This window comes from Streptomyces sp. NRRL F-5727 (assembly GCF_000719555.1).
Classification (GTDB): Bacteria; Actinomycetota; Actinomycetes; order Streptomycetales; family Streptomycetaceae; genus Streptomyces.
On record NZ_JOGX01000053.1, the window covers coordinates 1 to 55,271 of the forward strand.

Consider the following 55,271-nt stretch of genomic DNA (forward strand, 5'->3'; position numbering starts at 1 on the left):
ACGCCCGCCCCGCGGGAACTCAGATCCGGTCGAGGACCCGCGTCAGCAGTTCACCCATCCGCGCCGCCGAGTCGCGCCCCGCCTGGAGCACCTCCTCGTCGTTCAGCGGCTCCCCCCGGAGCCCCGCCGCGGGGGTGTCCGCTGCGCGGAGCCTTCCCCCACCCCGCCCCTTCCCGAAACCGGCGCTCCGCCCAGGACCCCGTGTCCTCGGACGCCGGCGGGGCCGAAGTTCAGCCCGTCCGGCGTTCGAGGACACGGCCGGAGGCCGTACGGGGGCCCGGGGGTCTGCCCCCGGTCAAGCGGGAAGGGGCGGGGTGGGGGAGAGGCCCCGCGCGGCGGCCCGCCCACGCGTCGCCGCGGACGCCCGCCCCGCGGGAACTCAGATCCGGTCGAGGACCCGCGTCAGCAGTTCACCCATCCGCGCCGCCGAGTCGCGCCCCGCCTGGAGCACCTCCTCGTGCCTCGCGCGCCGCGATGGCCTCCAGGACGGTGGACATGCCGACGAGGTCGCCGCCGAGCACCCGCACCATGTTGATCTCGGCGGGGGTCTCGTAGTGCGGGCCGGGGAACTGGACGTACACGCCCTCCTCCAGCGTCTCGTCGACCTCCTTGCACAGCGCGCGCAGGCGCGGCGAGTACAGGTCGGTGAGGTCGACGAAGTTCGCGCCGACGATCGGCGAGGCGGCCGTCAGGTTGATGTGGTCGCTGATGAGGACCGGCTGGCCGGGGCGCATGCCCTCGCGCAGACCGCCGCAGCCGTTCGTCAGGACGACGGTCTTCACGCCGGCGGCGACGGCCGTGCGGACGCCGTGCGCGACGGAGGCGACGCCACGGCCCTCGTAGTAGTGGGTGCGGCCGAGGAAGACCAGGGCGCGCTTCTCACCGATCTTGTACGAGCGGATCTTGCCGCCGTGGCCCTCGACGGCCGGCGGCGGGAAGCCCGGGAGCTCGGTGACGGGGAACTCGGCCTCGGGGGCGCCCAGGGCGTCGACGGCCGGGGCCCAGCCGGAGCCCATGACCAGGGCGACGTCGTGGTTCTCGACTCCGGTCAGCTCGCGCAGGCGCGCGGCGGCGGCGTCGGCGGCCTCGTACGGGGTGGCAGTAGCGTTCACTGGCTCTTCTCGCCTCGGGGAGGGGGTCCGAGGGAGGTGACCCCGGACGGAATTCGTTCGCGAAGAAGCCTAGCCCGAGAATTCCTACGCGCGTAGATGACGGCGCGGACGGACATGCGATCGTTGTCTTGTCGTTTCCGACGAATGCAGGCGAACGCGCGCCCCGGCGCGACCTCAGCAGGGTCGCTTGCGGATCTCCATCACGTAGTCGTGCGGCGCGCCGGCCGACTCCGCCGCGTCGGCGACCTCGCCGAGGTAGCGCGCGGACGGCAGCCCGCCCTCGTACGCGTTGAGCACGTACACCCAGGCCGGCTCGTCCCCGTCGAGGGTGTGCACCCGGACCCGCATCCGCCGGTAGATGTCGAGCCCGACGCCCTCCCAGCGGTCCATCGAGTCCTCGTCCATCGGGGCGATGTCGTAGAGCGCGACGAAGACCTGCTGGCGCGGGGCCTCCACGAGGGTGGCGAGCGCCCCCTCCCAGCCCATCTGCTCGCCGCCGAAGGTGAGCCGCCAGCCGTTCAGCCAGCCGGTGCCGCGCAGCGGGGAGTGCGGGGCGCGGCGGCTCATCAGCCGCGCGTCGAGGTTGCCGGCGTAGGCGGCGTAGAGCGACATGGGACCGAGGGTACGGGAGTGACCCTGGTATCCGGTGAACTCCGAGGTGGGGGCCGCAGGGGGGATCGGGGCCCGCGCTCCGGCGCTTCCGCGGGCCCCGGCGCGAGGGGGCGCGCCGCGTGCGGGACAATGGGATACGCACTTGAAGCGTGCGGGACAATGGCGTACGCACTGCACCCCAGCGGGGGCCGCACACCCCCGGCAGAACGAGAGCGCGAGGCGTAGATCCCAGTGACCCGGATCGTGATCATCGGCGGCGGACCCGGCGGATACGAGGCTGCCCTGGTGGGCGCCCAGCTCGGCGCGGAGGTGACCGTCGTCGACTGCGACGGCCTCGGCGGCGCGTCCGTCCTGACCGACTGCGTCCCCTCCAAGACCCTGATCGCCACCGCCGAGGTGATGACCACCTTCGACTCCTCCTACGAGGAGCTGGGCATCATCGTCGCGGACGACACCCCGCACCTCGAACAGGCGGCCCGCGTCGTCGGCGTGGACCTCGGCAAGGTCAACCGACGGGTGAAGCGGCTCGCGCTGGCCCAGTCGCACGACATCACCGCCTCCGTCACCCGGGCCGGCGCCCGGGTGCTGCGCGGCCGCGGCCGGCTCTCCGGCCGGCAGGCCGTGGACGGCTCCCGTCAGGTGATCGTCACCGCCGCCGACGGCAGCGAGGAGACGCTGACCGCGGACGCCGTGCTGATCGCGACCGGCGGCCACCCGCGCGAGCTGGCCGACGCCAAGCCGGACGGCGAGCGGATCCTGAACTGGACCCAGGTCTACGACCTCAAGGAGCTCCCGGAGGAGCTCATCGTGGTCGGTTCCGGTGTGACCGGCGCCGAGTTCGCCGGCGCCTACCAGGCCCTCGGCTCCCGGGTCACGCTGGTGTCCAGCCGTGACCGCGTGCTGCCCGGCGAGGACCCGGACGCCGCCGCGGTGCTGGAGGACGTCTTCCGGCGCCGTGGCATGAACGTGATGGCCCGCTCGCGCGCCGAGTCCGCCAAGCGGGTCGGCGACCGGGTCGAGGTCACCCTCGCGGACGGCCGGGTCATCTCCGGCACCCACTGCCTGATGGCGGTCGGCGCGATCCCGAACTCCGCCGGCATGGGCCTGGAGGAGGCCGGGGTCAGGCTCAAGGACTCCGGGCACATCTGGACCGACCGGGTCTCCCGCACCTCGGCCCCCGGCGTGTACGCGGCCGGCGACGTCACCGGCGTCTTCGCCCTCGCCTCGGTCGCCGCCATGCAGGGCCGGATCGCGATGTACCACTTCCTCGGCGACGCGGTGGCCCCGCTCAACCTGAAGACGGTCTCGTCGAACGTCTTCACCGACCCCGAGATCGCCACCGTCGGCTACACGCAGGCCGACGTCGACGCCGGCAAGATCGACGCCAAGGTCGTCAAGCTGCCCCTGCTGCGCAACCCGCGGGCCAAGATGCAGGGCATCCGGGACGGCTTCGTCAAGATCTTCTGCCGCCCCGGCACCGGCATCGTGGTCGGCGGCTGCGTCGTCGCCCCGCGGGCGAGCGAGCTGATCCACCCCATCTCGATCGCGGTCGACAACAATCTGACGGTCGAACAGATCGCAAATGCTTTCACCGTGTACCCCTCCCTGTCGGGCTCGATCGCCGAAGTGGCACGGCAGTTGCACACCCGAAAGACCTCGGGCGAGGGCTGAGACCGGCGGCGATCACCGGTCCCGCCTGCGGGAACGGTTCGCCGACCCGGACAACCCCCGGCACAACGGGGCATAGAACGATCAATGGCGGGGCTCTCCATACCACTCGGGAGCCCCGCCTGTGTGTATCTTCCGCAATCCGGTCCATAGTGCTGAAAAGCAACGACGACGCACGTTACTGTCAGTTTCGTGTTCGCTGCAGAACGTCGCCAGTTGATCCTCGAAATGGTGCGAGCCAATGGGGCCGTGTCGCTCCGCGAGCTCGCCCGCGTCGTCCAGACCTCCGAAGTGACCGTGCGCCGTGACGTACGGGCCCTGGAGGCAGAAGGACTCCTCGACCGCCGGCACGGCGGTGCGGTGTTGCCGGGCGGATTCACGCGAGAATCCGGCTTCCCGCAGAAATCCCATCTCGCGACCGCGGAGAAGACGGCCATCGCCGACGTCGCCGCGAGCCTGGTCGAAGAGGGCGAGGCCATCGTCGTCGGCGCCGGGACCACCACCCAGGAGCTGGCCCGCCGGCTCGCCCGGGTGCCCGGACTGACCGTGGTCACCAACTCGCTGCTGGTCGCCCAGGCCCTGGCGCACGCCAACCGGGTCGAGGTCGTCATGACCGGCGGCACCCTGCGCGGCTCCAACTACGCCCTGGTGGGCAGCGGTGCCGAGCAGTCGCTCCAGGGGCTGCGCGTCTCCCGCGCCTTTCTCTCCGGCAGCGGGCTCACCGCCGAGCGCGGGCTCTCCACCTCCAACATGCTCTCCGCGAGCGTGGACCGGGCCCTCGTCCAGGCCGCCGCCGAGGTCGTGGTCCTCGCCGACCACACCAAGCTCGGCACCGACACCATGTTCCAGACGGTGCCGACCGACGTGATCACCCGCCTGGTCACCGACGAGCCCCCGCCGCACGACGAGCGGGCCGCCTCCGAGCTCCAGGCCCTCGCCGACCAGGGCGTGCAGATCGCCGTGGCCGGCACCGGGCAGAGCGGCGCCCCCGCCGGCGAGCAGCTGCCGCCGGGCGTCCGGGGCCGCCGCGAGATGCCGCTCCCCGTCCAGCGCGGCGGCAGGATCCCGACCGGCCAGTTCCGCGGCCCCGGCCCCGGTCTGGGCGCCGAGCCCCTGGAGCGCACGGCCCGCGTCGCGGACCTGCGCCGCCGCTGAACCCGCGGCACCGCCCGTACCACCCGGGTCGCCCCCGTACGCAGTGAGCCGCCGCCCCTTCCCGTGCCCCGCACACGGCGAAGGGCCCCCAGGCGGCTGCCTGCGGGCCCCTCGTGCGCGGGAACGTCAGCCCTTGATCTCGCAGATGCCGGCGCCGGACGTCACCGACGCGCCGACCTCGGCGCTCAGGCCGGTGACGGTGCCCGCCTTGTGCGCGTTGAGCGGCTGCTCCATCTTCATGGCCTCCAGGACGACGATCAGGTCGCCCTCCTTGACCTCCTGGCCCTCCTCGACCGCGACCTTCACGATCGTGCCCTGCATGGGCGAGGCGAGGGTGTCGCCCGAGGCGGTCGGGCCGGACTTCTTGGCGGCGCGGCGCTTCGGCTTGGCGCCGGCGGCCAGACCCGTACGGGCCAGCGACATGCCGAGCGACGACGGGAGGGAGACCTCCAGACGCTTGCCGCCGACCTCGACCACGATCGTCTCGCGGCCGGCCTCGTCCTCGTCCGCGTCGGCACCGGCCGGGGCGAACGGCTTGATCTCGTTGACGAACTCCGTCTCGATCCACCGGGTGTGGACCCGGAACGGGTCGGCGGTGAACGCCGGGTCGACCACGACGGCCTGGTGGAACGGGATGGCCGTGGCCATGCCCTCGACCTTGAACTCGGCCAGCGCGCGGGCGGCGCGCTGGAGCGCCTGCTCACGGGTGGCGCCGGTGACGATCAGCTTGGCGAGGAGCGAGTCCCAGGCCGGGCCGATGACCGAGCCGGACTCGACGCCCGCGTCCAGGCGGACGCCCGGGCCGGTCGGCGGCTGGAAGAGGGTGACCGTGCCGGGGGCCGGGAGGAAGTTGCGGCCCGGGTCCTCGCCGTTGATGCGGAACTCGAAGGAGTGGCCGCGCACGGCCGGGTCGCCGTAGCCGAGCTCCTCGCCGTCGGCGATCCGGAACATCTCGCGGACCAGGTCGATGCCGGTGACCTCCTCGGTCACCGGGTGCTCCACCTGGAGACGGGTGTTGACCTCCAGGAAGGAGATCGTCCCGTCCAGGCCGACGAGGAACTCGACCGTGCCGGCGCCGACGTAGCCGGCCTCCTTCAGGATCGCCTTCGACGCCGCGTACAGCTGGGCGTTCTGCTCCTCCGTCAGGAACGGCGCGGGCGCCTCCTCGACGAGCTTCTGGTGGCGGCGCTGCAGCGAGCAGTCACGGGTCGAGACGACGACCACGTTGCCGTGCTGGTCGGCGAGGCACTGGGTCTCGACGTGGCGCGGCTTGTCCAGGTAGCGCTCGACGAAGCACTCGCCGCGGCCGAAGGCGGCGACCGCCTCGCGCACCGCGGAGTCGTACAGCTCGGGGACCTCTTCGAGGGTGCGGGCGACCTTGAGGCCGCGGCCACCGCCGCCGAAGGCCGCCTTGATGGCGATCGGCAGGCCGTGCTCCTCGGCGAAGGCGACGACCTCGTCCGCGCCCGAGACCGGGTCCGGGGTGCCCGCGACGAGCGGGGCGCCCGCGCGCTGGGCGATGTGGCGGGCGGCCACCTTGTCGCCGAGGTCGCGGATGGCCTGCGGCGGCGGGCCGATCCAGGTCAGCCCGGCGTCGATCACGGCCTGGGCGAACTCCGCGTTCTCGGAGAGGAATCCGTAGCCGGGGTGGACGGCGTCCGCGCCGGCGTCCTTCGCGGCCTGGAGCACCTTGGCCATGTCCAGGTAGCTGGTGGCCGGGGTGTCACCGCCCAGGGCGAACGCCTCGTCGGCCGCGCGGACGTGCAGAGCGTCCCGGTCCGGGTCGGCGTAGACGGCTACGCTGGCGATCCCGGCATCCCGGCAGGCACGGGCGACACGAACAGCGATTTCGCCACGGTTGGCGATGAGCACCTTGCGCACGATGGCTCCCTCCTTGAAACAAGCTGAGTTTAGGGACTGCCGACACGGCCCCTCGACCCGTCCCCAGGGGTGAGCTTGCCCACACGGAGAGTGAACCGGCGGTCGCTCGGGTCGTGAAATCCCTTGTCGCACCACGGTACGCAGGGTTCCTTGACGGCACAGTAGCTCCGCGGTGTGGCGCAGGTCTCTGTTAGCGGAGCCAGTCGCCATTCGGGTTTCTTTGTGGAGTCCCTACGAATGGCTCAATGATTCTTTGCCGGACCGGCGCGCTTCGGCCATCGTGTGCGAACTCTTGTCCGTGGGTTTACCGGCCAGTAGCCTTCGCGCAGTCGACCGTACTGTCGGTAACAGGCGAATCCAGGGGGTGGCCGAGTGGCCCGCAGACCGATCGCGCTCGTCACGGCCGCCGTGCTCCTCGTGGAGGCGCCCGCCATCGTCGGCGTCAACGCGATCATGGCCCGGTTCGTGGAGGTCCAGTCGATGTCCCTCGACGGCCTGGATCCCGACCACATGGTCACCGGCACCTGGGCCCTCGGCATCGGCTCCGGCCTCGCCCTCGCGCTCTGCGCCCTCGTCGCGCTCCTGGCGGGCCTGCACGACCGCGGTCCCGGCCGCTTCGGCCGCGGGCTGCTGATCGGCTGCGCGGTCGTCCACGGTCTGCTGGGCGCCGTCGCGGCCGCCCTGATCGGCTGGGGCGCCTTCGCCGTCCTGATGACCGTCGTCGGGCTGATCGTGCTCACCCTGGTCATGTACGGGAAGGAGCCCGCCGGGGAGAAGCCCGCCCGGAAGTCCTCCGTCGAGCAGTCCGGGGCCGGGAAGCCCGCGGCCGGTGAGGCCGGGGCCGCGACGGCCTGACGGCGGCTCAGGCGCTCCAGAGCTCGGTGATGCCCACGTCGAGCTTGGCGAGGAGCCGGCGCAGCAGCGGCAGCGACAGGCCGATGACGTTGCCCGGGTCGCCGTCGATGCCCTCGATGAACGGCGCCGACCGGCCGTCCAGGGTGAACGCGCCCGCCACGTGCAGCGGTTCGCCGCTCGCCACGTACGCCGCGATCTCCTCGTCCGTCGGCTCGCCGAACCGCACCACCGTGGAGGCCGTGGCCGACTCGTACCGCTTGGCCGTCGTGTCGTAGACGCAGTGGCCGGTCTGGAGGATGCCGACCCGGCCCCGCATCTCCTTCCAGCGGGCGGTGGCCTCGTCCGCGTCGGCGGGCTTGCCCAGGGCGCGGCCGTCCAGCTCCAGGACCGAGTCGCAGCCGATCACCAGGGCGCCGCTCGCCTCCGGGCGGGCGGCGACGTGTGCGGCCTTGGCCTCGGCGAGCGTCAGCGCGAGCTCGGCCGGGGTGGGGGCGTGGACCTTGTCCTCGTCCACGCCGCTGACGATCACCTCGGGTGCGAGGCCGGCCTGGCGGAGCAGGCCGAGCCGGGCGGGGGAGGCGGAGGCGAGGACGAGCCGGCGGGGCGTGCCGCCCGGGTGATCAGCAGTCATGAGGGCAGCGTACTCAGCGCGCGCCCATGACGAGCATCAGGACGACGATGGCCAGCGCCAGGAGAACGCCCGATCTGCGGAGCATCTCCTGGGTCTCGCGCAGGAACTTCGGAGGCTTGTTCTCCGGGTCGGACCACAGCATGCCCCCGATCCTGCCGCCGGGACGGCCGGGGCGCCTGAGTACGGGTACTCAAGCGCCCCCGGAAGTCGCCCTCAGGGGAGTCCGCGGGGGAGCCCGCGGGGGAGTCTTCAGGGAATTCCCCGGGGAACTCCTCAGGGGATGTACGCGCCCGCCGCGGCGGCGGCCAGGGCGGCCGTGACGGCCCGTTCGGCGTCGGCGGCGGTCAGCTCCTCCCGGGTGACGGCGAAGCGGTAGTAGAGCGGCGCGGAGACGGCCCGGAGCAGTTCCAGCGGGTCGGTGCCGGCGGGGAGTTCGCCGCGGGCGGCGGCCCGCTCGGCGACCGGGGCCCATTCGGCCAGGCGGGTGCGGTAGAAGCCGTGCAGGGCCCGGGCGCAGCCCTCGTCGCAGGCGGCGGCGGCGATGACGGCGCGGAAGACGGCGCCCATCCGCGGGTCGGTGAGGGTCTCCCGGACGAGGACGGCGTTGGCGCGCAGGTCGCCGGCGAGGGTGCCGGTGTCGGCGGCGGGCAGGGACTGCTCGGCCATGTCGGTCAGGAGGTCGGCGACGAGGCCGGCGGGGGTGCCCCAGCGGCGGTAGACGGTGGTCTTGCCGACGCCGGCGGCGGCGGCGATCTGATCCATGTTCAGGGCGGGGAACCCGCCGGTGGCGAGGGTCTCCTGGGTGGCGTCGAGGACGGCCCGGCGCACTTTGGCGGTACGGCCTCCGGGGCGCTGGGTGCCGGGCACGGCCGACGGGCTCTCGCTCAAATGGGTCTCCTGTTCCGTTAAGGCGGGTCGGTCTGCTACGGTCTCGTTCATCTTAACGGAACCAAGCTCCCATTAAGGGGTCCCGTCATGGTCGCGCTCGACGCTCCTCCCGCCGCCGCCCCGGCCGCCCGCATGGACGGGCGGACGCGGCTCGTCCTCGTCGTCCTCCTCGTCGCCCAGTTCATGCTGGCCGTCGACTTCTCGATCCTGAACGTCGCCCTCCCCGTCATCGGCGAAGGACTCGGCTTCTCCCTCGGCGGACTCCAGTGGATCGCCACCGGCTTCGCCCTCGCCGCCGCCGGCTTCACCCTCCTCTTCGGCCGCCTCGCCGACCTCCTCGGCCGCCGCCGCGTCTTCCTCGGCGGCATGGCCGTCCTCGGCGCCGCCTCCCTCGCCGGCGGCCTGGCCACCACCCCCGAACTCCTCATGGCCGCCCGCGTCGCCCAGGGCCTCGCCACCGCCGCCGTCACCCCCGCCGGCCTCTCCCTGCTCACCTCCGCCTTCCCCGAGGGCCCGCTCCGCGACCGGGCCCTCGGCCTCAACGGCGCCCTCATGTCCGCCGGCTTCACCACCGGAGCCGTCCTCGGCGGCGTCCTCACCGACCTGCTCTCCTGGCGCTGGGCCTTCCTCGTCAACGTGCCGGTCGCGCTCGCCGTCCTGCTCGTCGCCCCCGCCGTCCTGAAGGAGAGCCGCCCCGCCGTCCGCCCCCGGCTCGACGTCCCCGGCGCGGTCACCGTCACCGGCGGCCTGCTCGCCCTCGTCCTCGGCCTCACCGCCGCCGGCGAGCACGGCTGGGCCGCCCCCGCCACCCTCCTCCCCCTCGCCGCGGCCGCCGCCCTGCTCACCGCCTTCCCCTTCGTCGAGAGGCGCTCCCCGGAGCCGCTCGTCCCGCTCCGGATCCTCCGCCGCCGCACCGTCGTCTGGGGCAACCTCGCCGGGCTCGCCGCCTTCGCCACCGAGACCTCGCTGGTCTTCCTGATGACCCTGCACCTCCAGGACGTGCTCGGCTTCTCCCCGCTCGCCGCCGGCCTCTCCTTCGGCGTCCTCGGCGCCGGCACCGTCCTCGGCGGCCTGCTCGCCCCCCGCTTCCTGGGCCGGTACTCGCCCCGCGCCGCCCTCGTCGCCGGCGGCGCCCTCCAGGCCGCCGCCACCCTCGCCCTCCTCGGCATCGGCGACGAGCGGAGCACGTACGGACTGCTCCTCGCGGCCACCTTCGCCGGCGGCGTCGGCAACATGCTCGCCATCGTCGGCTTCATGGTCACCGCCACCTCCGGCCTCCCCGACAGCGAGCAGGGCATGGCCACCGGCATCGCCACCATGACCCAGCAGATCGGCATCACCCTCGGCACCCCGGTCATGAGCGCCGTCGTCGTCACCGCCGCCACCCTGCCCGGAGGCATCGCCCGGGCGGTCGCCGTCAACGCCGCCCTCGTCCTCCTCGCCGCCCTCGCCTCCGCCGTCTTCCTCAGGAAGCGTTGAGCGGGTACGACGAAGGCCGGACCCCCCGCACACGGGGTCCGGCCTTCGCTCGTGTCACGCCGCCGTTCAGACCGGCCAGTAGGACCGCGCCCAGGCCCGCGGGCCCGGCCGCTGCCGCACCGTACGTGCGATCCGCGCTGGATCCGACCAGCCCTCCGGTACCGCCGGGCCGCCGTCCCGCGCGGACGCCGCCGCCGTGGCCGCGGCCCGGGCCTGGACCACCGCCAGTGCGGCGGCCAGCTCCTCGGGCGTCGGGTTGCCTCGTACGACCTTGATCATCGTGCTGTCCCTCCCGAGGGCTAGAGCGGGATGTTGCCGTGCTTCTTCGGGGGCAGGGATTCCCGCTTCGTGCGGAGCTGACGCAGCCCCTTCACGATCTGCGGGCGGGTCTCCGACGGCAGGACCACCCCGTCGACGTAACCGCGCTCGGCCGCGATGTACGGGTTGAGCAGCGTGTCCTCGTACTCCTGGATCAGCCGCGCCCGCACCGCCTCGACGTCCTCGCCGTTCGCCTCCGCCTCCGCGATCGTCCGCCGGTGCAGGATGTTCACCGCGCCCTGCGCGCCCATGACGGCGATCTGCGCCGTCGGCCACGCCAGGTTCAGGTCGGCGCCCAGGTGCTTGGAGCCCATGACGTCGTAGGCACCGCCGAACGCCTTGCGGGTGATGACCGTGATCAGCGGGACGGTCGCCTCGGCGTACGCGTAGATCAGCTTCGCGCCGCGCCGGATGATGCCGCCGTACTCCTGGTCCACGCCCGGCAGGAAGCCCGGCACGTCCACGAAGGTCAGCACCGGGATGTTGAAGGCGTCGCAGGTGCGCACGAACCGCGCGGCCTTCTCCGAGGCGTTGATGTCCAGACAGCCCGCGAACTGCATCGGCTGGTTGGCGACGATGCCGACCGGGAAGCCCTCCACCCGGCCGAAGCCGGTCAGGATGTTCGGCGCGAACAGCGCCTGCGTCTCCAGGAACTCGCCGTCGTCGACGACGTGCTCGATGACCTTGTGCATGTCGTACGGCTGGTTCGCCGAGTCCGGGATCAGCGTGTCGAGCTCCAGGTCCTCGGCCGACACCTCCGTCTCCGCCGTCTCCGGGAAGGCCGGCGCCTCCGAGAGGTTGTTCGACGGCAGGTACGAGAGCAGCTGCTTCACGTACTCGATGGCGTCCTTCTCGTCACCCGCCATGTGGTGCGCCACGCCCGACGTCGTGTTGTGCGTCCGGGCGCCGCCCAGCTCCTCGAAGCCCACGTCCTCGCCGGTCACCGTCTTGATGACGTCCGGCCCCGTGATGAACATGTGCGAGGTCTGGTCCACCATCACCGTGAAGTCGGTGATCGCGGGGGAGTACACCGCACCGCCCGCGCACGGGCCGACGACCAGCGAGATCTGCGGGATCACGCCCGACGCGTGGGTGTTGCGGCGGAAGATCTCGCCGTACATGCCGAGCGCGCTCACGCCCTCCTGGATGCGGGCGCCGCCCGAGTCGTTGATGCCGACGACCGGGCAGCCGGTCTTCAGCGCGAAGTCCATCACCTTGATGATCTTCTGCCCGTACGTCTCGCCCAGCGCCCCGCCGAAGACCGTGAAGTCCTGCGAGAACACGGCGACCGGACGGCCGTCGACCGTGCCGTAACCCGTCACCACACCGTCGCCGTACGGCCGGTTCCTCTCCAGGCCGAAGTTGGTCGACCGGTGCCGGGCCAGCTCGTCCAGCTCCACGAAGGAGCCCTCGTCGAGCAGCAGGGCGATCCGCTCACGCGCGGTCAGCTTGCCCTTCGCGTGCTGCTTCTCCACCGCGCGCTCCGAGCCGGCGTGCGTGGCCTCGCCGATGCGGCGCCTCAGATCCGCGATCTTGCCCGCGGTCGTGTGAATGTCGATCTCGTACTGCTCTGCCGGCTCGGACATCGGGATGCGGCTCCCTGCCTGGTCACGGGGGGTTCGTTGACTGCGAATGGGCTACTGACGGCCTACTGGTCCGTAGCGTATCGGCGCGGCTACGGCAGCGCAGTGCGGTCTATCCCACACCTAGTCTGGCTTGCATGACGTCCTCCCACGCATCAGGCGGACCCTGGTCCGACCTCGACCGGCCCCCGCTCAACGCCCGCGCCCTGCGCCAGGCACTGCTCGTCCCGGACGGCCTCTGGACCTCCCTCGACGTGGTCCCCACCACCGGCTCCACCAACTCGGACCTCGCCGCCCGCGCCGACGCGCTGCCCGAGGGCGCCGTCCTCGTCGCCGAGGAGCAGACCTCCGGCCGCGGCCGCCTCGACCGCACCTGGAGCGCCCCCGCCCGCTCCGGCCTCTTCCTCTCCGTCCTGCTCAAGCCGGACGTGCCCGCGCACCGGCTCGGCTGGCTGCCGCTGCTCACCGGCGTCGCCGCCGCCACCGGTCTGGTGAAGGCCGCCGGAGCCGACGTCTCCCTCAAGTGGCCCAACGACCTCCTCGTCACCGTCGACGGCGAGGAGCGCAAGACCGGCGGCATCCTCGCCGAGCGGGCCGGCGCGGACGGCGTCGTCGTCGGCCTCGGCCTCAACGTCTCGCTGCGGGCCGACGAACTGCCCGTCCCCACGGCCGGCTCCCTCCTTCTCGCCGACGCCGTCTCCACCGACCGCGACACCCTGCTCCGGGCCGTCCTGCGCTCCCTCGCCGACTGGTACGGCGCCTGGACACGGGCCGACGGCGACCCCGAGGCGTCCGGGATCCAGGCGGCGTACAAGGCGCACTGCTCCACCCTCGGCCGCCGGATCCGCGCCGACCTGCCGGGCGAGCGGATGCTGGAGGGCGAGGCGGTCGCCGTCGACGGCGACGGGCGTCTGGTGGTCGCCACGGAGGGCGGCGGGACCGAGGCGGTCGGCGCCGGCGACATCGTCCACCTGCGTGCGGAGGGCTGATCCCCCGCCCGTTCCGGCGTGAGCCAGCCCACACCTGTCGTATCGTGGAGCGCGATCCAGGCGAACAGATCGGCAGGACAGTGGGCAGCGGCAGGGAACGGGCAGGAGGCGGCCGGTGACCGTCGACGACGCGAACACGGGAGACGGCCGGTCCGAGCCCCCCGAGCCGTCCGGGACGGCCGCCGAGTCCTCGGCGTACCCGACCCCGCACCACGCCGTCGACCACACGGCCGAGCCGCCCGACGACCCCCTCGCCATCCGCCTCGAACAGCTCATCCTCGGCGCCGACCGCCGCTACACGCCCTTCCAGGCCGCCCGCACCGCCGGCGTCTCCATGGAGCTGGCCTCCCGCTTCTGGCGCGCCATGGGCTTCGCCGACATCGGCCAGGCCAAGGCGCTCACCGAGGCCGACGTGCTCGCGCTGCGGCGGCTCGCCGGTCTCGTCGAGGCGGGACTGCTCAGCGAGCCGATGGCGGTGCAGGTGGCCCGCTCCACCGGGCAGACCACCGCCCGGCTGGCCGAATGGCAGATCGACTCCTTCCTGGAAGGGCTCACCGAGCCGCCCGAGCCCGGCATGACCCGCGCCGAGGTGACGTACCCGCTGGTCGAGCTGCTCCTGCCGGAGCTGGAGGAGTTCCTGATCTACGTGTGGCGGCGGCAGCTCGCCGCCGCCACCGGCCGGGTCGCGCAGGCCGCCGACGACGAGGAGATGGTCGACCGGCGGCTCGCCGTCGGCTTCGCCGACCTCGTCGGCTTCACCCGCCTCACCCGCCGCCTGGAGGAGGAGGAGCTCGGCGAGCTGGTCGAGGCGTTCGAGACCACCTGCGCCGACCTCGTCGCCGCGCACGGCGGCCGGCTCATCAAGACCCTCGGCGACGAGGTGCTGTACGCGGCGGACGACGCCGGCATCGCCGCCGAGATCGCGCTCCGGCTGATCGAGACCCTCAGCCAGGACGAGACCATGCCCGCGCTGCGGGTCGGCATCGCCTTCGGCACCGTGACGACCCGGATGGGCGATGTCTTCGGCACCACCGTGAACCTGGCCAGCCGGCTCACCTCGATAGCGCCGAAGGACGCCGTCCTGGTCGACAGCGCCTTCGCCGAGGAGCTGACCCGCACCGGCGAGGTGCCCGTCTCCGAGGCCGAGGCGGCGGAGCAGGCCGCCCGCGCCGAGAAGGAGGGCCGGGCCTCGGAGACGTACCGCTTCGCGCTCCAGCCGATGTGGCAGCGGTCCGTGCGCGGCCTCGGCGTCGTGGAGCCCTGGCTCCTGAACCGCCGCCCGACCTAAGATCCCTCCCGGTGTACGTGTGAACCGTCGTTAACCGGGAGGGCGCAGGAGATGTCCGAGCAGCGTTTTGGTGAGTTCGTGCTGGTCCGCAAGGAGGGGCACGTCGCCGAGTTCGTCCTCGACCGGCCCAAGGCGATGAACGCGGTCTCCTCCGAGATGGCCCGCTCCATCGGCGAGGCGTGCGCGGCGCTCGCCGCCGACCGGGACGTCCGGGTCACCGTGCTGACCTCCTCGAACGACCGGGCCTTCTGCGTCGGCGCCGACCTGAAGGAGCGCAACTCCTTCACCGACGCCGAGCTGGTCCGCCAGCGGCCCACCGCCCGCGGCGCCTACACCGGCGTCCTGGAGCTGCCCATGCCGACCGTCGCGGCCGTGCACGGCTTCGCCCTCGGCGGCGGCTACGAGCTGGCGCTCTCCTGCGACCTCATCGTCGCCGACGCCACCACCGTCGTCGGCCTCCCCGAGGTCTCCGTCGGCGTCATCCCGGGCGGCGGCGGTACGCAGCTGCTGCCCCGCCGGGTGGGCGCCGCGCGCGCCGCCGAGCTGGTCTTCACGGCGCGCCGGGTGGCGGCCGCCGAGGCCGCGGAGCTGGGCCTGGTGGACGTCGTGGCGGAGGACGCCCGGACGGCCGCCCTGGAGCTGGCGGGCCGGATCGCCGCGAACTCGCCGGTCGGACTGCGCGCCGCGAAGAAGGCGATGCGGCTGGGGCAGGGCCTGGACCTGCGGGCCGGACTGGAGGTCGAGGACGCGGCCTGGCGCTCGGTGGCCTTCTCCGGCGACCGGGCGGAGGGCGTGGCGGCGTTCAACGAGAAGCGGAAGCCGGAGTGGCCCGGCGAGTAACGCGATTGATCCAATTTCGTACCACTTGTCACTTTCTGTGACGTCTCAGTGGGGAAAACGGATCAAACCTCCCTAAGCTGGAGGAATGGGTGAGGATGTGCGGCTGCGGGCCGTGGTGGCGCTGGCGCAGGGGATGGCGGCGGCGCACACCCCGCGCGAGTTCTGGCGGGCCGCGGCGCTCGGAGCGTCCGCCGGTCTGGACGGGAGCTTCGGCGCCCTCTCGATCTGGGAGCGGGACGCCGGGCGGCTGCGGGTGCTGGTGAACGCCGGGGACCGGGCCGTCGGCGAGGAGGAGTTCCCGGACGCGGAGACGTATCCGGTCCACCAGTTCCCCGAGATCACCGAGTTCCTGCACGAGCGGTGGGCGGTCGGCGCGGGCCCGCACGCCTGGGTCGAGACCGCCGACGCGTCCGTGCTGACCGGCCGGGTGGCCGGCCTCCGCCGCCGGGGGAGGTGCTGCTGCGTGGTCGCCCCGATCGTGCTGCACGGGCGGGCCTGGGGTGAGCTGTACGTGGCCCGGCCGGCGGGGGCGAAACCTTTCGCCGCGGCGGACGCCGACTTCGCGAACGTCCTCGCGGCGGTCGTCGCGGCGGGCATCGCCCAGGCCGAGCGCCTGGAGGAGGTCCGCAGACTCGCCTTCACCGACCCCCTCACCGGCCTCGCCAACCGGCGCGCGGTCGACGCCCGCCTCGACGAGGCCATCGAGCGCTACCGGTCCGACGGCTCGGTCGTCAGCCTCGTCGTCTGCGACCTCAACGGCCTCAAGCGCGTCAACGACACCCACGGCCACGCCGTCGGCGACCGCCTCCTGGAACGCTTCGGCTCCGTCCTCTCCCGCTGCGGGGCCCGCCTCCCCGGTGCCCTCGCCGCCCGCCTCGGCGGCGACGAGTTCTGCCTCCTTGCGGTCGGCCCGACCGCCGACGAGGTGGTCGCGGTGGCGGAGGAGCTGTGCGTCCGCGCCGCCGAGCTGGAACTCGGCGAGGGCGTCGCCATCGGCGTCGCCTCGACCGGCGACCCCATCGGCCCGCTCAAGTCCGCCCGCCGCCTCTTCCGCCTGGCCGACGCCGCCCAGTACCAGGCCAAGGCGGCCCGCTCCGCGAAACCGGTGGTGGCCGGCCGCGACGGCACCGTCATCCGCCTCGCCGACGCCCCGCCCGGCGGCCGCGACCGCCGCCGCTTCCGCGACGCCCCGACGGTGGAACTGCCTCCGGAGCCGTAAGGGGCCGCCCCGGTGAGGGACGGTGACGGATTGCCTAGTGACAGGTCGGTCTTCAATCCGTAGGGTGCTGAATATGGATATGCAGACAGTCGTTCTCGGCACGTCCGGCACGACCCCGCAGGACGTCATCGCCGTCGCCCGTCACGGCGCCCGTGTCGAGCTGTCGGAGGAGGCCGTCCAGGCGCTCGCCGCCGCCCGCGCCGTCGTCGACGCGCTCGCCGCCAAGCCCGAGCCCGTCTACGGCGTCTCCACCGGGTTCGGCGCCCTCGCCACCCGGCACATCGACCACGAGCTGCGCACCCAGCTCCAGCGGAACATCGTCCGCTCGCACGCCGCCGGCATGGGCCCGCGCGTCGAGCGCGAGGTCGTCCGCGCCCTGATGTTCCTGCGGCTCAAGACCGTCGCCTCCGGCCACACCGGCGTCCGCCCCGAGGTCGCGCAGACCATGGCCGACGTCCTCAACGCCGGCATCACCCCGGTCGTCCACGAGTACGGCTCCCTCGGCTGCTCCGGCGACCTCGCCCCGCTCTCCCACTGCGCCCTCGCGCTCATGGGCGAGGGGGACGCGGAGGGCCCCGACGGCGTGGTCAAGCCCGCCGGCGAGCTGCTCGCCGCCGCCGGCATCGAGCCCGTCGTCCTCAGGGAGAAGGAGGGCCTGGCCCTCCTCAACGGCACCGACGGCATGCTCGGCATGCTGATCATGGCCCTCGCCGACCTCGACACCCTCTACAAGTCGGCCGACGTGACCGCCGCGCTCTCCCTCGAAGCCCTCCTCGGCACCGAGAAGGTCCTCGAACCCGAGCTGCACGCCATCCGCCCCCACCCCGGCCAGGCCGCCTCCGCCGCCAACATGCTGGCCGTCCTCAAGGGCTCCGGCCTCACCGGCCACTTCCAGGCCGGCGAGGCCCCCCGCGTCCAGGACGCCTACTCGATCCGCTGCGCCCCGCAGGTCGCCGGCGCCGGCCGGGACACCATGGCCCACGCCCTGCTCGTCGCCGAGCGCGAACTCGCCGCCGCCGTCGACAACCCGGTCGTGCTGGGTAACGGCGAGGTCCGCTCCAACGGCAACTTCCACGGCGCCCCGGTCGCGTACGTCCTCGACTTCCTCGCCATCGCCGCCGCCGACCTCGGCTCCATCGCCGAGCGCCGCACCGACCGGCTCCTGGACAAGAACCGCAGCCACGGCCTGCCGCCCTTCCTCGCCGACGACGCCGGCGTCGACTCGGGCCTCATGATCGCCCAGTACACCCAGGCCGCCCTGGTCAGCGAGATGAAGCGGCTCGCCGTCCCGGCCTCCGCGGACTCCATCCCGTCCTCGGCGATGCAGGAGGACCACGTCTCCATGGGCTGGTCCGCCGCCCGCAAGCTGCGCACCGCCGTCGGCAACCTCGCCCGGATCATCGCCGTCGAGCTGTACGCCGCCACCCGCGGCATCGAGCTGCGCGAGGGCCTGACCCCGGCGCCCGCCTCGCAGGCCGTCATCGACGCCCTGCGCGCGGCCGGCGTCGAGGGTCCGGGCCCGGACCGCTTCCTCGCGCCCGACCTGGCCGCCGCCGACGCCTTCGTACGGGAAGGGCGCCTGGTCGCCGCCGTCGAGCCGGTCACCGGCCCGCTGGCCTGAGGCACGACGTACGGCTGAGGGCCGCCCCCACCGGGGCGGCCCTCAGCCGTTCACACGCTCTTCTACGACGCGCGCCCGTGCCGCCGCATCGCCAGCGCCACGAACCCGGCGCCCACCCCCAGGAACCCCGACCCGCCCAGCACATAGGCGGTCGTGTCCGGCCCGCCGGTCTCGGCCAGCCGGCCGGTCGCGGGCACGGTGCTCCCGCTCCGTACCCCCGCCCCGGCCGCGCCGTCGGAGGCGTTCGCCGACGGGACGAACCAGAGGGCGCACAGCAGGGTCCCCGCGACGGTGGCGGTCAGCAGCGGGCGTCGGGCGGCGGGCACGTCGATCTCGATCTCCCTCACGGAAAGCCCCGCGGGACTCCGCGGTGCGCCGATGCTAGTGAACCCAGCGGGTCGCGGGAAAGCCGAGGCCGGGCAGACCCTACGCTCCCAGCCATGAGCACCTCCGAGACCACCGGTACCGAGACCACCACCCGCCACGTCCGCCTGCGCGTCGACATCGTCCTGGAGATCGACGGGCCCGCCGAGCTGACCGCCGCCGCCGAGGGGCGGATCGACTCCGACGAGTTCATGCCGGCCGACGAGCGCGACCACGCCCGCGCCGCCGTCCGGGAGGACGCCTCCGAGGCCCTCGCCTACCTGGTGGAGCCCTTCGACCTCGTCCGCGACCTGCCCGGCGTCGAGCTCGTCCAGGCCGCCTGGAGCAGCGAGGAGATCGAGTACGACCCCGACTCCATGGAGTGGGAGCTCGACGAGGAAGATGAGGCGGAGGAAGACGACGACGACCGGCTGTAAGGGGGAGGCGGTGGAGACCGCCTGTCCACGGGCCCCGGGACGGCGTCCCGGGGCCCTTTCGCGCCGGTGCGCGGGGGACCGGGAACCGGAAGGCTCCCCCGTGCGTGTCGATCAGTGGTGTTCCCCACAAACCCCCCGGTACCGGAACCGGCGGGGTGCCATGGGTGTTCTGATGGATTGACAGGGAATCGGCGACGATGGAGAAGCGTGTGATGACGGTCGGCAAGCGCAACAGGAGCCTGGCCGCGGCGGCGGCGGTGCTGAGCGGCGTACTCGTGCTCTCGGCCTGCAACGACGACGACCCGGCCGGCGCGGCCGCCGGCTCGCCCACCGCCACGTCACAGGCCCAGGTCGACGAGGCCGCCGAGCAGAAGACCTCCAAGGCGCAGATCACCATCTCGCCGGAGAACGGCGCGCAGAACGCCTCCATCAACAACGACGCCAAGGTCGCCGTCACCGAGGGCAAGCTCACCGAGGTCACCATGACCTCCGCCGAGGGCACCGAGGTCAAGGGCGAGATAGCGGCCGACGGCCTCTCCTGGAAGCCGTCCGGCCAGCTGGAGCGCGCCACCGTCTACAAGATCGCCGCCACCGCCGTCGACGCGAGCGGCCTGGAGGCGCACGAGAACTCCTCCTTCACCACCGTGTCGAAGGAGAACAGCTTCATCGGCAACTTCACCCCCGAGGACGGCTCGACCGTCGGCGTGGGCATGCCGGTCTCGATCAACTTCAACAAGGCGATCACCGACAAGAAGGCCGTCCAGAGCGGCATCACGGTCTCCTCCAGCTCCGGCCAGGAGGTCGTGGGCCACTGGTTCAACTCGACCCGCCTCGACTTCCGCCCGGACGACTACTGGAAGGCCGGCTCGAAGGTCACCCTCAAGCTCGACCTCGACGGCGTCGAGGGCGCCGACGGCGTCTACGGCGTCCAGCAGAAGACCGTCACCTTCACCGTCGGCCGCAGCCAGGTCTCCACGGTCGACGTCGAGAAGAAGACGATGACCGTCGTGCGCGACGGCAAGGTGCTCCGGACCATCCCGATCTCCGCCGGCTCCCCGGAGAACACCACCTACAACGGCCAGATGGTGATCTCCGAGAAGTTCAAGGAGACCCGGATGAACGGCGCCACCGTCGGCTTCACCGACTCCGACGGCAAGGGCGAGTACGACATCAAGGACGTGCCGCACGCCATGCGCCTGTCCACCTCCGGCACATTCATCCACGGCAACTACTGGGGCGCCCGCTCCATCTTCGGCTCCGTGAACACCAGCCACGGCTGCGTCGGCCTCGCCGACGTCAAGGGCGCCGGCGACCCCAACCAGATGGCCGCCTGGTTCTACGACCAGTCGATCACCGGCGACGTCGTCATCGTCAAGAACTCCAAGGACAAGACGATCGCCCCCGACAACGGCCTCAACGGCTGGAACATGAACTGGTCGGCCTGGAAGGCCGGCTCGGCGGTCTGACCGCCGCCCCCGACGCACGAGAAGGCCCCCTCCGCTCCGGAGGGGGCCTTCGCCGTTCTCACCCCGTGCTCAGGACACCTTGTCGCACAGCGGCTCCACCGAGCCGCGCACCAGGTCCAGGGTCTTGTAGCCGGTGGCCGAGACCTCCAGCGTGTACGTCCCGTCCACGGTGTACAGCCCGCGCGCCACGTTCCCGCCGCCCTCGCCGAAGCCGGCCAGGATCGGACCGGTGACGTACCAGCTCTGCGAGTGGTCCGGGCGGACCACCACGACCGCCCGGCCGCTCGCGTCCGCGTCGTAGGAGGCGCCGGTGCCCGAGTTGACGACCCGGACCACGAGCGTGCCCCGGTACTCGACGACCCGGGTGCCGTCCTCGTACGTCGCGAGGGTGCGCCGCACCACCTCGTCGACGACCGGCCCGCCGTGCACGGCGACATCGCAGCGCACCCCCGCCGGATACGACCAGGACGGCGAGGGCGCGGGCTCCCACGGGCCCGGGGCGACGGCCGCGGAGGCGGGGGCGGCGGAGGCGGGGACGGCGGTGACGAGCGGGGCGGCGAGCACGCCGCAGACGGCCAGGGCCAGGACGGATCTGCGCATGGTGAACTCCTCGGTGGGCGACGGCGGATGCGGACGGCCCCAGCCAACCCCCGCCCGCTGACCACGACCTGACCACCGCCCCCGTAGGGTGCCCGCACCATGGACTTCGCCCTCCTCGGGCCCTTCGAGGCCCGCCACGAAGGACGGCCCGTGCCGCTCGGCGTCCGCCGCCAGGAGCGGTGCCTGCTCGCCCTCCTCCTGCTGGAGGCCGGCCGGCCCGTCCCCACCGCCCGCCTCGCCGACCTGCTGTGGAACGGCGCCCCGCCGCCCACCGCCCGCGCCACCCTGCACACCTACGTCGGCCGGCTGCGGGCCGCGCTCCGGCCGTACGGCGTCACCGTCTCCACCCGGCACGACGGCTACGCGGTCGAGACCGACGGACACACCGTGGACGTACGGGAGTTCCTCGACCTCCTCGGCCGCGCCGCGCACGCCGGCGACCCCGGCGAACAGCTCCGCTGTCACGACCGCGCCCTCGCGCTCTGGCGCGGCCCCCTCCTCGACGGCACCCTCGACCCCGAGCGGCGCGCCCGGCTCGGCGGCCGGCTCGCCGAACTCCGCCTCGGGGCCCTGGAACAGCGCGCCGAGACCCACCTCACCATGGGCCTGCACACCCGCGTCCTCGCCGACCTCGCCCCGCTCGCCGCCGCCCACCCCGACCGGGAACGCCTGGTGGCCGCCCTGATGACCGCCCTCTACCGGGACGGCCGCCAGGCCGAGGCGCTGGAGGCGTACCGGACCACCCGCGACCACCTGGCCGGCGAACTCGGCATCGACCCCGGCCCGGCGCTCACCACCCTCCACGAGCGGATCCTCGCCGCCGACCCCCGCCTCGACCGCCCGCCGGCCCCGCTCTACGCGGTCCGCGTGCGCGACCACTGGCTCCCCTGGACCACCGGCGGCCACCCCGCCCTGGAGTTCTGCAACACCTACGCCGGCTGGCACCGCAGCCCCGAGATCCCCGGCTCCGACTGGCTCCGCAGCTACGCCACCCTCGCCGTCTGGGCCGGCCACCTCGACCTCGCCGACGACACCGTCGTCGACGCGCTCCTCGACCTGGCCCGGACCCGCCCCGACGAGGCCGCCGCCGCCCTGACCGAGGCCAGGGCCTTCCGCGCCGCCCTCTACGCCTGCCTCACCGACCCCGCCGACGGGCGCGCCTTCCGGGCCGTCGCCGCCACGGCCGGCGAGGCGGCGGCCACCGCCGTCCTCACCGCCGGGACCGACGGCCTCGCCCACTGGCGGCTGCCCCCCTCGGCCGGCCTGCGCCTGCCGCTGCTGGCCACCGCCCGGGCCGCCGCCGACCTCCTCACCACCCCCGCCCGCCTCACCCTCCGCGCCTGCCCCGGCGCCGACTGCGGCTGGCTCTTCCAGGACGCGACGGGCCGCCGCCGCTGGTGCTCCCTCTCCACCTGCGGCGACGACCGGACGTGACGGGAGGACCTACCAGCTTTCGATGCCGCTGATCGTCGTGCCGATGATGTCGCACACGCGCGCGACGCCGGTGACGTCGAAACTCACGTCGGGGATGGAGACGAACACCTGGTACGCCCCCTTGCTGCCGGGGTGGCGCTGGACCGTGTGGCCGTGCCGCTTGGCCAGCATCTTGTCGAGGCGGTTGTTTATGGACTCCCGGGCGGACTTCCCGGTCTTGAAGGAGCCCACCGGGATGTTTCCGTTCACCGAGCACTCAAGCTCCACCACCGCGCTCCTGGGAGGGCTGAGCGACTTGAGCCGGGCGACGATCTCCACCTGGCCCGACTGACTGGCCATCCGCACCTGTCCATCGCCGGCCTCGTACTTGCCCATGCCGACGTAGAGCTGGCCGATGCGGCGGCAGAGGTCCTCCTCGGGAACCTCGTCGGAACCGCTGGCGACCTGGATGATGGCCTCCGCCGAGCGCAGCGGGGAGACGAAGTCGATCACTGTCTGCGGGCGCTCGGACGGCGCCTTCGACGTGGAGAGCTTGTACAGCTCCAGGAGCTTTTCGGAGGCGCGGTCGTCGACCCAGTTCGACAGCTCGTGGGCGAGGATCTCGTGGTTCTTCGCGAAGTTCTCCGGGTTGGGGTCCCGGCCGGTGACCAGGAAGAACATCAGCTGGGCGAGGCTGAAGACGTCCACGGTCTCACTGCGGGCGGTCTTCGCGTTCGGCTCGTACAGCTGCTCGGGAGCGGCGTAGCTGAGCACGCCCCCGACGCCGAAGTTGGCCGTCATCGTGCGGTTCGTCTCGTGGTACGCCAGGTCGAAGTCGGTCAGATACGGCTCCATCTGTCCGTCCGCGCCATAGGAGATGATGATGTTCTCCGGCTTGATGTCGCGGTGGCGGACCTTCTGCGCGTGTGCGTGCTGGACCGTCTCGCAGACGTCGATCATGAGCCGCACGATGGCCTCGGCGTTGCCGTTCCGCTCGAGGTAGAACTTGCGCATGTTGTCGCCCTGGATGGAGTCCATGCTGAACCCGTAGGGCGCCGCGGTGATCTTGTGCACGCGGACGATCCGCGGGTGGTGCAGATCGCGCATGTTGCGGTAGCCGTTGCCGAATCGCTGCACCTTGACGGCGTCGTCGAGCTCGTTGCCGTGGAAGAGCTTCACGGCGAAGCGTTCACCGGTCTCGTCCTCGGCCTCCCACACGTGCCCGTAACCGCCGTGCCCGATATGCCGGATGATCTTGCCGAACCGGGTCTCCTCGCCCACGCTGACCTCGGACAGGTGCTTGCGGAACTCCCTGAGGCGACGGGTCAGGTCGTCCCAGTCCGGGTGCCGGCGGACGTCGGGCAGATCCTGCTCGGTCTGGTCGAACCACTCCACCACCTTCTCCAGCTCGATGGCGCACCTCTTGGCTCCCCCGGAGAGTCGCACGGTGCGCTCGGTGAGTTCCCCGAGCTGCAGGTAGTAGTACTGGTCGATCAGGTTCTGCGCCTTCGAGAGGACCTGGGTCAACTGGCTCTTGTCGATCTGCCGGCCCTGGCGCGGCTCGAACCCGCGGCCGATCACCACGGTGCCCGCCACGTCCCCCTTGAAGACGGGGGTCTGGAGCTCCTCCGGCATGGCGTGGGCGACGTACTCGTAGATGCTCATCAGCGTGACGTCGCCGTCCCAGTTCACGGCGGCGCCGAGCAAGGCGTCCGTCAGCATGTCCGTGAACACGCCCCGGCCGTTCATCTCCTTCGCGCCCTCCTCCGGACGGCACGCGGCGAGCACACAACGGCTTTCGTTGACTGCCCGCACCTCTCGCTCCACGTCGGAGGGGCTGAGCGGGCGGCTGTTGGACCACGTGAAGGCGGAGCCCGAGTGGCAGCAGTCCAGGATGGACACCACGTGGTCGAAGTTGAGGCTCGCGGACTCCATGAGCTGCGCGAGCTGGGCGAGCGCGATGCCCGGGTCGAAGATCTCCGCGTCGTGCGTCACCAGGTGTCCCGCCTGGCCGAGGACCTGGCCGTGTCCGGCGAAGTAGAAGAGGAGGACGCTCCCCTTCCCGTGGTGTTCCTCGCTGTACGCGATCTTGCTCAGTTCCCTGAGGATGTTGGCGCGCGTCGCGCGCCCGTTCAGGAGGACGAGGCTGTCGAAGTCGTACTGGTCTAAGGACAGACAGGACGCGACGTCCTTGGCGTCGTTGACACACCCGAAGAGCGGCGCGTCGGCATACGTGTCGATTCCGATGATGACGGCTTTGTTCATCTGGTTCCCACCCACCCGCTGGACCTTCGCGGAAGGCGGCCCGCCCCCCGCGGTGGAACGACCCTAAGACGTGCGAGACCGCGGCACCAGGAGCGTGCGAAGCCGAAGAGAGCCGTTCCCGCGCGCCGTCACGCCGACCCCTCCCGGGGCCGGGGACGTCACGGTGGTGCGCCGGGGTGGCACGGCCTACTCCGCCTTCGCCACCCCGATCGGGCAGGAGACGCCGGTCCCGCCGATGCCGCAGTAGCCGGCCGGGTTCTTGTCCAGGTACTGCTGGTGGTACGCCTCCGCCGGGTAGAACGGGCGGTCGTCCACCGGGAGGACGGCGGTGGTGATCTCGCCGTACCCGGAGGCGGTCAGCACCTTCTGGTAGGCGGCGCGGGACGCCTCCGCCGTCGCCGCCTGGGCGGGGGAGTGGGTGTAGACGGCCGAGCGGTACTGGGTGCCCACGTCATTGCCCTGGCGGAAGCCCTGGGTCGGGTCGTGGGACTCCCAGAAGACCTTCAGCAGCGTCTCGTACGACACCTTCGCCGGGTCGAAGACCACCCGGACGACCTCGGTGTGCCCGGTGAGGCCCGAGCAGACCTCCTCGTACGTCGGATGCGGCGTGTAGCCGCCCTGGTAGCCGACGAGCGTCGTCCAGACGCCGTCGGTCCGCCAGAACTTCCGCTCGGCGCCCCAGAAGCAGCCGAGCCCGAAGTCGGCGACCTCCAGGCCCTCCGGGTAGGGACCGAGCAGCGGGTTGCCGAGCACCGTGTGGCGCTCGGGCACCGAGAACCCCGGCTCCGGGCGGCCGCGCAGGGCCTGCTCCGGGGCGGGCAGGACGGGGGTGCGGGACAGGAACATGCGGCATCTCTCCTCGACGCGGACCGGGCAGTCCGCACAACGCCGGCGCGCGCACCCCTGTTCCCGCGGGCCCGCTGATCCCCGGGGCCCGCCCGGTCAGCGCCGCAGCGTCGCCGGGTTCCCGCCGTTCGACTCGTAGCCGGCCACCGCCAGGTTCCGGTGCAGGGTGTACTCGGCCGCCGGGTCGCCGCTCAGGGTCCACGGCAGCGCGCCCACGTGGCCGTCGACGTGGACCAGCTGGTGCATCGCCTCGGCCCAGCGCTCGCCGCGGACCAGGAACCAGACCAGCAGGTGGCGGACGTGGGCCAGCATCGGGTCGTCGGGGCGGGCCGAGTGGACCGCGTACAGCGCGCCCTCCATCGCCCGGCTCACCACCGCCGTGCGGTAGAAGTCCTGCACCAGCACCACGTCCGGCACGTGCTCGAAGACGGCGAACAGCGGCAGCGCGGCGAGCAGCGAGCCCTTCGGGGCGCGCGCGGCGGCCGTCGTCGCGAAGTGGTCGGCCTCCTCCCGCGAGCCGTGCCACTTCTCGCACCAGTAGTGCAGCGCCGCCAGATGGGCGCCCATGTGCTGCGGCGCCCGGTCGATGACCTTCGCCCACACCTGGTCGAACTGCTCGGGGCTGTAACCGAGTCCGCGGGCGACCGCGAGCTGCGTGATGTACGGGACGGGGTCGCCGGGCGCGAGCAGCGCCGCCTCCTCGGCGACCTTCCGGGCCTCCTCCAGGATGATCCGGAAGTCGTCCGAGCCGGCCGCCGAGGAGCGCCACGCCTGCTGCACCAGGAACTCCGCGTGCACGGCCGCCGCACCCGCGTCCTTCGGCGCGTCCGAGCGCCAGGCCCGCAGCCAGGCGCCGCCGACGCCGGGCTTCTCGGCGAGCTCCAGGGAGGCCGCGCCGGCGAACGCCTGGACGCGCTGCCAGCGGACCTCGCCGTCCTTCCCGGTCCCGGCGAGCAGCTGCGACGCGGCCCGCCAGTCCTGGGTGGCCTGCACGACGTCGAGGACGTCGAGGAGATCCCGGTCGGGCCCGGGCAGCCGCACGTCCAGCTCCTCCTGCCGGACGAATCCGTACGCCTCCGGGTCGGCCGCGTCGGGCGTGCCGGGCGCGACCTGCCGGATGCCGCCGGCGCGGCGGCGCAGCACGTAGGGGCCGAGGACGCCGAAGAGCAGGCCCAGCGCGATCAGGAACCAGAGAATCTCCATGTGTCCATTGTCCAGGACGCAGGCGTGGACGAATCGCGGCGGGGGACGGCACCCGGCACTACGCTCCTGACCATGAGCGACCAGCACAGCCACCAGAACTTCGAGACCCGCGCCATCCACGCGGGCAACACCGCCGACCCGCTGACCGGCGCGGTCGTCCCGCCCATCTACCAGGTGTCCACCTACAAGCAGGACGGTGTGGGCGGGCTCCGCGGCGGCTACGAGTACAGCCGCAGCGCCAATCCGACCCGTACCGCCCTGGAGGAGAACCTGGCGGCCCTGGAGGGCGGCCGGCGGGGTCTGGCCTTCGCCTCCGGCCTGGCCGCCGAGGACTGCCTGCTGCGCACGCTCCTCGTGCCCGGCGACCACGTGGTCATCCCCAACGACGCGTACGGCGGCACCTTCCGGCTCTTCGCCAAGGTCGTGCAGCGCTGGGGCGTGGACTTCTCCGTCGCCGACACCTCGGACACCGCGTCCGTGCGCGGCGCGATCAACGACCGCACCAAGCTGATCTGGGTCGAGACCCCGTCGAACCCGCTGCTCGGCATCACCGACATCGAGGCCGTCGCGGGCATCGCCCGCCAGGCCGGGGTGAAGCTGGTCGTCGACAACACCTTCGCCTCGCCCTACCTCCAGCAGCCGCTGGCGCTCGGCGCGGACGTCGTCGTCCACTCCCTCACCAAGTACATGGGCGGCCACTCGGACGTCGTCGGCGGCGCCCTGATCGCGGCCGACGCGGAGCTCGGCGAGGAGCTGGCGTACCACCAGAACGCGATGGGCGCGGTGGCCGGTCCGTTCGACTCGTGGATCGTGCTGCGCGGCATCAAGACCCTCGCCGTCCGGATGGACCGGCACGGCGAGAACGCCACCAGGGTCGCCGACTTCCTCACCCGGCACCCGAAGGTCACCCAGGTCCTCTACCCGGGCCTCGCCGAGCACCCGGGCCACGAGATCGCGGCCAAGCAGATGCGCTCCTTCGGCGGCATGATCTCCTTCCGCGTCGAGGGCGGCGAGGAGGCGGCGGTCGGCGTCTGCAACCGCGCGAAGCTCTTCACCCTGGGCGAGTCCCTCGGCGGCGTCGAGTCGCTGATCGAGCACCCGGGCCGGATGACGCACGCGAGCGTCGCCGGTTCCGCCCTGGAGGTCCCGGCCGACCTGGTCCGCCTCTCGGTCGGCATCGAGAACGCCGACGACCTGATCGCGGACCTGCGCGAGGCGCTGGGCTGACCCGTACCGGAGGGGCCCGGGTACGGCGACCCCGTACCCGGGCCCCCGGTGCCGCTCAGGTCCCGGGCAGCGCGTCCTTCAGGCTCGCCCTGACCTCGTCGCGCAGTTCCGGGGTGTCCTGGTGCTCGTGGACGGAGACCGCGTGCTCGGTCGCGGCGCGGACCACTTCCTCCTCCTCGCCCGAGATGTAGAGCGAGCAGCCCGACACGCTCGGCGTGTCCCGGCAGTCGGCGGCTTTCCTGGTCATGTCGGCCTCCTGCGATGCTGTTCCCACCGACCCCCTCCTCCAGGCTAGGACCGTCCTCACGGCCCGGCGAACGGCGGCGTCGTCGCGGCCGGCGGCGCCTCCCACGGACGCGCCTCCGCCGCCCAGAGGGCGAAGCCGAGCGCCGCGATCCCGGCCAGCACCCCGCCGGCCCGCCGCAGCGCCCGTCGTCGCCGCCGCAGCCGGCCGCCGCGCTCCGCCGCCCGCGCCCCGAGCCCGGCCGGCACCGGCGGATGCGGGGTGTCGAGCAGCCGCCGGACGGCCGCCTCCTTCTCGCCGTGCCTCACGCGGCCTCCCTCGACGCGCCCGCCGCCCGCAGCCGGGCCACCGCGCGGGCGCACACCGCCCGGACCCGGGCCTCCGGGAGCCCGAGCAGCGCGGCGGTCTGCTCCTCGGGCACGCCCTCGTACAGCCGCAGCACCAGCACCAGCCGCTCGCCGGGGGTGAGGGCGCCGAGGATCCCGCCGCGGCCGGCGCGGTGCCGCCAGGCGGTCCGGGCGAAGCGCAGCGCGAGCTCGTCCCGGGTGAGCGCGTACGGGTCCTCGTCGCCGCCCCGGTCGAGCACCGCGTACGCGTGGGCGAGGGCGGCGGTCAGCAGGGCGTGGGCGTACGGGTTCCGGGCCCGGGTCTCGGCGGTGAGCAGCGTGGCGACGTGCAGCAGCCGCCCCGCCGCGCCCGCCACGAAGGCGTCGAACTCCCCGGCGCGGGCGGCGTGTTCGGATCGGCTCCGGTTCCCCATCCCTCATGTATGGGTCCGGGGCGGAGCGGGGTCAACCCCCGTGCGCCGGTCTGCCCCGGGGGCGCGGTCAGCCCCCCTGCGCGGAACCGGCGGCGCCGCCCTGGCGGGCGGAGAGCGCCGCGTTGAAGCGGGTGAGCAGGGAGCAGAAGGAGGCGCGCTCGTCCTCGGTCCAGCCGTCGGTGACCTCGGCCATCAGCGTGCGCCGCGAGGAGCGGACCTCCTCCAGGCGGTCGAGGCCGCGCGGGGAGAGCTGGAGGACGACGGCGCGGCCGTCCTCGGGGTGCGAGGCGCGGCTGACGAGGCCGGAGTCGACGAGCGGGGCGACCTGGCGGGTGACGGTCGAGGAGTCGATCCCCATGCCCGCCGCGAGCGCCTTGACGCCCATCGGCCCTTCCTGGTCGAGCCGGTTGAGCAGGAGGTAAGCGGCCCGGTCCATGGAGTTGCGGAGCTGGCCGGTGCCGCCGAGACGGGTCTGCTCGGCCCGGCGGGCGAAGACGGCCACCTGGTGCTGGAGGGCATCGAGGAGACCGGGATCAAGCTCAGTCGTCATGTCCTGAGATGGGGGCATGGCTGGGGGGCTCTCTCGTGCGGGGGTGGTCGGTGTGGGGGACAGAGTACGCGGACGGGAGGGGCTCCGTACCGGCCGTGCGCAAACCCGTTCAGGGCCCGCGGTCCGGGCGGCCGCAGGGCCGGTGAGCTGCGAGACTTGGGGTCATGACCTTCGGTACGCGACGCCCCTTGCACCGCCTGATGCTCGACGATGTGCGCGGGGCGCAGAAGATGCTGGCGGGGGTGGCCCGGACGACCGCCCTGGAGGGCAGCCGTCATCTGTCCTCGCTGGTCGGCGCGCCGGTGCTGCTCAAGTGCGAGAACCTCCAGCGGACCGGCTCGTTCAAGCTCCGCGGCGCGTACGTTCGGATCGCCGGGCTCCGGCCGGAGGAGAAGGCGGCCGGGGTGGTCGCCGCCTCGGCCGGCAACCACGCGCAGGGCGTGGCGCTCGCCTCGCAGCTCCTCGGCGTGCACGCGACCGTGTTCATGCCGGTGGGGGCGCCGCTGCCGAAGGTCGCGGCGACCCGGGAGTACGGCGCCGAGGTGCGGCTGCACGGGCACGTGGTGGACGAGACGCTGGCCGCGGCGCAGGAGTATGCGCGGGAGACCGGCGCCGTCTTCATCCACCCCTTCGACCACCCGGACGTGATCGTCGGGCAGGGCACGGTCGGCCTGGAGATCCTGGAGCAGTGCCCGGAGGTCCGCACGATCGTCGTGGGCGTCGGCGGCGGCGGGCTGGCGGCCGGCATCGGCCTCGCGGTGAAGTCGGTCCGCCCGGACGTGCGGATCGTGGGCGTGCAGGCGGAGGGGGCGGCGGCCTATCCGCCGTCGCTGGCCGCCGGGCATCCGGTGGTGGTCGACTCGCCGGTGACGATGGCCGACGGGATCAAGGTGGGGCGGCCGGGGGACGTGCCGTTCGGGCTGGTCCAGGAGTACGTGGACGAGGTGCGCACGGTCTCGGAGGACGCGCTCTCCTCGGCGCTGCTGCTCTGCCTGGAGCGGGCGAAGCTGGTGGTGGAGCCGGCCGGGGCGAGCCCGGTGGCGGCGCTGCTGAGCGACCCGGAGTCGTTCCGGGGCCCGGTGGTCGCGGTCCTCTCCGGCGGGAACGTGGATCCGCTGCTGCTCCAGCGGATCCTGCGGCACGGCATGGCGGCCGCCGGGCGCTATCTGAGCCTGCGGCTGCGGGTGGCGGACCGGCCGGGGGCGCTCGCGACGCTGCTCGCGGTGCTGACGGTGGTGGACGCGAACGTGCTCGACGTCAGTCACGTACGGACCGATCCGCGGCTGGGTCTGACGGAGGTCGAGGTGGAGCTGCACCTGGAGACGAAGGGGCCGGAGCACTGCCGGGAGGTGGAGGGGGCGCTGCGGGAGGCGGGGTACACGGTCCTGGGCTGAGCACGGCGCCGTCCACTGTCCTAGGATCGGCAGAAATGCCCGAAATGATCCGGGAGTGTGGACATGCCAGGCGCGATCCACGCCGAGGGACTGGTGAAGACCTTCGGCGACGTCACCGCTCTGGACGGGGTGGACCTCGACGTGCCCGAGGGCACCGTCCTCGGTCTGCTCGGCCCCAACGGAGCGGGGAAGACCACCACCGTACGGGTCCTGACGACCCTGCTCAGACCGGACAGCGGCACCGCCACGGTCGCCGGCGTCGACGTCCTCGCCCACCCCAACGAGGTCCGCCGCTCCATCGGCCTCTCCGGCCAGTTCGCCGCCGTCGACGAGTACCTCACCGGCCGCGAGAACCTCCAGATGGTCGGGCAGCTCTACCAGATGAAGGCGCGGGCCGCGAAGACCCGGGCCGACGAGCTCCTGGAGCGCTTCCGCCTCGACGACGCCGCCGACCGCCCCGCCAAGACGTACTCCGGCGGCATGCGCCGCCGCCTCGACCTCGCCGCCGCCCTGGTCGTCGCCCCGCCCGTGATGTTCATGGACGAGCCGACCACCGGCCTCGACCCCCGCAACCGCCAGGCACTGTGGGACGTCATCAAGGAACTCGTCTCCGGCGGCACCACCCTGCTCCTCACCACCCAGTACCTGGAGGAGGCCGACCACCTCGCCCACGACATCGCGGTGGTCGACCACGGCAGGGTCATCGCCCGGGGCACCTCCGACCAGCTCAAGGAGCGCACCGGCGGCGAACGCGTCGAGGTCGTCGTCCACGACCGCGACGCCATCGCCCCCGCCCGCGCCGTCCTCGCCCGCTACGGCCCCGGCGAACGCGGCCTCGACGACGTCTCCGTCGAGGACCACACCCGCAGGCTCACCGTCCCCGTCACCGGCGGCGCCAAGCTGCTCGCCGAGGTCATCCGCGACCTGGACGCCGTCGGCGTCGAGATCGACGACATCGGCCTGCGCCGCCCCACCCTCGACGACGTCTTCATCTCCCTCACCGGCCACGCCGCCGCGCGCGAGCAGGACGACGACAACGGCGCGAACGGCCTGAGCGGCGGCGCGGACCAGCCCCCGGCCAGGGCCCGCAAGCACCGGAAGGAGCCCGGCGCGTGACCACCCTCACCGACACCGCCCCGCACGTCCCCGCCCCCCGGGGCGGGATCGTCCAGTCGATCGCGGACTCCCTCGTCGTCACCAAGCGGAACCTGATCCGCATGACCCGCATCCCGGAGATGGTCATCTTCGGGCTCATCCAGCCGGTCATGTTCGTGATCCTGTTCAGCTTCGTCTTCGGCGGCTCCATGAGCGTCGGCGGCAACACCGACCCGGTCGTCTACCGGAACTTCCTGATGGCCGGCATCTTCGCCCAGACCGTCACCTTCGCCACCGCCGGAGCGGGCGCCGGCATCGCCGACGACATGAGCAAGGGCCTCGTCGACCGCTTCCGCTCGCTGCCGATGGCCCGCGGCGCCGTCCTCACCGGCCGCACCCTCGCCGACCTCGTCCAGACCGCGCTCACCCTCGTGGTCCTCGCGATCGTCGGCCTGCTGGTCGGCTGGCGCATCCACGAGGGCATCCCCAAGGCGCTCGGCGCCTTCGCCCTGCTGCTCCTGCTCGGCTACGCCTTCTCCTGGATCGGCGCCCTCATCGGGCTCTCCGTCCGCACCCCGGAGGCGGCCACCTCCGGCGGCCTGATCTGGCTCTTCCCGGTCACCTTCGTCTCCAACGCGTTCGTGGACCCCAGCCAGATGGCCGACTGGATCCGGCCCATCGCCGAGTGGAACCCCTTCAGCGCCACCGTCCAGGCGTGCCGCGAGCTCTTCGGCAACCCCGGCGTCGTCCAGTCCGACGCCTGGCCCATGCAGCACCCTGTGTGGGCCTCGCTCCTCTGGTCGCTGCTGATCGTCGCCGTCTTCCGCACCCTGTCCGTCCGCAAGTACCGCTCCGCCTCCGCCTGAGCGGAACCCGGAACGCCGAAGGGCCGGCCCCCACGGGGGACCGGCCCTTCGGCCATGCGGGAGGGGGAGCCTCAGCCGGTGTACGGCTTCGCGCTGAGGATCTTCACCATGGCCTTCTTGCCGTTCGGCAGCTCGTACTCGGCGTCGTCGCCGGCCTTCTTGCCGTTGACGCCGATGCCGAGCGGCGACTGCGGCGAGTAGGTCTCGATGTCACCGCTCGCGTACTCGCGGGAGGCGAGCAGGAAGGTCATCGTGTCGGACTCGTCGCCGTCGAAGGCGATGGTCACGACCATGCCGGGCTCGACGACGCCGTCGTCCGCCGGGGCCTCGCCGACCTTGGCGTTCTGCAGCAGCTGGGTGAGCTGGCGGACCCGGAGCTCCTGCTTGCCCTGCTCCTCCTTGGCCGCGTGGTACCCGCCGTTCTCGCGCAGGTCGCCCTCCTCGCGCGCGGCTGCGATCTTCGCCGCGATCTCGGTACGCGCGGGACCAGACAGGTACTCAAGCTCGTCCTTGAGCTTGTTGTACGCCTCCTGGGTGAGCCAGGTGACGTTGTCGCTGGTCTGGGTCACAGGTGCTCCTCGTAGGTACTGGGAATACAAAGCATCGCCCTACGCGGAAAACCCTCGCTTCCCGGGTGGGCGAAAGCACGAGCCTAACAATGAGTGGCGGAAAGCGGGAGGACATAAACCATCGGGATGGCGTCGCTCCAGGTCACCGCAGGCGACCCGCCGGGACTCGCTGCCCCTCCCCTACCCACCGCTACCGCGCCGTACACCCCAGGAGCTCGGCACTGGTCGCCCGGGCGGTGGTCCGGAGGGAGTAGACGCGGTCGACACGGGACCCCGGCTCGGCGACGACGACGTCCTTGCGGGCCACCTCGGCGCCGTCCTCGGAGCGGGACCGGAGCGTGCACACGCCCTCGACGCCCGCGTCCTTGCGGACCTCCAGGTGCACCTGCACCTCGGTGTCGCTCACCACGTCGAACTTGATCATCTCGGCGCTGATCCTGCTGTCGACGACGTAGTGCCAGCCGAACCAGCCGATCATGACCAGGAAGAGGGTGCCGAGGACCGCTCCGGCGACCTTCAGCTTCCGGTCGGCCCGCTCGTCCGCCGAGCGCCCGTAGCGCCCCTCGGGCAGCTGCTCTCGCACCGCAGTCATGTATCGGTCCTCTCGGGGCGGGGGCGCGGAATTTTCCTCCCCCCGATTCCGTCACTATAGAGACCACCCTCCGCGACGAATCACTGAGGATCGAGTCTTGACTGAGCAGCTGCGACTGATGGCCGTTCACGCCCACCCCGACGACGAGTCGAGCAAGGGCGCGGCGACCATGGCCAAGTACGTGTCCGAGGGGGTGGACGTCCTCGTGGTGACGTGCACGGGTGGCGAGCGGGGCTCGGTCCTGAACCCCAAGCTCCAGGGCGACCCCTACATCGAGGAGAACATCCACGAGGTCCGCCGCAAGGAGATGGACGAGGCCCGGGAGATCCTGGGCGTGAGCCAGGAGTGGCTCGGCTTCGTCGACTCCGGCCTGCCCGAGGGCGACCCGCTGCCCCCGCTGCCCGAGGGCTGCTTCGCCCTGGAGGACGTGGACCACGCGGCCGGCGAGCTGGTCCGCAAGATCCGCTCCTTCCGTCCGCAGGTCATCACGACCTACGACGAGAACGGCGGCTACCCGCACCCCGACCACATCATGACCCACAAGATCACGATGGTGGCCTTCGACGGCGCGACGGACACCGAGAAGTACCCGGAGGCCGAGTTCGGCCCGGCGTACCAGCCCCAGAAGCTCTACTACAACCAGGGCTTCAACCGCCCGCGCACCGAGGCGCTGCACCAGGCCCTCCTCGACCGGGGCCTGGAGTCCCCGTACGGCGAGTGGCTGCAGCGGTGGAGCGAGTTCGAGCGCAAGGAGCGGACGCTGACCACCTTCGTCCCGTGCGCCGACTTCTTCGAGATCCGCGACAAGGCCCTGATCGCCCACCGCACCCAGATCGACCCCGACGGCGGCTGGTTCCGGGTCCCCATGGAGATCCAGAAGGAGGTCTGGCCGACCGAGGAGTACGAGCTCAGCAAGTCCCTCGTGCCGACCTCCCTCCCCGAGGAAGATCTCTTCGCGGGCATCCGCGACAATGCCTGACATGAGCGCACACCTCGCACTGACGCAGCTGGTCCCCCTCGCCGCCGAGGAGCTGGACAAGAACAAGGTGACGCCGGGCGTCCTCGGCTTCGTCGTCTTCGCCGCCCTGGCCCTCGCGGTCTGGGCGCTGATGAAGTCGATGAACCGGCACATGAACCGCGTCTCCTTCGAGGAGACCCCCGACCCGGCCGAGGCCGGCAAGGGCGGCGCGAAGGCCCCGGCCGCGTCGAAGTAGCGGCACGTCGGCCCGTACCCGCCCGGTACGGGCCGACTGCGGCAGGATGGCCCCATGGCGAACCGACTGGCCCATGAGACCTCCCCCTACCTCCTCCAGCACGCGGACAACCCGGTCGACTGGTGGCCCTGGTCCGCCGAGGCGTTCGAGGAGGCCCGCCGCCGCGACGTCCCGGTGCTCCTCAGCGTCGGCTACAGCTCCTGCCACTGGTGCCACGTGATGGCCCACGAGTCCTTCGAGGACGGGGCCACCGCCGCGGTGGTCAACGAGCACTTCGTCGCCGTCAAGGTCGACCGCGAGGAGCGGCCCGACGTCGACGCCGTCTACATGGAGGCCGTCCAGGCCGCCACCGGCCAGGGCGGCTGGCCGATGACCGTCTTCCTCACGCCCGACGCGGCGCCCTTCTACTTCGGCACCTACTTCCCGCCGGAGCCGCGCCACGGCATGCCGTCCTTCACCGAGGTCCTCGAAGGCGTCCACACCGCCTGGGCCGAGCGCCGCGGCGAGGTCGACGAGGTCGCCGACCGGATCGTGAAGGACCTCTCGGGCCGCTCCCTCGCCGTCGCCGGCGACGGCCTCCCCGGCGAGGAGGAGCTCGCCGCCGCGCTGCTCGGCCTCACCCGGGAGTACGACGCCACCCGCGGCGGCTTCGGCGGCGCGCCCAAGTTCCCGCCGTCGATGGTCCTGGAGTTCCTGCTCCGCCACCACGCCCGCACGGGCTCCGAGGGCGCGCTCCAGATGGCCGCCGACACCTGCGAGGCGATGGCCCGCGGCGGCATCTACGACCAGCTCGGCGGCGGCTTCGCCCGCTACGCCGTGGACCGCTCCTGGGTCGTCCCGCACTTCGAGAAGATGCTGTACGACAACGCGCTGCTCTGCCGCGTCTACGCCCACCTGTGGAGGGCGACCGGCAGCGACCTCGCCCGCCGGGTCGCCCTGGAGACCGCCGACTTCATGGTCCGCGAGCTCCGCACCCCCGAGGGCGGCTTCGCCTCCGCGCTCGACGCGGACTCCGACGACGGCACCGGGAAGCACGTCGAGGGCGCCTACTACGCCTGGACCCCCGCCCAGCTGGAGGAGGCCCTCGGCGCGGACGACGCGGCCCTCGCCGCCCGTCACTACGGCGTCACCGAGGACGGCACCTTCGAGCACGGCGCCTCGGTCCTCCAGCTCCCCCAGGAGGCGGGCCCCGCCGACGCCGGCCGGATCGCCTCCATCCGCACCCGGCTGCACGCGGCCCGCGAGCGGCGCGCGCGCCCCGGCCGCGACGACAAGATCGTCGCCGCCTGGAACGGTCTCGCGATCGCCGCCCTCGCCGAGACCGGCGCCCTCTTCGACCGCCCCGACCTGGTCGAGCGCGCCACCGAGGCCGCCGACCTCCTGGTCCGCCTCCACCTCGACGACGGGGGCCGGCTCACCCGTACCTCGAAGGACGGGCGGGCCGGCGCCCACGCGGGCGTCCTGGAGGACTACGCCGACGTCGCCGAAGGCTTCCTCGCCCTCGCCGCCGTCACCGGCGAGGGCGCCTGGCTTGACTTCGCCGGCCTCCTCCTGGACCACGTCCTCGACCGCTTCACCGGCGAGGGCGGGACGCTGTACGACACGGCCCACGACGCCGAGGCCCTCATCCGGCGCCCCCAGGACCCCACCGACAACGCCACCCCGTCCGGCTGGACCGCCGCCGCCGGAGCACTGCTCTCGTACGCGGCCCACACCGGCTCGGAGGCCCACCGCACCGCCGCCGAGGGAGCCCTCGGCGTGGTCAGGGCGCTCGGCCCGCGCGCCCCCCGCTTCATCGGCTGGGGCCTCGCCGTCGCCGAGGCCCTGCTCGACGGCCCCCGGGAGATCGCCGTCGTCGGCAGCGCCGCCGACCCGGTCTTCCAGGAGCTGCGCCGTACGGCCCTGAGGGCGACCACCCCGGGAGCGGTCCTCGCCGCCGGAGCCCCCGACAGCGAGGAGTTCCCGCTCCTGCGCGACCGCCCCCTGGTCGCCGGGTCGTCCGCCGCGTACGTCTGCCGTCACTTCACCTGCGACGCACCCGTCACCGACCCGGACGCCCTGGCCCGCGGGCTCGGCTGAGCCCCGCGAACGGACACGGCCCCGCCGCCCCTCCGGAGAGGGACGACGGGGCCGCGCCGTGGCCGAGCGGCGTGGCTCAGCTGTTGCCGGCGCCGTTGCCGGACAGCACGGGGATGTCGCTGAGGATGTGCGACAGCGGCTCGTCGCCCTTGGCCTGCGTCGAGTTCTCGACGCACTGCTGGTTCTGCGGGGAGGACAGCACGTTGATGTCCTGCACCGCGATCGGGACGAGACCGACGAGGGAGCCGGCGTTGACCTTGGCGGGGAGACCGATGCACGGCTTGTTCAGGGAACCCTGGACGAGCGCGAACTGCGGGCTCATGTCGCCGTAGGTGGCGGAGTTGCCGAACTCCTGGTGCGCGCCGTTGCCGGAGAGCGAGGTGGTGCCACCGTCGTCGGCGATCGCGAGCGCCTGCCCGGCCGTCGCGCCGACGACCGAAACAGCCACCGCAGCGGTCGCGAGGAGCTTCTTCATGTTCTGGCCTTTCGATGACTGGCCCGCGCTGAGTGCCGAGCCGTGCTGATCAACTGGTCGGAGGGGCGGAGGTTCCGGGATGTCCACCGGACGGCCTACGGGCAGATGAGCGAAGAACCCCGGGCCGGGTCGTAGTCGGCGACGGAGAGCTCGCTCGGGGCGACCGCGTCGCCGGGCGGCAGCGGACGGTCCGCCCGGAGCCGGGCGAAGACCTCCGCCGCCCCCTCCTCGTCCCAGCCCACCGTGGACCCGACGCCCTCGACGAGCGGGTTGAAGCCGCGTACGGGCACGGTGGCGAACTCGGTACGGGAGGGGCCGACGGCCTTCAGCCGGGCCGCGAGCGTGAGCAGTTCGGCCACCGAGACACCGCGCTCGGCGGCCTCGGTCCCGCGCAGCGTCGAGGCGAGCGCCCGCAGCTTCGCCGGGTCCCTGAGGATCCCGCCCGACCGGATCCGGTCCAGCATGTTGACGACGAACCTCTGCTGCTTGCGGATGCGGCCGAAGTCCATCTCCCCGTCGGCCTTCCGGGAGCGCACGTACTGCAGTCCCTCGCCGCCGCCCACGTTCCGGGTGCCGACCGGCAGGTCGAGCCCGGTCGCGGGGTCCTTCAGCGGCTTCGCCGTACAGATCGGCACACCGCCGTCGACCTGGTCCACGGTGTCCATGAACCGCCGGAAGTCGATCTGCAGGTAGCGGTGCACGTCGAGCCCGGTCGCCGCCTCGACGGTCTCGACGGTGAGCGGCGAACCGCCTTCCGCGTGGGCCGCGTTGATCTTCGCGAGATGGGTGTCGTGGACCTTGCCGGTCCGCAGATCGGTGTGCGGGCCCGGGAGTTCGGCGAGCGAGTCGCGGGGCAGCGACACCACGCTGACCCGGTCGTACCCGGCGGAGACGTGCACGAGCATGATCACGTCGGTGCAGTCGCAGTCCTGACCGCCGAGCCGGAAACGTTCCTTCTCGGCGGCGGTGACCCCGTCCCGGGAGTCCGTGCCGACGACGAGCAGGTTCAGTCCCTCGGCGGGGGCGGGGAGTTCGGCGGGACCGCCGAGGGCGGAGGCGAGGGCCCCGGGGGCGAGCGCGAGAAGCGCCGCCGGTACGAGCAGGAGCCGCCGCGGACGCGGGAATCTCATACCCGCACGGTATTTCGAGTCCGTTCGCACAGAGATGCGCGACGCGTCGGCGCGTGACCGAATCACTCCGTTGCGAGGCTTGTGTAATGATGCGGGAATAGCAGCGGAGGGAGCGAGAATGGCGCCGCCTGATTCCGGTCGTCCCGGGAAATGGGAACGGATGGCCTTCATTCCGAAGAGCCGTTACGTGAGCGAGCCGCCGACCGCCGACCGGGTCCGGTCGACCGGGCAATTCCCCGTCTATTCCGCCCTGGTGACCCAGTGGGCCCAGGCCGGCCGGACGGTCCCGGGAATGCCCGACCGCGAATGGGAACGGCTGATGTCCACTCCCGTCTGGCCGCGCTAGCGGGCCGGAGACGTGCGAAGGGGCCGCCCTGGCGGGGCGGCCCCTCGACGCGCGGACGTCGCCGGGGAGGCGGGACGTCAGCTGTTGGCCACGCCGTTGCCCGAGAGGATCGGGATGTCCTCCAGGATGTGCGACAGCGGCTCGTCGCCCTTGGCCTGCGTCGAGTTCTCGACGCACTGCTGGTTCTGCGGGGAGGACAGCACGTTGATGTCCTGGACGGAGATCGGGACGAGGCCCACGATCGAACCCGCGTTGAGCTTGGCCGGCAGACCCACGCACGGCTTGTTCAGGGAGCCCTGGACGAGCGCGAACTGCGGGCTCATGTTGCCGTGGGTGTAGGAGTTGCCGTACTCCTGGTGGGCGTGGTTGCCGCTCTTGGAGGTGGTGCCGCCGTCGTCGGCGATGGCGAGGGCGGGGGTGGCCGCGGCGGCGGAGGCGCCGACGATCGAGGCGGCGGCGGCCGCGGTGGCCATGACCTTCTTGATCACGGGAGTTCCCTTCTAGAACCGGCTCCGTGCAGGGAGCCCCCTGATCAACTCGCCCCGGACCGGCGGGTTCCGCCCTGTCACCCCGATGGCGGAGCGCGCGGGGCAGCGCTCGTCGCGGTTCCCAGTCGATCGGGTGAAGCGCCGGAACCTCCTCCCCGGCAAGCGTGTTGATCCGGTCGCATCAATCAGGTCGATTGGTGGGAAGAGAAACGGAATCACCGTGATCAAGAAGATGATGACGGCCGCGGCCGTCACCGCTTCGGCCGTCGGCGTCGCCGCCGCGGCCGCCGCTCCCGCGATGGCCATCGCCAACGACGGCGGCACGACCTCCCTCTCCGGGAACGGCGCCCACCAGTCGTTCGGCAACTCGAAGACCAAGGGCGACATGAGCCCGCAGTTCTCGGCCGTCCAGGGCTCGCTGAACAAGCTGTGCCTCGGCGCCCCGGTCAAGGGCAACGTCGGCTCCGTCGTCGGCATCCTCGTCCCCGTCGCGGTCCAGGACGTCAACGTGCTGTCCTCCCCGCAGAACCAGCAGTGCGCGGAGAACTCGACCCAGGCCAAGGGCGACGAGCCGCTGTCGCACCTCGTCGAGGACATCCCGGTCCTCTCCGGGAACGGCATCGGCAACAGCTGATCCGGAAAGCGCGCCGCAGGGCCGGAGGAAATCCTTCCTCCGGCCCTGTGTCGTGTGCGCAACGGAGTGAATGCCGCACCCGGAGCGGAGATCCCGGTTTCCTTCGCGGAAGCCTGTCGTTGTCCGTGTGTGCAGCGGAGGCCGATCTTCCGCCGCGGAAAGGAACCAGACGAAATGAAGTGCAAGAAGGCTGCTGCCGTCATTGCCGGAGTCATCATGGCCATGGGCGCGGCCACGCCCGCCTTCGCCGACGCCGAGGCGCACGGTGCCGCCGTCGGTTCGCCGGGTGTCCTCTCGGGCAACGTCGTCCAGATCCCGATCCACGTGCCGATCAACGCCTGCGGCAACAGCCTCAACCTCATCGGTGCGCTGAACCCGGCCTTCGGCAACACCTGCATCAACGCCTGAGCCGGGCCTCCGCGCACGCGGACGGCCAAGGACCGGCCCCGGGGAGAGCATCCGCCCCCCGGGGCCGGTCCGCGTCTACGCCCCCACCCGCGCGGCCCGTTCGCCGCTGCGGGGCCGCCCCACCACGGCACCGCCCCGGCCCCCGGCGCGCAGCCGCCGCCGGACCCCCTTCACCAGGCGGCCCGCCGTGTAGCCGGCGCCGAACACGAAGCGCATGGAGGGGCCGTACGAGGGGGCGGTGAGCAGACCGGCGAGGAAGAGGCCCGGCCAGGAGGACTCGAAGAGCGCACCGGTCTCGGGGGCGCCGGCCGGCCCGACGGTGCGCAGCGCGGACCGCAGCGCCGGGTCCAGGACCCCGGCCCGGTCGAGGGACGGCACGAAGCCGGTGGCCGCGACGACGTGGTCGGTCTCCAGGACGCCCGTCCCGTCCGGGCCCTCGACGTCGAGCCGGAGCCGGTCGTCGCCGGTGACGGCGGCCGCGGTGATCCGGTGGCCGAGGCGCACGTCGCCGACGGCGGCGAACCGCTCGCGCAGCCACCAGGCGCCGGCCGGGCCGAGCGCCGAGCCGAAGAGCCGCGCCCGGGTGGCGGCGGGCAGCCGCCGGAAGACGCCCGGGGTGTCGGCGTACAGCTTGTTCCGCCAGCCGCAGCCGAGGCCGGTGTGCGGGGCGCGCAGGGTGGGCCACAGGCCGCGGTCGAGGGCGGGCGGCAGGGTGTTCCAGCGGAGCCGGTCGGCCCGGGCGAGGACCCGGACGGCGGCGGCGCCGGCCTCGACGAGGAGCGCGGCCGTCTCCAGGGCGGCCTGCCCGGCGCCGACGACGGTGACGTCCCGCCCGGCGAGCGCGGCCAGTTCGCCGTGGTGGCTGGAGTGGGTGACGTACCGGCGGGGGAGGTGCCGGAGCGGGCCGGGGACCTCCAGGAAGGGGAGCACGCCGACGGCGAGGGCGACCGTGCGGGCCCGCACGGTCCCGCCGTCCTCGGCGGTGAGGAGGAAGCCCTCCGGCGCGGGCGCCACCGAGGCGATCATCCGCTCGTCGACGGCGGGGACGGCCCGCCGGGCGAACCAGTCGCCGTAGGCGGCGAAGAAGGAGACCGGAAGCGGGACGCCGTGCTCGGCGCGCGTGCCCCGCTCCGACGCGTAGGCGTCGAGACCGTACGCGCCCGCCGGGTCGGAGAGGTGCGAGGCCCACGGCTCGGACTTCAGGAACATCCCGGAGGGCATGGCGTGCCAGGACTCCATGGGGCGGCCGAAGGTGACCGGGTGGAGCCCGTGGGCCGCCGCGTGCGCGGCCACCGAGAGCCCGTAGGGACCGGCCCCGACGACCACCAGGTCGTGCACCGGACGGGCCGTCGTCTTCGCGTTCGCCATCGTGTCTTCCGTCTTCATCGCTGGGTGAGCTGGGTGGAGGAGCCGCGGGTCGCGGGGCCCGGCAGGGTGGCCGGGTGCCGGGGCCGGCCGGCCGCGAGCCGCCGCCGTACCGCCGCCAGGGCCCGGCGCAGCAGATGGGCGAGCCAGGCGCGGCCCATGGCGAGCGCCGGCGCCGGGTCGTCGGCGGCGAACCAGGCGCGCTCGGCGGGCCCCCGGACGGCGCCCGGCTCGGGGGCGTACCGGCGGCGCGGGGAGGTGAGCAGGGAGAGCGCCGCGTAGTTCTCCACGACGAACCGGCGGCCGTACGCGGGGGAGTGCGGCGGCACCGGCCGGCCGGTGAGGTCCAGGTGCAGCGCCCGCACCACGTCGAGCCCGGCGGGGTCGGCGAAGAGCCGGAACTGGGCGCCGGGGCGCGGGTTGAAGTCGAGCAGGTGGTACGCGCCGGTGTCCCGGTCGAGCCGGAAGTCGAGGTCGCACACGCCCCGGTAGCCGAGCGCGTCGAGGAGCGCGCGGGCGATCCGGTCCACGTCCGGGTTGGGCGTCCAGCGGCCGACGGCGGTGAGCCCGGCCCCGTCCGGCCAGGACCGCTCCTTGCGCCCGGTGGCCCCGGCGGCGCAGCGGCCGGCGGAGTCCGCGTACCCGTGGAAGAACCAGTCGAGGCCCGGACCCGGCGGCAGCAGCTCCTGGAGCAGCAGCCGGCTGCCGGCCTGCGGGGTGCGCCCGTACAGCTCCCGCACGTCGGCGAGCGAGCGGAGGATCGTCGTACTGCGCAGCCCGGATCCGGCCGGCAGCAGCCAGGGGCGGCTCCACTTGGCGACCACCGGCAGCCCCAGCGCCCAGGCCATGGCGGCGGCCTCGTCGGCGCCGGACGGCAGTTCGGTACGGGGGTGGGGGAGGCCGAGCGCGGCACAGGTCGCGGCGAGGGCGGCCTTGTCCGCGACCTTCAGCAGCTGCTCCTCGCTCTGTTCGGGGAGCAGGATCCTGCCCGCGAGGTCGGCGCGGCGGCGGGCCAGCGCGAGGGCGCTGACGTCGTCCAGGGGCACGGCGAGCACCGGATCTGACGGCGTGTCGGTGATCTCGCCGGCGATCCGGAGCAGCAGCGCGGCGAGTTCGGTGGAGGCGGCGGAGGCGGGCCGGGGGCGGGCGGAGCGGACGTACCGGGAGCGGGCGACCGGGCTGCCGGCCGCCTCGACGACCGCGTGGACGGGGACGCCGGCCCGGCCCAGGGAGCGGGCGGCGCCGAGGGTCCCGTGATGGAAGGGGTTCCGGTCCAGCCGCACGAGGACTGCGGGTACGCGGGTGTCGAAAGGAGGCACGGGCATTCGCCCCTTCATCTCGGGTGCCCCAACTGGGCGATGAAATCCTCTAATGGACTACGGAGCGGAGGGAAGCGGAGTTCACGGTCGGCTCATTAGGAATACTTTCTGAACATCGGAATGACTGATCGTCAAATGGCGTGCGTGTGAAGGAGCGGCCATGGAACCTGTCGGAGGAACACCGAGAAGAAGACGGAAATGGCTGGGGGTGATCACCGCCGGCCTCCTCGCCTCGGGTTCGGTCGTGCTGTCGGCACCCGCCCACGCCGCCGCATCCCTAACGACGGAGGACCCCGGTCCGACTCTCCCCGCCACCAGCGCCATGGGAGCCTTCCTCGATTCCGGTTCGCTCGGGGTGACCCGGATCGCCCAGCTGCAGCGCTGGCTCGGCGGCCGTGAGCTCCGCGTGGGCCACACGTACCTGCCCGGCGACCTCTGGTCCAACATCGAGGGCCCGCCCGGCTTCCTCGACGCGTGGGCCGACTGGCGCAACGCGAAGACCGACCGGATCTTCGTGCTCAACGTCCCCATGCTGGAACGCAACGAGGCCGGCATCCCCGACCAGGAGGTACGCCGTCAGCTCCAGCTCGGCGCGGCCGGCTACTACGACCACCACTTCCGCACCCTCGCCCGCCGGCTGGTCGAGGCCGGGGCCCTGGACACGGTCCTCGTCCTCGGCTGGGAGATGAACGGCACCACCTACACCCACCGCTGCGGTCCCGACCCGACCGCCTGGAAGAAGTACTGGAACCGGATCGTCACCACCATGCGGTCCGTGCCCGGCCAGAAGTTCCGCTTCGACTTCAACCCGAGCCGGGGCCGGGACGCCGTGCCGTGGACCGAGTGCTACCCGGGCGACGACGTCGTCGACATCATCGGCATGGACTCGTACGACCAGCCCTCCGGCGCCGATTTCGACCGGCACGTGAACGAGCCGTACGGACTCCAGAAGCAGGTCGATTTCGCCGCCGAGCACGGAAAGCAGATCTCCTACCCGGAGTGGGGGCTCTTCCGGAACGGCGACAATCCGACGTACATGCGGCGGATGCTGGAATGGATCCGCGACCACAAGCCGCTGTACCACACGATCACGGACTACTGCCCGCACGGCGTCTGGCAGTGCGACCGGAATCCGCAGTCGTCACGGGTGTTCCGGGAAATGCTGTACGGGGTGGAGCCTTCGGTGCCGGTGGATCCGGTGGATCCGGTGGATCCGGTGGATCCGGTGGATCCGGTGGATCCGGTGGATCCGGTGGATCCGGTGGATCCGGTGGATCCGGCCCGTCGACCCCGTCGACCCGGTGGATCCGGTCGACCCGGTGGATCCGGTTGACCCCGTAGACCCGGTGGATCCGACCAAGCCCGAGCCGAAGCCGGAACCGAAGCCTGAGCCCAAGCCGGAACCGAAGCCTGAGCCCAAGCCGGAACCCAAGCCTGAGCCGAAGCCCGAGCCGAAGCCGGAACCGAAGCCTGAGCCCAAGCCGGAACCGAAGCCTGAGCCCAAGCCGGAACCGAAGCCCGAGCCCAAGCCGGAACCGAAGCCTGAGCCGAAGCCTGAGCCCAAGCCCGAGCCGAAGCCCGAGCCCAAGCCGGAACCCAAGCCCGAGCCGAAGCCCGAGCCCAAGCCGGAACCGAAGCCCGAGCCGAAGCCCGACTGTTGGAAGGTCGAGCTCGGGGACTGGGTGGAGAGCTGGATCGGTGGGCCGGTGTGCGTGCCCAAGGACACCGGGTGGAAGGAGTCCGACTGGAAGGCCGACCTGGACGCCGCCCTCGACTGGAAGGGAGCCCTGAACGGCGTCTGGCCCTTCTGACGGGTCCGGTCAGTCGCAGGACGCGGGGGCGCGGCCGGGCAGGCGGGCGGCGAGCCGGCCGGCCCAGGCCCGCTCCCGCGCCTGCCGGGCCGCCCACCGCCGCGCGTCCGCCGCGCCGGCGTGGAGCCACAGCAGCGGGGCCGTGCCGCGGCCGGTGAGCAGCAGCCGCCGGTTGCGGACCGGCTCCGGCCGCCAGTGGTGCTTGTACGGCTCGCTGCCCCGCAGCATGCTCAGCGTGGCCCGGCCGCCCGCGCTGGTCTCCCGGGCCCCGTGCCGCAGCAGCATCGCGGCGACGTCGACCTTGCGCTCCCGCAGCACCGGATCGGCGCCGTACAGATAGCCGCCGGCGAGCCGCGGGGACATCAGGGTGAGGTCGGCGGCGACGACGTCCCCGCCGAGCCGGAACTCGGTGACCATGGCGTCGCCGCGCTCCACCATGGGCCGGACCGCCCGGGTCAGGTGCTGGGCGAACCGCTCGCTGGTGTGTTCGGCGGTGACCCCGCGGCCCCGCCACTGCAGCTGGTGGAGGGTCAGCAGCCGGTCCAGGGCGGCCGGCACGTCGGGTCCGGTCACCACGTGCGCGTCGATGCCGAGGGCGTCGAGCTTGCGCAGCTTGGCGCGGACCCGCTGGGCCTTCCCGGAGGGGATCCGTTCGAGCAGGCCCTCCATGGGGACGGCGGGCAGCTCCAGGCAGAGCGAGTCGGGGAGGCGGCGGCGCGGGCCGCGCCACTGGGCGAAGACCCGCTCGGCGGCGGCGCCGGGCCGCACCTCCCGCAGGTCGACGACCTTGCCGCGGGCCGTCCGGGCGATCGCGCCGGCCAGGGCGGCCGCCGCCTCCGGGCGCTCGTCGTCGAGGAGGACGTCGGTGAAGTCGGTGATGGCGCCGCCGAGCTGGGTCAGCACCGGCAGCGGCCCGGCCGCCCGCATCAGCGGCGCCGCCGCCACCAGCGCGCCGGCCCCGTCCCGTACCAGCACCACCCGCAGGGCGCCGGGACGTCCGTACGAGAGCCACCAGGAGTGCAGCCAGGAGTGGGACTGGAACGGGGTGGCCGAGGAGCAGCGCCCGTACAGGTCGGTCCACTCGGCCGCCAGCCGTCCGAAGCCCTCGGTGTCCCGGCACAGTTCGGTCCGGAATGCTCTTCCCAAGGTCACACCGCCTCCGGTTCCGGCTGGTGGGCGGCGGGCGCGGGCACGGCGGCCGTGCCCGCGGCCGGGGCGGCCGGGCGGGAGTGGCGGCCCTCGCCGCGCCCGGCGGCCCGCTTCGGCCGGACCAGCAGCGCGAGGCCGCCGAGCAGTCCGCCGGCACAGGCGCCGACCAGCGCCGAGAGCGGCGCGGACGGCGACACCGGGGCGGTCGGCCTGGTCGCCCGGGAGAACTGCACGACCTTCACGCCGGTGCTGCCGGCGACGTGCGAGGAGTTGAGGACCAGCGAGCGGGCCACTCCGTCGGCGATGGACACGGCCTGCGCGGCCTTCGGGGCGCGGGCGGTGATCGAGATCATCGGCGCGTCCGGGGAGGTCTCCGCCGTCACGCTCTCGCGCAGGGTCGCGGCGGTGACGCCCGCCCACACCTGGGCGTCGCCGGTGACCGCGATGTCGGTGGCGACCCGGCCGTACGCCTGGGCGAAGCCGAGCGCCGCCGCCGGGTCGGACTTCTCGCCGGGGACGACGATGACATGGCTGACGGCCGCGTACTCGGGGCTCTTGACGACCCCGTAGCCGCCGCCGAGCGCGGCCCCGGCGACGACGGCGGCGGGCAGCACCGCCCAGCGGCCGGGGGAGCGCAGTCGGGCGGGCAGTCGGACGGCGCGGGGTGGGGTGGTGGTCATGACGGGCTCTCTCGCTGGGACGGGCAGGGGGCTGGAAGGAGGGGGTTCACGGGCCGGGGCGGCTCTCGACGGCCCGCTCGTAGAGGGTCATCAGCCGGTCGGCGCTGCGCGCGATGTCGTAGTGGCGGGCGGCGGCGGGCACCGGCAGGCGCCCGGGCCGCCCGGGGGCGTGCGCGGTCCGCAGCTCGCGCAGGGCGCCGACCAGCTCGGGCACCGACTCGCCGATCCGGCGGGCGCCCGGCGCCGCGTCCGCCGGCAGGTCCTCGATCGCCGGGCACGCCACGTACAGCACCGGCAGTCCGGCGGCGACCGCCTCGACGACGGCGAGCCCGAAGGTCTCGTCCGGCGAGGTGGAGACGAAGACGTCCATGGCGGCGAGGAGTTCGGGAAGCATCGGCCCGGCGGGGCGGTCCGCCGGCGGGTCCTCGCAGGCACCGAAGAAGTGGACGCGGCCCGCGGCGCCGCACGCGCGGGCCACCGCGCGCAGCTCCTCGCGCCGCTCGCCGTCGCCGACGAGCAGCAGCCGGGCCTCCGGCACCGAGGCCACGGCCCGGATCAGCCGGTCGAACCGCTTCCCGGGCGCCAGCCGCCCGACCCCGCCGACGACGAACGCGTCCTCGGGGATGCCGAGGACACCCCGGGTGAGGCGGCGGGCGCGCGGGACGAAGGCGAAGCGGCCGGTCTCGATGCCGTTCGGCACCACCTCGATCCGGTCCGGCGCCACCCCCCAGTCGGCGAGCCGGCGGGCCACGCTCGCCGACACGGCGACCGTGGAGGTGCCGAGCCGCTCCGAGGCCAGGTACAGCGCGCGGGTGCCCGCCGACAGCGGGCGGCCCTCGATCTGCGACTCGCCCAGCGAGTGCTCGGTGGCGATGACCCGGCGGACCCCGCCGAGCCGGGCGGCGAGCCGGCCGTAGACGCACGCCCGGTAGAGGTGGGTGTGGACGAGGTCGTAGCCGCCCTCGCGGACCAGCCGGGCGAGCCGGGGCAGCGCGCCCAGGTCGCGGTTGCCGGTCATGCCGAGATGGGTGACGGGGGTGCCATCGGCCTCGATGCCGATCGCGACCGGGCCCGGGTTGGTGAGCGTCACCACCCGGCCCTGGACGGGCAGATGGCGCAGCAGCAGCCGCAGCTGCTGCTCGGCGCCGCCGATGCCGAGCCCCGTGATGACGTGCAGGACCCTCATCCGAGCACCGCCGCGGCCGGGCCCGACCGGGCGGGGATCAGCTCGGCGGGGTGGCGGCGGCGCAGCGGGTGCAGGGCCCGTTTCGCGGTGAGCCGCCAGGAGGTGTCGGTCTCGCCGATGTGGACGCGCGGCAGAGCGAACGCACTGGTCAGCGGGCCGGGGTCGATGCCGCAGGCGTAGCCGTACCCGGCCTTGCGGACCGCCCGGACCACCCGCGGGTCGACCGCCCCGTACGGGTAGCAGAAGCCGTCCACCGGGCCGCCGGTGATCTCCTCCAGGAGGGCCCGGGAGCGCCGGGTCTCGTCGGCGAGGGTGGCGTCGTCGGCCTCCGTCAGCCGCCGGTGGGTCAGGCCGTGCGAGCCGATCTCCATGCCGGCGGCGGCGATCCGCTCGATGCCCTCCTCGGTGAGCAGCGGCTTGCGCGGGCCCTCGGTGTCCCAGTCGTTGACGCCGCCGAGCCGGCCCGGGAGGACGTACACGGTGGCGGTGAAGGAGTGCCGGCGCAGCAGCGGCAGCGCCGAGTCGAGGAAGTCGGCGTACCCGTCGTCGAAGGTGAGGCCGACCAGTCCCTTCGCCCGTCCCTCGGCGGTCGCGGCGAGCAGTTCGCGCACCGACACCCCGCGCAGCCCCCGGTCGCCCAGCCAGTGGAGCTGCCGGGCGAAGCGCACGGGGGAGACGGTCACCCCGTACGGGTCGTCAGCGGTGTCCGTGATCGAGTGGTACATCGCCACCCACAGGGGCGGCTTCGCCCACAGGGGCGGCTTCGGCAGCAGGCGGCGCAGCGCGGTGGGGGCGGGCATGGGCGGTCCTTCGGAATCGGGTGGAGCGGTGGGGGAGGGGAGGGATCTCCGGCGCCTTGGCGGCGCAGGCGACGAAGAGCAGGAACACCCCGGCGACGACCAGGCCGGCGACGAGGAGGGAGACCAGCGGCGGGTCGATCGCCACGGAGCAGAGCCAGCCCGCGCCGGTCGCCCAGGCGGCGGCGGTGGCGAGCCGCAGCAGGCCCTCGCCGAGCTGGTCCGAGCGGACCGGGACGGTCTGCCGGTGGGCGCCGCGCAGCAGCAGGACGGCGGTCAGGGTGATGCCGAGCGCGTTGGCCGCGGCGAGGCCCACGGCGCCCCAGGCGGCGGCGCCGGGCACCCCGGCGGCGGCGGTGGCGGCGAGCCCGGCGGCCATCGCGGCGGCCGGGTACCAGAGCGGGCGGGCGGCGGAGAAGTAGCAGCGGACGAGGGCGCCGACCATGGTCTGGCCGAGCAGCCCGAGCGCGTAGACCCGCATCACGGCGGCGGTGGCGACCGTGTCCGTACGGTCGAACTCCCCGCGCTGGAACAGCAGTTCGACGATCTTGGGGGCGGCGGCGATCACCACCGAGGCGCCCACCAGGACCACCACCGCGGCGAGCAGCAGATCCCGCTCGACCCGCCGCCGCGCCCCCTCCGGATCGCCCGCGGCCAGCGCCCGCGCGACCACCGGGAAGCTGACCGTGCACAGCATCAGCGACAGGATCATCGGCATCTGCGCGATCTTCTGCGCGTAGTTCAGGTGCGAGATCGCCCCGGACGGCAGCGGCGCGGCGAGGAACCGCTCCACCAGCGTCTGCGACTGACGGGTCAGCGAGAAGGCCACCACCGGCGCGATCAGCCCGAACACCACGAGCCGCCCGTCCCCGCCGAGCCCCGGCGCGAGCGCCTCCGGCTCCCGCGAGGGCACCGGCCGCGCCCGCAGCGCCCGCACCAGCGACGGTGCCTGCACCAGCACCATCAGCACCCCGCCGACCGCGACCCCGGCGGCCGCCGACCGCACCCCCCACGGCTCGCGCAGCAGCACCATCGTGCCGATGATGCCGACGTTGTACGCCACGTAGATCGCGGCCGGCGGCAGGAAGACGTGGTGCGCCCGCAGCGCCGCCGAGCAGTAGCCGACCAGCGCGAAGGTGAGCACGCAGGTCGCGGTCAGCCGGGTGCAGTCCACCGCGAGCCCCGGGTCGGAGAGCCCCGGCGCGAGCAGCCCGACGACGGCGGGCGCGGCCACGATCAGGACCGCGGCGACCACCCCCACCGCGAGCGTGAGGCGGGGCAGCGTCCCCCGGACCAGCTCCCGCACGGGGTCCCCGAACAGCGTCCCCGCCCGCCGGGCCAGCGCCCGCGAGAACGCCGGCACCAGGATCAGCGCCATCGCGTCCTCGATCAGCAGCGTGGACGCGAACTCCGGCACCGTCCACGCCACCAGGAACGCGTCCGTCTCCGCGCCCGCCCCGAAGTACCCGGCGAGGATCTGGTCCCGGACCAGCCCGAGCACCGCCCCGACGGCGGTCAGCCCCGCCGTCACCGCCGCCGCCTTCGCCAGGAACCCCCGCTTCTGACCGCCCGCCGCCGGAGCCTTCACCCGGGCGTGCGCCCGCCGCCCGGTCCGCGGCGGCGCGAGGACGGCGGTCGCCGGCCCCGGCCCGCCGGCCGGGACCTCCGCCGCGCCGCAGGCGCCGGCCGGACCGGGCGCGGGCGCCCACACGTCGGCGCCGGGCTCCGCGGACACGGCCCCCGGCAGCACGGCGGCCCCCGGGGCGCACGGGGAGTCCGTGGCGTCCGGGGGCATCGGGGACCAGGGGTCGGTCAGGGGTTCGCCGTGCTGCGGTCCGGGCGGACACGGCGGTACGGCAGCGGCGCCGCCGGTCCCCGGGGGCGCGACGTACGCGTCCGTGGGATCCGGCGGGCCGGCCCACGGGTCACGCACCGCGCACCTCCGCCGCCCCCTCGCGGCCGGGTGCCAGCGCCCACCAGGCGGCGAGGCCGAACACCACCGACATCAGGACCGTCGACGGGCCGCCGATGTCCGCGTAGAAGAAGTCGATCAGCTGCCAGGCCAGCAGCCCGGTCGCGACCAGCGCGCAGTCCGCGCCCGACCGGCGCCGCCGCAGCGCGCCCACCAGGAGCGCCAGCCAGCTCCCGGCCAGCGCGAGCAGTCCGATCAGCCCCTGCTCGCTGAGGACCAGCAGGTACATGTTGTGCGGGGAGAGCAGCGGCTGCTTCCGGAAGCCCGCGCCCGCGCCGGCGGTGTCGCTGCCGGAGGAGAGCGCCACCGAGGCGTGCGAGTCCCGGTACTGCGGGAAGCCCTTCAGCCCGACCCCGGTCAGCGGCTCCGACGCCCACATCCGCCCGGCCGCCGCCCACATCGTGTACCGGTCCGTCACCGACTGGTCCGGCGCCGCCGTCACCCGCGTGATGCTGGTGACCCGCTCCTTCACCATCGCCGAGCCGATCCCGAGCCCGCCGACCAGCACCACCGCCAGCGCGCCCACCGCGAGCGCCACCCGCGCCGCCCGCCGCACCCCGCCGAGCAGCAGCTGGATCCCGCAGGCCAGCACGGTCGCGATCCACGCGCCGCGGCTGAACGACAGCGTCAGCGGCACCACGAGCAGCGCCGCGCAGACCAGCGCGGCGGTCCGCGTCCGCCCCGCCGGAGAGCCCAGCGCGATCCCGGTGACGATCACCAGGCCGTACGCCACCACCGTCGCCATGCCCATCACGTCGGTCGCCCCGAAGGTGCCCACCGCCCGGATGTCCTCGCCCTGGTACGAGGCGCCCGTCCCCGTCAGGTACTGCGTCACGCCCACCGCGCCCTGGAGCAGCGCCAGCGCCACCAGACCCCACGCCACCACCGCGAAGTCCCGCCGGTCCCGCACCATCAGCAGCACCGCCGCCGGGACCAGCACGAAGACCTGCACGTAACGGGCGACGCCCGGCAGGCTCGACGCCGGGTCGTTCGAGGTGATCGCCGCCAGGCAGACACCGAACACCGGCAGCCCGAGCACGACCGCCGCCGTCCGGGTCAGCGGCCGGACCCCGCCGCGCACGACCCGGACGAGACAGACCAGCACCAGCAGCCCCGAGGCCGCGTCGGCGACCGTGCCGGTGCCGCCCGTCCCGCCCTGCGCCCCGCCGCCGCCCGGCACCAGGAGCAGCGCGATCACCGCGAGCACCGGGGAGAGCGCACCGGCGCGGCGCGCCCAGTCCCGGGCGTCCGGCGTCCCCGCGAGGACCGGCGCCGTCGTCACGGCCGTCGCCATCTCAGCTCCCCGTCGGTCGGACGAGACCGGCCGCGGTGCGGACCAGGATGCACACGTCCTGCCAGAGCGACCAGTGGTCGATGTAGTGGTTGTCGAAGCGGCAGCGGTCCTCGATCGAGGTGTCGCCGCGCAGCCCGTTCACCTGCGCCAGACCGGTGAGCCCGACCGGCATCCGGTGACGGGCCGCGTACCCCGCGTGGATCTTGCTGAACTGCGCGACGAAGTAGGGCCGTTCGGGCCGCGGCCCGACCAGGCTCATATCGCCGCGGAGCACGTTCCACAGCTGCGGCAGCTCGTCCAGCGAGGACTTCCGCAGGAAGCCGCCGGCCGCGCTCATCCGCCGGTCCCCGGCCACGTTCCACCGGGTCGCGGACTCCGTCTCGTCCGACGGCCGGAGCGTACGGAACTTCAGCAGCGTGAAGTGGCGCCCGTGCTGGCCCACCCGCTCCTGCCGGAACAGCACCCCGGGACCGTCCGAGAGCCGCACCGCCAGCGCGCACAGCGCGAGCACCGGCAGCGCCAGCGCCAGCGCCGGACCGGCCAGCGCGATGTCCAGAGCGCGCTTGGCCAGCGCCCCGCGCCGCTCGGTCTGCGGGACGAGCCGGCGGCGGGCGTACCCCCACACGTGCTCGCCCATCGGCCCGTCGCACCGCTCCCCGCCGACCCGCCAGGTCACGCAGCCGTAGTGCTGGAAGAGGGTCACCAGCTCCGGCTCGTCCGCCAGGAACACCGCCTCGCGGACCGTGTTCTGGATGACCGCCCGGCGGATCTCCTCCGCCGTCGTCAGCAGCGGCAGCCCCGGCTCCACCGGACGCTGCTCGCCGACCGTCGCGTCCGGCAGCCCCACGATCCCGACCGGCCGCATCCCGTACTCCGGGTGCTGGAGGGCCGCCGCCGCGAACCGGCGGGCCGCCGCCGGCGGGCCCACCACCAGCGCCGAACGGGGCCGCTCCCGGGCGATCCGCCGCCCGCGCGCGAGCAGCACCGCCCGCAGCACGGACACGACCCCGACGTGCGCGCCGTACGCCGCGCACAGCCGCAGCGGCCCGATCGCCAGCTCCGGCGACCACGCCGCGGCACCGGCCGCCGCCACGCACCACACCACCCCGGCCCGGGAGGCCAGCGCGGGCAGCTCGTCGAGCAGCCGGACGTGCGCCGCGGGCCGGTGCAGACCGCCGCGCCCGTGCAGGACGAGCAGCAGCGCGGCCACCGGCAGCAGCAGCCGCGGATCCTGGTGGGCGGGCCCCAGCAGCGCGGCACCGGCGAGCACGGCCAGGCAGTCGACGGCCCGCAGCACCCCCGCCCCCGGCCCGGGCCGCGCGGACGCGCGGTGGCGCGGCAGCGCGAGCCGGCCGGACAGCCGCCGCCGGGTGGCGAGCGAGGCGGACCCGAACGCCGGGCCCGCGACCGGCCACGGGCCGGGTGAGGAAGGAACGCTGGTACTTTCCGTGGTCACTGCGCAATCGGCTCTCTGTGTTCGGTGCCCCGCACTCCGGCCAGCTCGCGGTAGATCTCCGCGACGGCCGCGCCGGTGCGCCGCACATCGAAACTGCTGAGGACGTGCTCGTGGGCCTCGCGGCCCAGGCGGTGCCGCAACTCCGGCCTGCCGAGCAGGCGGCCGAGAGCGGCGGCGAGGGCGGCCGGGTCCTCGGGCGGGACCAGGCACGCGGCTTCATGGCCGGGCGGCAGGCTCTCGCGCGCCCCGTCGACGTCGGTGACGACGACCGGCCGGCCCGCCGCCATCGCCTCCAGGGGCGCCAGCGCCATGCCCTCCCAGCGGGACGGCAGCACGACGACGTCCGCCGCCCGGTACCAGGGCACGGTGTCGCCGACGGCGCCGGTGAACCGCACCGAGGGACCGGCGGCGGCCCGCAGCCGCTCCCCGTCCGGCCCGTCGCCGACGAGCACGAGCCGGGCGCCCGGAACCTCGGCGAGGACCGCGGGCCAGGCGGCGAGCAGCACGTCCTGGCCCTTCTGCCGGCAGAGCCGGCCCACGCACACCACGGTGGGCGCCGGATTCCCGGCGGGCCCGTCGGTCGCGAACCGGGCCACGTCGACCCCGTTGTGCACGACGGACCAGGCGGCCTCGACCCCGGCCAGCTCGCCGGTACGCCGCTCCGCCCCGCTCACGCAGAGGATCCGGTCGGTCCAGCGGGCGCCGAACCGCTCCCAGCGGCGGGCCAGTTCGGCGGTGGTGCCGGTGACGGCCTCGAAGGACCAGGCGTGCGGCTGGTACACGGTCGGGATCCGGCCGCGCACCGCGAGCCGGGCGCACAGGCCCGCCTTCGCCGAGTGCGCGTGGACCAGCCCGGGCCGCACGGCCCGGACGACCCGGGCCAGCTCGCGGGTCTCCCGGACCAGCGCGGGACCGGGGTCCCGGCCGGCCCGCCAGTCGTGGACCTCGGCGCCCTCGGCGCGCAGCTCCGCGGCGAGCGCGGTGCCGGGCGGGCAGGCGACCACGGGGCGCAGCCCGGCCGCGCGCTGGGCGCGCACCAGGTCGACGACGACCCGGGCGACCCCGCCGTCGCCTGGCTGGACCGCGTGCAGGACGGTGACGGACCCGGGGTCCGTCTCGATCGGGGCCCGCACGTCAGCGCCGTACGTCCGCCTGCAGGAAGAGCGCGCCGAGCCAGACGGTGTCCTCACGGCTGCCGAGCCGCACCTGGACACGATCGGCTCCCTGGCGCAGCGCCCCCCGCAGATCGAAGATGTCGGAGTCGTACCCGAGGGTGTTCCGGGCGGCGGGGAAGCGTGTCGTCCCGGCCCTGCCGAATTCGGTGATGCTGGAGTTCAGCACGTCGTTCACGGAATTGGCGGAATCCCCGAGCAGGGTGCCCTTCTGGCGACTCGTCCGTACCTCCAGGTAATCCCCGGAAGTCCCCCGGTCGCCGTCAT

55 protein-coding genes and 2 pseudogenes (1 of these 57 running past the window's edge) are annotated in these 55,271 nt (G+C 73.5%); 23 read left to right on the plus strand and 34 right to left on the minus strand.

Translation table 11 applies throughout. The features are described 5' to 3' along the window. Window positions 1-19 precede the first annotated feature (19 nt). The 3 genes and pseudogenes from IF73_RS40655 to IF73_RS0128105 form a co-directional block, all read right to left on the minus strand. Window positions 20-130 (minus strand): annotated as a pseudogene (locus IF73_RS40655) (purine-nucleoside phosphorylase); the annotation flags it as partial. 249 nt (window positions 131-379) lie between these two features. Beyond that, window positions 380-1,112 (minus strand): annotated as a pseudogene (locus IF73_RS38075) (purine-nucleoside phosphorylase). 174 nt (window positions 1,113-1,286) lie between these two features. After that, complete coding sequence (locus IF73_RS0128105; RefSeq protein WP_031012990.1) at window positions 1,287-1,724, minus strand: gamma-glutamylcyclotransferase; 438 nt, start codon at window positions 1,722-1,724, stop codon at window positions 1,287-1,289. Between the two features lie 231 nt (window positions 1,725-1,955). On the opposite strand from IF73_RS0128105, the gene IF73_RS0128110 reads away from it, so the two are divergent. Beyond that, complete coding sequence (locus tag IF73_RS0128110; RefSeq protein ID WP_031012992.1) at window positions 1,956-3,395, plus strand: NAD(P)H-quinone dehydrogenase; 1,440 nt, start codon at window positions 1,956-1,958, stop codon at window positions 3,393-3,395. Between the two features lie 225 nt (window positions 3,396-3,620). Next, window positions 3,621-4,547, plus strand: coding sequence for a DeoR/GlpR family DNA-binding transcription regulator (locus IF73_RS0128115; RefSeq protein ID WP_031012993.1), 927 nt, complete (start codon window positions 3,621-3,623; stop codon window positions 4,545-4,547). Between the two features lie 126 nt (window positions 4,548-4,673). Here IF73_RS0128115 and IF73_RS0128120 read toward each other — a convergent pair whose 3' ends face one another. Continuing rightward, window positions 4,674-6,428 (minus strand): acetyl/propionyl/methylcrotonyl-CoA carboxylase subunit alpha, encoded by a 1,755-nt coding sequence (locus IF73_RS0128120; RefSeq protein ID WP_031012994.1) that lies wholly within the window; start codon window positions 6,426-6,428, stop codon window positions 4,674-4,676. A gap of 372 nt (window positions 6,429-6,800) precedes the next feature. On the opposite strand from IF73_RS0128120, the gene IF73_RS0128125 reads away from it, so the two are divergent. Next, window positions 6,801-7,283 carry a hypothetical protein gene (locus tag IF73_RS0128125; protein WP_037880730.1) on the plus strand — a complete coding sequence of 161 codons (483 nt, stop codon included), beginning with the start codon at window positions 6,801-6,803 and terminating at the stop codon, window positions 7,281-7,283. Window positions 7,284-7,290: 7 nt separating this feature from the next. Here the strand turns inward: IF73_RS0128125 and IF73_RS0128130 are convergent, their stop codons facing one another. The 3 genes from IF73_RS0128130 to IF73_RS0128140 form a co-directional block, all read right to left on the minus strand. After that, window positions 7,291-7,914: a Maf family protein gene (locus IF73_RS0128130; protein ID WP_031012998.1), complete on the minus strand. Its 624-nt coding sequence runs from the start codon at window positions 7,912-7,914 to the stop codon at window positions 7,291-7,293. 13 nt (window positions 7,915-7,927) lie between these two features. Next, a complete protein-coding gene (mmpB, locus tag IF73_RS42635) occupies window positions 7,928-8,056 on the minus strand; it encodes a morphogenic membrane protein MmpB (protein ID WP_267883597.1) in 129 nt (42 codons plus the stop codon). 131 nt (window positions 8,057-8,187) lie between these two features. Next, on the minus strand, window positions 8,188-8,853 hold the full coding sequence (locus IF73_RS0128140; RefSeq protein WP_078868296.1) for a TetR/AcrR family transcriptional regulator: 666 nt from the start codon (window positions 8,851-8,853) through the stop codon (window positions 8,188-8,190). A 36-nt stretch (window positions 8,854-8,889) separates the two neighbouring features. Here IF73_RS0128140 and IF73_RS0128145 point away from each other — a divergent pair, with 36 nt between their 5' ends. Further along, window positions 8,890-10,281, plus strand: a complete 1,392-nt coding sequence (locus tag IF73_RS0128145) for an MFS transporter (protein ID WP_031013002.1) — start codon at window positions 8,890-8,892, stop codon at window positions 10,279-10,281. Between the two features lie 66 nt (window positions 10,282-10,347). Here the strand turns inward: IF73_RS0128145 and IF73_RS0128150 are convergent, their stop codons facing one another. Further along, window positions 10,348-10,560: an acyl-CoA carboxylase epsilon subunit gene (locus tag IF73_RS0128150; protein WP_031013004.1), complete on the minus strand. Its 213-nt coding sequence runs from the start codon at window positions 10,558-10,560 to the stop codon at window positions 10,348-10,350. 20 nt (window positions 10,561-10,580) lie between these two features. Further along, entirely contained in the window at window positions 10,581-12,185 is a 1,605-nt protein-coding gene (locus IF73_RS0128155; protein ID WP_031013005.1) for an acyl-CoA carboxylase subunit beta, read from the minus strand. A 134-nt stretch (window positions 12,186-12,319) separates the two neighbouring features. Between IF73_RS0128155 and IF73_RS0128160 the strand changes: the two genes are divergently transcribed. The 5 genes from IF73_RS0128160 (at window position 12,320) to hutH (ending at window position 18,139) form a co-directional block, all read left to right on the plus strand. After that, entirely contained in the window at window positions 12,320-13,171 is an 852-nt protein-coding gene (locus tag IF73_RS0128160; protein WP_031013007.1) for a biotin--[acetyl-CoA-carboxylase] ligase, read from the plus strand. Window positions 13,172-13,286: 115 nt separating this feature from the next. Then, window positions 13,287-14,459: an adenylate/guanylate cyclase domain-containing protein gene (locus tag IF73_RS0128165; protein ID WP_031013008.1), complete on the plus strand. Its 1,173-nt coding sequence runs from the start codon at window positions 13,287-13,289 to the stop codon at window positions 14,457-14,459. 51 nt (window positions 14,460-14,510) lie between these two features. Beyond that, window positions 14,511-15,299, plus strand: coding sequence for an enoyl-CoA hydratase/isomerase family protein (locus IF73_RS0128170; protein WP_031013010.1), 789 nt, complete (start codon window positions 14,511-14,513; stop codon window positions 15,297-15,299). An 85-nt stretch (window positions 15,300-15,384) separates the two neighbouring features. Continuing rightward, entirely contained in the window at window positions 15,385-16,518 is a 1,134-nt protein-coding gene (locus IF73_RS0128175) for a GGDEF domain-containing protein (protein WP_031013012.1), read from the plus strand. Between the two features lie 79 nt (window positions 16,519-16,597). Further along, window positions 16,598-18,139 carry a histidine ammonia-lyase gene (gene hutH, locus IF73_RS0128180; RefSeq protein WP_031013014.1) on the plus strand — a complete coding sequence of 514 codons (1,542 nt, stop codon included), beginning with the start codon at window positions 16,598-16,600 and terminating at the stop codon, window positions 18,137-18,139. 62 nt (window positions 18,140-18,201) lie between these two features. Here hutH and IF73_RS0128185 read toward each other — a convergent pair whose 3' ends face one another. Then, on the minus strand, window positions 18,202-18,465 hold the full coding sequence (locus IF73_RS0128185; protein WP_031013016.1) for a hypothetical protein: 264 nt from the start codon (window positions 18,463-18,465) through the stop codon (window positions 18,202-18,204). 114 nt (window positions 18,466-18,579) lie between these two features. On the opposite strand from IF73_RS0128185, the gene IF73_RS0128190 reads away from it, so the two are divergent. After that, window positions 18,580-18,939, plus strand: a complete 360-nt coding sequence (locus tag IF73_RS0128190; RefSeq protein WP_031013018.1) for a hypothetical protein — start codon at window positions 18,580-18,582, stop codon at window positions 18,937-18,939. Between the two features lie 197 nt (window positions 18,940-19,136). Then, window positions 19,137-20,405, plus strand: coding sequence for a L,D-transpeptidase (locus IF73_RS0128195; RefSeq protein WP_031013020.1), 1,269 nt, complete (start codon window positions 19,137-19,139; stop codon window positions 20,403-20,405). A 69-nt stretch (window positions 20,406-20,474) separates the two neighbouring features. On the opposite strand, the gene IF73_RS0128200 is transcribed toward IF73_RS0128195, so the two are convergent. Beyond that, the gene (locus IF73_RS0128200; RefSeq protein WP_031013022.1) at window positions 20,475-21,005 is read right to left on the minus strand and encodes a hypothetical protein; all 531 of its coding nucleotides are present in this window, start codon (window positions 21,003-21,005) and stop codon (window positions 20,475-20,477) included. A gap of 99 nt (window positions 21,006-21,104) precedes the next feature. Between IF73_RS0128200 and IF73_RS0128205 the strand changes: the two genes are divergently transcribed. Further along, entirely contained in the window at window positions 21,105-22,439 is a 1,335-nt protein-coding gene (locus IF73_RS0128205) for a BTAD domain-containing putative transcriptional regulator (RefSeq protein WP_031013024.1), read from the plus strand. Between the two features lie 9 nt (window positions 22,440-22,448). Here IF73_RS0128205 and IF73_RS0128210 read toward each other — a convergent pair whose 3' ends face one another. The 3 genes from IF73_RS0128210 to IF73_RS0128225 form a co-directional block, all read right to left on the minus strand. Beyond that, entirely contained in the window at window positions 22,449-24,683 is a 2,235-nt protein-coding gene (locus IF73_RS0128210; protein WP_031013025.1) for a protein kinase domain-containing protein, read from the minus strand. Between the two features lie 186 nt (window positions 24,684-24,869). Beyond that, window positions 24,870-25,529, minus strand: a complete 660-nt coding sequence (gene msrA / locus IF73_RS0128215; RefSeq protein ID WP_031013027.1) for a peptide-methionine (S)-S-oxide reductase MsrA — start codon at window positions 25,527-25,529, stop codon at window positions 24,870-24,872. A 96-nt stretch (window positions 25,530-25,625) separates the two neighbouring features. Next, the gene (locus IF73_RS0128225) at window positions 25,626-26,732 is read right to left on the minus strand and encodes a hypothetical protein (RefSeq protein ID WP_031013030.1); all 1,107 of its coding nucleotides are present in this window, start codon (window positions 26,730-26,732) and stop codon (window positions 25,626-25,628) included. 72 nt (window positions 26,733-26,804) lie between these two features. Between IF73_RS0128225 and IF73_RS0128230 the strand changes: the two genes are divergently transcribed. Further along, window positions 26,805-27,959: a cystathionine gamma-synthase gene (locus IF73_RS0128230; protein ID WP_031013031.1), complete on the plus strand. Its 1,155-nt coding sequence runs from the start codon at window positions 26,805-26,807 to the stop codon at window positions 27,957-27,959. Between the two features lie 55 nt (window positions 27,960-28,014). Here IF73_RS0128230 and IF73_RS0128235 read toward each other — a convergent pair whose 3' ends face one another. The 4 genes from IF73_RS0128235 to IF73_RS0128250 form a co-directional block, all read right to left on the minus strand. Then, window positions 28,015-28,206, minus strand: a complete 192-nt coding sequence (locus IF73_RS0128235; RefSeq protein WP_031013033.1) for a DUF1059 domain-containing protein — start codon at window positions 28,204-28,206, stop codon at window positions 28,015-28,017. A 56-nt stretch (window positions 28,207-28,262) separates the two neighbouring features. After that, on the minus strand, window positions 28,263-28,511 hold the full coding sequence (locus tag IF73_RS41625) for a hypothetical protein (protein WP_031013035.1): 249 nt from the start codon (window positions 28,509-28,511) through the stop codon (window positions 28,263-28,265). Further along, window positions 28,508-28,963: a sigma factor-like helix-turn-helix DNA-binding protein gene (locus IF73_RS0128245; protein WP_031013037.1), complete on the minus strand. Its 456-nt coding sequence runs from the start codon at window positions 28,961-28,963 to the stop codon at window positions 28,508-28,510. Before IF73_RS0128245 ends, IF73_RS41625 begins: the two co-directional genes overlap by 4 nt. Window positions 28,964-29,030: 67 nt before the next feature. After that, window positions 29,031-29,531 (minus strand): MarR family winged helix-turn-helix transcriptional regulator, encoded by a 501-nt coding sequence (locus IF73_RS0128250; protein ID WP_031013039.1) that lies wholly within the window; start codon window positions 29,529-29,531, stop codon window positions 29,031-29,033. Window positions 29,532-29,677: 146 nt separating this feature from the next. On the opposite strand from IF73_RS0128250, the gene ilvA reads away from it, so the two are divergent. The 3 genes from ilvA (at window position 29,678) to IF73_RS0128265 (ending at window position 32,868) form a co-directional block, all read left to right on the plus strand. Then, window positions 29,678-30,907 carry a threonine ammonia-lyase gene (gene ilvA / locus IF73_RS0128255; RefSeq protein WP_031013040.1) on the plus strand — a complete coding sequence of 410 codons (1,230 nt, stop codon included), beginning with the start codon at window positions 29,678-29,680 and terminating at the stop codon, window positions 30,905-30,907. Window positions 30,908-30,970: 63 nt separating this feature from the next. Then, window positions 30,971-32,023 carry a daunorubicin resistance protein DrrA family ABC transporter ATP-binding protein gene (locus IF73_RS0128260; protein ID WP_031013042.1) on the plus strand — a complete coding sequence of 351 codons (1,053 nt, stop codon included), beginning with the start codon at window positions 30,971-30,973 and terminating at the stop codon, window positions 32,021-32,023. After that, complete coding sequence (locus IF73_RS0128265; protein ID WP_031013043.1) at window positions 32,020-32,868, plus strand: ABC transporter permease; 849 nt, start codon at window positions 32,020-32,022, stop codon at window positions 32,866-32,868. The genes IF73_RS0128260 and IF73_RS0128265 overlap by 4 nt, the downstream gene beginning before the upstream one ends. A 71-nt stretch (window positions 32,869-32,939) precedes the next feature. Here the strand turns inward: IF73_RS0128265 and greA are convergent, their stop codons facing one another. After that, window positions 32,940-33,437 (minus strand): transcription elongation factor GreA, encoded by a 498-nt coding sequence (gene greA, locus IF73_RS0128270; protein WP_031013045.1) that lies wholly within the window; start codon window positions 33,435-33,437, stop codon window positions 32,940-32,942. Between the two features lie 190 nt (window positions 33,438-33,627). Next, window positions 33,628-34,029, minus strand: coding sequence for a DUF4307 domain-containing protein (locus IF73_RS0128275; RefSeq protein ID WP_031013047.1), 402 nt, complete (start codon window positions 34,027-34,029; stop codon window positions 33,628-33,630). A gap of 97 nt (window positions 34,030-34,126) precedes the next feature. Between IF73_RS0128275 and mca the strand changes: the two genes are divergently transcribed. Genes mca through IF73_RS0128290 form a run of 3 tightly spaced genes read left to right on the plus strand, consistent with a single transcriptional unit; the run spans window position 34,127 to window position 37,322 of the window. Further along, entirely contained in the window at window positions 34,127-35,008 is an 882-nt protein-coding gene (gene mca / locus IF73_RS0128280) for a mycothiol conjugate amidase Mca (protein WP_031013049.1), read from the plus strand. Then, the gene (locus IF73_RS0128285) at window positions 35,001-35,243 is read left to right on the plus strand and encodes a hypothetical protein (protein WP_037880735.1); all 243 of its coding nucleotides are present in this window, start codon (window positions 35,001-35,003) and stop codon (window positions 35,241-35,243) included. The genes mca and IF73_RS0128285 overlap by 8 nt, the downstream gene beginning before the upstream one ends. A 54-nt stretch (window positions 35,244-35,297) precedes the next feature. Beyond that, complete coding sequence (locus IF73_RS0128290) at window positions 35,298-37,322, plus strand: thioredoxin domain-containing protein (protein WP_031013053.1); 2,025 nt, start codon at window positions 35,298-35,300, stop codon at window positions 37,320-37,322. A gap of 76 nt (window positions 37,323-37,398) precedes the next feature. On the opposite strand, the gene IF73_RS0128295 is transcribed toward IF73_RS0128290, so the two are convergent. The 3 genes from IF73_RS0128295 to IF73_RS0128310 all read right to left on the minus strand — a co-directional run bounded on the left by IF73_RS0128295 (window position 37,399) and on the right by IF73_RS0128310 (window position 39,761). Beyond that, on the minus strand, window positions 37,399-37,797 hold the full coding sequence (locus IF73_RS0128295) for a rodlin (RefSeq protein WP_031013054.1): 399 nt from the start codon (window positions 37,795-37,797) through the stop codon (window positions 37,399-37,401). Window positions 37,798-37,892: 95 nt separating this feature from the next. Further along, window positions 37,893-38,927, minus strand: a complete 1,035-nt coding sequence (locus IF73_RS0128300) for an LCP family protein (RefSeq protein WP_031013056.1) — start codon at window positions 38,925-38,927, stop codon at window positions 37,893-37,895. Between the two features lie 423 nt (window positions 38,928-39,350). Then, entirely contained in the window at window positions 39,351-39,761 is a 411-nt protein-coding gene (locus IF73_RS0128310; RefSeq protein ID WP_031013058.1) for a rodlin, read from the minus strand. A gap of 223 nt (window positions 39,762-39,984) precedes the next feature. Between IF73_RS0128310 and IF73_RS0128315 the strand changes: the two genes are divergently transcribed. Next, on the plus strand, window positions 39,985-40,395 hold the full coding sequence (locus IF73_RS0128315; RefSeq protein WP_319010284.1) for a rodlin: 411 nt from the start codon (window positions 39,985-39,987) through the stop codon (window positions 40,393-40,395). 174 nt (window positions 40,396-40,569) lie between these two features. Further along, window positions 40,570-40,803, plus strand: coding sequence for a chaplin (locus IF73_RS0128320; RefSeq protein ID WP_031013060.1), 234 nt, complete (start codon window positions 40,570-40,572; stop codon window positions 40,801-40,803). A 75-nt stretch (window positions 40,804-40,878) separates the two neighbouring features. Here the strand turns inward: IF73_RS0128320 and IF73_RS0128325 are convergent, their stop codons facing one another. Together IF73_RS0128325 and IF73_RS0128330 are read right to left on the minus strand one after the other, a co-directional pair. Then, the gene (locus IF73_RS0128325; RefSeq protein WP_031013061.1) at window positions 40,879-42,141 is read right to left on the minus strand and encodes an FAD-dependent oxidoreductase; all 1,263 of its coding nucleotides are present in this window, start codon (window positions 42,139-42,141) and stop codon (window positions 40,879-40,881) included. 44 nt (window positions 42,142-42,185) lie between these two features. Beyond that, window positions 42,186-43,493, minus strand: coding sequence for an ATP-grasp domain-containing protein (locus tag IF73_RS0128330; RefSeq protein WP_031013062.1), 1,308 nt, complete (start codon window positions 43,491-43,493; stop codon window positions 42,186-42,188). Window positions 43,494-43,647: 154 nt separating this feature from the next. Here IF73_RS0128330 and IF73_RS38870 point away from each other — a divergent pair, with 154 nt between their 5' ends. Together IF73_RS38870 and IF73_RS41630 are read left to right on the plus strand one after the other, a co-directional pair. Continuing rightward, window positions 43,648-44,820, plus strand: coding sequence for a glycoside hydrolase family 26 protein (locus IF73_RS38870; protein ID WP_199806731.1), 1,173 nt, complete (start codon window positions 43,648-43,650; stop codon window positions 44,818-44,820). After that, the gene (locus IF73_RS41630; protein ID WP_199806732.1) at window positions 44,789-45,298 is read left to right on the plus strand and encodes a hypothetical protein; all 510 of its coding nucleotides are present in this window, start codon (window positions 44,789-44,791) and stop codon (window positions 45,296-45,298) included. Before IF73_RS38870 ends, IF73_RS41630 begins: the two co-directional genes overlap by 32 nt. 9 nt (window positions 45,299-45,307) lie before the next feature. Here IF73_RS41630 and IF73_RS0128345 read toward each other — a convergent pair whose 3' ends face one another. From IF73_RS0128345 to IF73_RS0128385, 9 genes are all read right to left on the minus strand, one after another. Continuing rightward, window positions 45,308-46,444 (minus strand): GNAT family N-acetyltransferase, encoded by a 1,137-nt coding sequence (locus IF73_RS0128345; RefSeq protein WP_031013066.1) that lies wholly within the window; start codon window positions 46,442-46,444, stop codon window positions 45,308-45,310. Between the two features lie 2 nt (window positions 46,445-46,446). Next, window positions 46,447-47,127: a hypothetical protein gene (locus IF73_RS0128350; protein ID WP_031013068.1), complete on the minus strand. Its 681-nt coding sequence runs from the start codon at window positions 47,125-47,127 to the stop codon at window positions 46,447-46,449. 46 nt (window positions 47,128-47,173) lie between these two features. Beyond that, window positions 47,174-48,313 (minus strand): glycosyltransferase, encoded by a 1,140-nt coding sequence (locus IF73_RS0128355; RefSeq protein WP_031013070.1) that lies wholly within the window; start codon window positions 48,311-48,313, stop codon window positions 47,174-47,176. After that, window positions 48,310-49,113 carry a polysaccharide deacetylase family protein gene (locus tag IF73_RS0128360; protein ID WP_051717390.1) on the minus strand — a complete coding sequence of 268 codons (804 nt, stop codon included), beginning with the start codon at window positions 49,111-49,113 and terminating at the stop codon, window positions 48,310-48,312. The genes IF73_RS0128355 and IF73_RS0128360 overlap by 4 nt, the downstream gene beginning before the upstream one ends. After that, the gene (locus IF73_RS0128365; protein ID WP_420706589.1) at window positions 49,010-50,905 is read right to left on the minus strand and encodes a lipid II flippase MurJ; all 1,896 of its coding nucleotides are present in this window, start codon (window positions 50,903-50,905) and stop codon (window positions 49,010-49,012) included. Before IF73_RS0128365 ends, IF73_RS0128360 begins: the two co-directional genes overlap by 104 nt. 130 nt (window positions 50,906-51,035) lie before the next feature. Further along, entirely contained in the window at window positions 51,036-52,376 is a 1,341-nt protein-coding gene (locus tag IF73_RS0128370; RefSeq protein ID WP_051717392.1) for an O-antigen ligase family protein, read from the minus strand. A 1-nt stretch (window position 52,377) separates the two neighbouring features. Beyond that, a complete protein-coding gene (locus tag IF73_RS0128375) occupies window positions 52,378-53,832 on the minus strand; it encodes a sugar transferase (protein ID WP_031013079.1) in 1,455 nt (484 codons plus the stop codon). Beyond that, window positions 53,829-54,965, minus strand: coding sequence for a glycosyltransferase (locus IF73_RS0128380; protein WP_051717394.1), 1,137 nt, complete (start codon window positions 54,963-54,965; stop codon window positions 53,829-53,831). Before IF73_RS0128380 ends, IF73_RS0128375 begins: the two co-directional genes overlap by 4 nt. 1 nt (window position 54,966) lies before the next feature. Continuing rightward, on the minus strand, window positions 54,967-55,271 hold the 3' portion of the coding sequence (locus IF73_RS0128385; protein WP_031013082.1) for a hypothetical protein. The gene runs 757 nt beyond the window's last position; only the last 305 of its 1,062 coding nucleotides appear in the window; the start codon falls outside the window, past its right edge; its stop codon occupies window positions 54,967-54,969.

Excerpts from the sequence above, each read along its gene's own strand:
- IF73_RS38870 (WP_199806731.1), top strand. The coding sequence starts at position 43,648 with ATGGAACCTGTCGGAGGAACACCGAGAAGAAGACGGAAATGGCTGGGG.
- IF73_RS0128210 (WP_031013025.1), bottom strand. The coding sequence starts at position 24,683 with ATGAACAAAGCCGTCATCATCGGAATCGACACGTATGCCGACGCGCCG.
- IF73_RS0128160 (WP_031013007.1), top strand. The coding sequence starts at position 12,320 with ATGACGTCCTCCCACGCATCAGGCGGACCCTGGTCCGACCTCGACCGG.
- IF73_RS0128250 (WP_031013039.1), bottom strand. The coding sequence starts at position 29,531 with ATGCCCCCATCTCAGGACATGACGACTGAGCTTGATCCCGGTCTCCTC.
- IF73_RS0128295 (WP_031013054.1), bottom strand. The coding sequence starts at position 37,797 with ATGAAGAAGCTCCTCGCGACCGCTGCGGTGGCTGTTTCGGTCGTCGGC.
- IF73_RS0128155 (WP_031013005.1), bottom strand. The coding sequence starts at position 12,185 with ATGTCCGAGCCGGCAGAGCAGTACGAGATCGACATTCACACGACCGCG.
- IF73_RS0128330 (WP_031013062.1), bottom strand. The coding sequence starts at position 43,493 with ATGCCCGTGCCTCCTTTCGACACCCGCGTACCCGCAGTCCTCGTGCGG.
- IF73_RS0128115 (WP_031012993.1), top strand. The coding sequence starts at position 3,621 with ATGGTGCGAGCCAATGGGGCCGTGTCGCTCCGCGAGCTCGCCCGCGTC.
- IF73_RS0128105 (WP_031012990.1), bottom strand. The coding sequence starts at position 1,724 with ATGTCGCTCTACGCCGCCTACGCCGGCAACCTCGACGCGCGGCTGATG.
- IF73_RS0128205 (WP_031013024.1), top strand. The coding sequence starts at position 21,105 with ATGGACTTCGCCCTCCTCGGGCCCTTCGAGGCCCGCCACGAAGGACGG.
- IF73_RS0128195 (WP_031013020.1), top strand. The coding sequence starts at position 19,137 with ATGGAGAAGCGTGTGATGACGGTCGGCAAGCGCAACAGGAGCCTGGCC.
- IF73_RS0128230 (WP_031013031.1), top strand. The coding sequence starts at position 26,805 with ATGAGCGACCAGCACAGCCACCAGAACTTCGAGACCCGCGCCATCCAC.
- IF73_RS0128365 (WP_420706589.1), bottom strand. The coding sequence starts at position 50,905 with ATGCCCCCGGACGCCACGGACTCCCCGTGCGCCCCGGGGGCCGCCGTG.
- IF73_RS0128350 (WP_031013068.1), bottom strand. The coding sequence starts at position 47,127 with ATGACCACCACCCCACCCCGCGCCGTCCGACTGCCCGCCCGACTGCGC.
- IF73_RS0128300 (WP_031013056.1), bottom strand. The coding sequence starts at position 38,927 with ATGAGATTCCCGCGTCCGCGGCGGCTCCTGCTCGTACCGGCGGCGCTT.
- IF73_RS0128360 (WP_051717390.1), bottom strand. The coding sequence starts at position 49,113 with ATGCCCGCCCCCACCGCGCTGCGCCGCCTGCTGCCGAAGCCGCCCCTG.
- IF73_RS0128130 (WP_031012998.1), bottom strand. The coding sequence starts at position 7,914 with ATGACTGCTGATCACCCGGGCGGCACGCCCCGCCGGCTCGTCCTCGCC.
- IF73_RS0128235 (WP_031013033.1), bottom strand. The coding sequence starts at position 28,206 with ATGACCAGGAAAGCCGCCGACTGCCGGGACACGCCGAGCGTGTCGGGC.
- IF73_RS0128170 (WP_031013010.1), top strand. The coding sequence starts at position 14,511 with ATGTCCGAGCAGCGTTTTGGTGAGTTCGTGCTGGTCCGCAAGGAGGGG.
- IF73_RS0128225 (WP_031013030.1), bottom strand. The coding sequence starts at position 26,732 with ATGGAGATTCTCTGGTTCCTGATCGCGCTGGGCCTGCTCTTCGGCGTC.
- IF73_RS0128285 (WP_037880735.1), top strand. The coding sequence starts at position 35,001 with ATGCCTGACATGAGCGCACACCTCGCACTGACGCAGCTGGTCCCCCTC.
- IF73_RS0128275 (WP_031013047.1), bottom strand. The coding sequence starts at position 34,029 with ATGACTGCGGTGCGAGAGCAGCTGCCCGAGGGGCGCTACGGGCGCTCG.
- IF73_RS0128370 (WP_051717392.1), bottom strand. The coding sequence starts at position 52,376 with ATGGCGACGGCCGTGACGACGGCGCCGGTCCTCGCGGGGACGCCGGAC.
- IF73_RS0128200 (WP_031013022.1), bottom strand. The coding sequence starts at position 21,005 with ATGCGCAGATCCGTCCTGGCCCTGGCCGTCTGCGGCGTGCTCGCCGCC.
- IF73_RS0128355 (WP_031013070.1), bottom strand. The coding sequence starts at position 48,313 with ATGAGGGTCCTGCACGTCATCACGGGGCTCGGCATCGGCGGCGCCGAG.
- IF73_RS0128290 (WP_031013053.1), top strand. The coding sequence starts at position 35,298 with ATGGCGAACCGACTGGCCCATGAGACCTCCCCCTACCTCCTCCAGCAC.
- IF73_RS0128245 (WP_031013037.1), bottom strand. The coding sequence starts at position 28,963 with ATGGGGAACCGGAGCCGATCCGAACACGCCGCCCGCGCCGGGGAGTTC.
- IF73_RS0128140 (WP_078868296.1), bottom strand. The coding sequence starts at position 8,853 with ATGAACGAGACCGTAGCAGACCGACCCGCCTTAACGGAACAGGAGACC.
- msrA (WP_031013027.1), bottom strand. The coding sequence starts at position 25,529 with ATGTTCCTGTCCCGCACCCCCGTCCTGCCCGCCCCGGAGCAGGCCCTG.
- IF73_RS0128150 (WP_031013004.1), bottom strand. The coding sequence starts at position 10,560 with ATGATCAAGGTCGTACGAGGCAACCCGACGCCCGAGGAGCTGGCCGCC.
- IF73_RS0128320 (WP_031013060.1), top strand. The coding sequence starts at position 40,570 with ATGAAGTGCAAGAAGGCTGCTGCCGTCATTGCCGGAGTCATCATGGCC.
- IF73_RS0128190 (WP_031013018.1), top strand. The coding sequence starts at position 18,580 with ATGAGCACCTCCGAGACCACCGGTACCGAGACCACCACCCGCCACGTC.
- ilvA (WP_031013040.1), top strand. The coding sequence starts at position 29,678 with ATGACCTTCGGTACGCGACGCCCCTTGCACCGCCTGATGCTCGACGAT.
- IF73_RS0128260 (WP_031013042.1), top strand. The coding sequence starts at position 30,971 with ATGCCAGGCGCGATCCACGCCGAGGGACTGGTGAAGACCTTCGGCGAC.
- mmpB (WP_267883597.1), bottom strand. The coding sequence starts at position 8,056 with ATGCTGTGGTCCGACCCGGAGAACAAGCCTCCGAAGTTCCTGCGCGAG.
- IF73_RS0128175 (WP_031013012.1), top strand. The coding sequence starts at position 15,385 with ATGGGTGAGGATGTGCGGCTGCGGGCCGTGGTGGCGCTGGCGCAGGGG.
- hutH (WP_031013014.1), top strand. The coding sequence starts at position 16,598 with ATGCAGACAGTCGTTCTCGGCACGTCCGGCACGACCCCGCAGGACGTC.
- IF73_RS0128145 (WP_031013002.1), top strand. The coding sequence starts at position 8,890 with ATGGTCGCGCTCGACGCTCCTCCCGCCGCCGCCCCGGCCGCCCGCATG.